Genomic DNA, 57054 nt, shown 5'->3' with positions numbered 1-57054 from the left:
GTGATCTTGAATTCGGTTCTGTGACCCTTCCGCGGGTTTAGCCCGTGGCTCATGCTTCCGCCGTGCGCCTCCAGCGTCTTGCGTAGTTTCGTCTCGTTGAGTTGAATAAGTTGCAGACCCATCTTGAAGGCACGCATAAGGCTATCTGAGGTTGCCAGGTTCGCCTCTCCCAGGTGGGCTGCAAAGCTTACTGTTGCCACGCCATCGCCCTTGGTCACGCCGACCATCAACTTGCTCTTTGTGGATTTACGCGCGGCGAAATACTCTAGCACCGTGTCAAAGAGAAAAATGAGTTCCCGCCGACCCATGCTGACCAGTAGTCGCGATTGCAGTGGCCGAATAGCTGAACGGGAGCCGAAGATGTCGCGTGCCTCGACTTTTCCAAGCGCATCTTGCAAAACCTCAACGATATCGGTGGCTTTCGCGTCACTTACGGTTGGCAGATTGTCTTCGGTGCTGAGCCTGCGGAAGACTTTCTCCGTCGTAACCGAAGAAAGCTCCAGCGCATCAGTCAACTTGTCGATAGTCTGACCAATTTGGTTGTTTGCGCCAGAATCCTCCATCGTGCGCCGAAGCTTACGGACTAGACGGTGTGCGTCGACCAGATGATGCTTCATATCGGATGTAAGGCCAGTGACTGCGGCCTTCACAGTCTCAATGTTATGTCGCCACCGCAGAGTGTTGAGGTCAGTTAATTGGATCAAGCGCAGCCCCTTGCTGTAACGGTTGTCGTCGCCCGTCCAAGGTAGATCGGCGGTATCCACAAGCACATTCACAGGCGCACCGGATGTGTGCCGCAGCGCCATCTGCTCTTTCTTGACGTTCAGCGCTAGCCGGGCGAGCCGCACATCATCATCCGACATAAAGATCTGTTCGACCGTGTCTGGGCGCCAGTCGACGTCCGGCGACACGCCAAGCATCTGAAGGGCCATTTCGTTGACGCCCCAAACCACGCCAAAACGGTCACAGAGGATGAGCCCGGATGGAATCTCCTGCTGCAGAGTCTGGATGATGCCGTCCCGTTGTAAGCCGTAAAGCGTACTGCAGATAATCTGCACGAATTCTTCGATTTCCTTCTGAATCGGAGGTGGAAATGCATAACGCGAGATGCTCTGCAAATGCAGCAGACCCGCCACGCGTCCCTTGGCACGTCTGTTGCCGCTCAGAAATCCGCCAACGACGATTGGCACCGTCAGGCACGCGGTAGTGGCCCGTGTATCGTCATTATAGACAAACTTCTGCGCGTCTTGGCTGCCGTCCTCGAGATCGTTGCAAACGACTGTGGCACGCCGTTTGAAGCTGAGCGCAAGATGACCGTCGGCCTCAAAACCCTGCTGGAAATTTTCGTCCAACACTATGCGCGTCGGTTTTGGGTCAGACTGGTGGTAGAGCTCGAATTCTTGAAGACCGTGATTACACCAGAAATATGATGCATGCTGAAGTTGGTAGTGGTTGACAAGAAAATTTGGGAGCGCTTGGATAGCGTCGTCAAGCGACGCCGCACCCCGAATATTCTTGCGCAGCTTACTCTTCAGTTTTTCAGCCCGACTGTTGTAGCCGTGCATGAAGCTGCGCAGGAAACTGAGCGCGCCGATCTCGTCGCGTAGATTGCGGATATCACGCAGTTTGAAAGGCATAGCTGCATCGCGACGAAAGAGCGTAAGCGACGCCTTCCATTCTCGCCCATTCTCGCTGTAGCCCACGTCTTCGCGAAGCGGCACTGACATCAGGCATTTGTAGCCTTCGTTTATGAGCCGCACCATGACCTTGTCCTGAGCGAGGTCATCCGCGTTCATGTGAGGTTCGAACATGGTCGCAATGTCGTCTACCAGCGCGCCGCCGATCGGTTGACCGTCCTCAGCCTCGATATCCGGCGCAATCTTCATCAACTCCACGATTTCCGGCGAGAGCTTGAACCAGTTGTTATCCCACATCGGTGCTGGGCGTGGTTCTAGATGTACGGTGCGGACCCATTCGCCGTAGTAGAAGCTGATTGTCGCGAAATCATGCGGCACGATCTTGGCGATCTCGCGCAAACCTTCACTTGCTAGCCGGTGCGGCTGCTCCCCGAACTCTTCGGTAATGTCATGTAACCGCCGACTTGCCTCTGCCTTCAGTTTAGACTGGAATATCGCCGTTGTGCCGGTGTAACGCTCTCCCTTCATGTCGAACTCGGGTAGGGCGAATATGTCAAGCGGGACGATCGCGCCTGTGTCCTCGCGGCGCACCGAAATGTTGAATTGTGTTGACTTGCCAGAAGCGCGGATCTCGCGCTGCGTGTTGAAACGTCTTACTTCGTCCTTTGACGGAAAGATGTCTTGCACCGGGACGGGTCTTCCCTGCAGATCGGCGCGTGTACGACCCAAAATCGAGGCGCCACGTTCGTTTATGTAACGAACCGTAGGCGGGTCTTTCTCGTCAAGCCGTACCATCCCGAAGTTCGCTCCTTCAAGTGCCGCGTAATCTTGCTGCACGAATTGCGAAACATCAGCCATTATGGCGATGCTGTATGTCTCGCCTGCGATCTCGATCCGTCCTAATTCGACCGTAGCAATGCGCTCCTCCGCATGGCCATCGGCCTGCATGATCATCCTCTCAAGCTGGCGCGGTGCCCGACTGGCGGCCGCCTTTCGGATAACATCCTCGTATCCTACGAAAAGCTCGAGCAATGACCGTCCCGCCGCTGGCGAGTCGAAGTACTCATCCATCTTCTCGTTGCAGCTCAGAATGTGAAGATTGTTGTCGAGAACCGCGAAGCCGCGGGCGCTGGACATCAGAGCCGCTGCAGCGGCAGAGTGAAGATCGGGAGAACTTACTTTCCTATTACCTCTAACCATTTGACAAACCTAAAAACAACAAGATGAAGCCATCTTGAAAGTGAATTAAATTCTTTTAATATCTGAATTCTTGTATAGGCTGCAGCTTTTAGCAAGAAAAAACAGCATTTGCGCCGGTGCGACGCAAACGGTGCAAGGCCCGGACAAATTGAGTTGGATTGATGCCGGCTAAAGTGCGTTGAACCTGTGCGGTACAATTGAAACTTGATTTTTTGCAGTACTTCTCACAATCTACAACCACCGGGCGTCAATTTGGCTTGGTTTGAATTTGAGAAATAAGCACATTCATACGACTTAATTTCGAGGTGAATTAATGGTGGCCCACAGTTTCAGATTTCGCGAGGCATGGCTTGCCGATCCCAACCAAGGCTTTACTTGGCGCTCGACACTGGCGCTGGTCTCCGCGTGCAAAATCGCCTACCACCCCGCGCGAGAGGCGGAGCGGCTGGCGCGCGAAGACTGGCAAGTCGAGGCGGCAGCCTTTGAATCGAGCGAATCTCAAGGTATCATTTTGGAAAACGACCGAATGATGGTCATTGCTTTTCGCGGCACCGACAGCACGGCAGACTGGCTGGGTAACCTCAGGATAGCGCCCCGTTTCGTTCCGTCCCTCGGGGGCGCGCTGCACCGCGGATTTCTCGACGCCTATGACGCGGTTGCTCCGGTTGTCGATGCGGCGGTTGCGCGCGCCGAGGATCGGGCGTTATGGATCGCGGGGCACAGTCTCGGGGGTGCGCTCGCGGTGATAGCGGCGTTGACCCATCGCGACCACAAGATCGCGGGCATCATGACATTCGGGCAGCCGCGGCTCTTGGGAAAGCGTCCCGCGCGAGCCATCTTCGACCGGTTCGGCGGTCGCTACCGGCGTTTCGTCAACCGCGATGACATCGTGACACAGGTGCCGCCCGGCTACTCGCACACTGGCTTTCGGACCCATTTCAGCGTGGGCGGCACAGACGATTTGCATTTCGGTATCGAAGCGTCCCCCCCGTCGGAGATGGGTGCGACAGCATCGATCGGTGACAAAGAGATGCCCATCCACGAGTTCGTCGAACTGCAGGAAATGATCGACGCGATCTCGGATGAGATTGAGAACCGACCAGATATCGGCAACGCCGCGGAGACCGGGGCGCCTGGAAGAGACATGGCCTCGGAAGAGATGCTCGACGCCAGCGTCGAAGGTTTGGTGGCAGGTGTCAGCGACCACCGGATCGACGCCTACGTGGCGGAAGTGAGCGCCCGTGCAGCTGCCGAAATCTCGTTCGAGGGCCTGCATGAAACCTTCAGCGACCGGCGTGATGCGTCCTTCCGTGAGGCGGCGACCGAAATCACTGACGACCCCGACGCCACGTTCGAGGCAACGCACCGCTCTTTCGACTTCGGAACAGAGGATGACGCCAGCACCCATGGCGGCATCGAGACCGTCGACATGCGCGAGCGCAACTTTCTCGTCCGCTTGGACGACGCTGATGAGTGGACTCCACCCAATGGCGTTCGTGTGCAATCGCGGGTTGGCAGGATCGCATCGGTCGTCGCGACCCCGCAGGGTGTGGAGAACCTCCGAACCGACCGTTTCACGCTCGACGTGGAACCCAGCCGCGAAGCGGGCGTTGAGGAGCTGACCGACTCGGTCCCTCATGTGAAGGGGACGGCCGTTCATACCCGCCCAGACGTGGCAGAGCGTGGCGAAAGGGCACTTGTTGGCGTCATCGACACCGGCATCGACATTTTGCATCAGGCCTTCGATGACAGCGACGGCAATTCGCGCATCCGGGCGGTGTGGGTCCAGTATGACGATAGCGGCAAGAGTCCCAAGCAGGTCGATCCAAAGGCCTTCTCGCAGGACTATGGCTCGCTCTATACCGCAAAGGACATCGCGACGTTTCGCGCCGCACATCAGGCCGACAATGACGCGACCATTCCGCCCGGGTTGCGCGACGCGTTTTCCGGCCACGGGACACATGTCGCCAGTATCGCCGCAGGGCGCGCCTTCGCTGATGTAGGCGACGGTATGGCGCCGGATGCCGGCATCATCATGGTCGCCGCGCATAACGCGAGCGATCCCGACAACCCCGACGAGCCGCGCAGCATCGGTTATTCGGCGGCGCATGTTGACGCGCTCGACCTGCTCAAGCGAATCTCACGCGGCAGAACGTCTCTTCTCGATCATTCACTACCGATGGTGATCAACGTGAGTCTTGGGATGAATGCGGGCGCACATGACGGCCAGACGACGCTCGAGACCGCTTTCGACGGGATCACCGACAACGGGCGCACCCCAGGACTGGTGATCGTGAAGTCAGCGGGCAACGAACGCGAACACGGCGGGCATTCTTCGATCCAGGTGGCTGAAGGTGGGATGGTACACATGTCCTGGGACACTCCCGCCAATAATCGAAAGCTCGATTACCTGGAAGCGTGGTTCGAACCCGGTGATCACGTGGCGTTTACGTTGCGTGCCCCGGACGGCACGGTGATAGGCCCTGTCAACTTCGGAAACATCGAAGCATCGCAAGACAAAGCAGATTATACTTGCCGGCTGACCCTGTCAGAGGGGCATTCAGACAACGGACACAATCGCCTGGCCATTTCTGTCAAACGCAAGTCCGGCGGCGCGATTCCGGTCGGTACATGGACGCTCGATCTGCATGCACTCCGGGTCGTCAGCATGACCGCGATGGTGCATGTTTGGGCCGAACGGGTGCGCGACCGGTCTGTCAGCTTTAAACAGCCCGACTCCGAGATGACGCTGTCCATTCCGGGCACGGCGCGCTCGGTAGTGACCGTGGGCGCCTGCAACTCAGCCTTTCCCATGAAACTGCTACCGATCTCGTCACTGGGCACAACGCGCGATGGTCGTTTCAAGCCCGAGCTATGCGCCCCCGGCAGCGCTATCGTCGCCGCGCTGGCCAATTCCGAACCTGACGCGAAGACTGCCAAGAATGGCACCAGCATGGCGGCGCCACATGTGGCTGGTGCCATCGCGCTGGCATACTCCGCCAATGAAAAGGCAGGCGTTGATCGGCACGCCAATGCGGTGCAGATCCAGCAACGCCTGCGGCTGAGCACACAGCACTTTTCGCATGTACCACACCCGGGGTTCGGCAGCGGATTACTCGACGCCGAAAAGTTTTTTGACGAGATGACTTAACCCGATCGACGAAAGGCCTGCCGATGTCAGATGAACTGCAACGCGAAGCGCTCAACTTTGTCGAAACCGCTGACTTACCGCCATTCTTCCAGCCTGAGGGCGCAGAGGATGTCACGGAGCTGCCGGCATCGCCGCCCGACTACCAGAAGCCAGAACTGGCAACAACGATCGGCTCGCAAATTGCTTCTTTCACGCAGGATGTGGATCCCGCCCTGCGCGAGCAGGTCGCAAACGCCTTTCTGTTTGCGCAGCAGGCAGCGGACAAGCGCATCGCCGCGACCTCGGACGCCACATCAACCGATTGGTACGGCCACTATGTAGACGTCTTGGGGCGCATAGGCTGGACGATAGAAGAACGTACCGCGACCGTGCGGGCGTTCAAAGGAAGCGCTGCACGGTTGCACAAGGCGATCGTACCGCTTGTGACGGCGGCGCTGGCTCCGGTGGCTGGTGCGGCACCGCTGATCGTGCAGGTGCTGGAAAGCCTGAAGGAAATGGACAAAGACCGACCTTGGATCACGCTGTTTTCCCGCGCGTCGCAGCGCGCGCAGGCAAACCAGTTTCAAATCGCACATGTCAGAGCAGGCAGCACAGGGCCACGCATCAAGCTTATCGCCTTCGATCTTGATGTGGAGCGGTCGGTGACCCAGGTACTTTTCGCGAAGTTCGCAACCAATAATGCAGAGTTATTGCATTTCGACTACAGCCTTTCCGTGAACGCCGCGGTCTTTGAAAAAGTGGCGCCAGCCATACAAAGGCGGCTTGAGGATCGGGTTAAAAGTATGGTGCTGGAAATCGAAATCTGACTAGCGCTTATCAGGATAGTTGCATTGACGAGTGCCAACCGCAGATTTCTACGGTTTCCGCAATCTGCACCTAAGATCATAGCTGCAGTAATGATCAACAACTGGTTTTCCAACTGGGCGACAGCGATCCGACCGTTAAGATTGTAGCAAGTTTGGCGCTGCGAGCACACGCAGCGTGGCAGTCGAACTCACCTTGGACTCGTTTTATGGATGTACTGCCATCCGCATGAGCGGCCAATTTCCAAGAAATAGGTCAAATCACGCGCCTGCTAAACTGTAGGAAGGAGGGTCGTACTCGTACAGTTCTTGTGGATAACAGTATGTGTTCTCTTTCAGAATACCATCGGGGAAGTCGAGGCCAACGAAGCGCCTAGGCTCAAATGTGGGCGTGCTTTCAAAACGGTAGCCATAGGTTTTGGCTATGTTCTTGATCGATTTTGGGTCTTTGAACCGCGTTAAATGTTGAATTTGCTGAACTGGCAGTTTTCTCCCCAGCATGCCTGCCACAGCTAGCTGCCGTATCTTATTCCAGTCGAAATGTGTTCCTGGGTTTGCCCTGATCTGCATTTCCCTTAGGATTTTGTGAGCATCCTTGACCGTCAGTGCTCGGTCATATTCGACCCGGCCGTTCTTTCGTATGACCGGGAAAACGAAGCTTGATCGATCTTCCAACTCTTCGAAGGAGCTGATGTAACCCCTCAACATTCTATAGATGGACCTTGGGATCGGCGTTAGTCGTTGATAGCTTTCGTCCCAATACAAGCCAATCGAGGTGTAAGGCAGAGGTTTGCTGCCAACCTTAGCCAAGCGTCGTGGGTATCTCCGTAAGTCACCACGCTCAAGTTCAAAAAAGTAAGTTAACTGCCAGAGTCGCAGCTGAACTATGCTGCCTATCGGCAACCCGGTTGTCGAAGCCAGCCTCAACATCAACCGATTGCGACGCCCTGAGAGCTTTCTCGTGCTGCAAACCTCGGATAGATTTAGCAGCTCTATTTCTTGATCTTGCAGTCGCATATTGGTGGATAATACCTGTCAGATTTGTCGCTGGGAGGTCAAATCTGACAGTTAGGCGATTTTTCTTAATGCGTTCAAAATCCGAAATCTATCCAAGATATATAACCTGAAGCAGCGCGGCGTGTTTCGGAAGCCTTTAAAAGCTAAGCTTATTAAAGCGCTAGCGGGTTTGTTGTGGATTCACCGCTGCCATCGCGTGTCTGAATATACCTATTGCTATCCGTATTCCCGTTTCAAAACAGTTAGTTGGGCGAATTTTTCGTTGATCATGATTCGAAGATCGCCATATCGTGAGGCGATTCGGAAACAGATGGTGCCATCTTGGACGAGACAAAAGTCAAGCATTTGGAGATCAAGATGAGGCTGCAGCTGGCAAACAGCAGCTTCAATGAAATTGCGCGCGAGCTGGGCCTGTCGCATTCGACAGTGCTGGATGTCAGCAACTCACGCGGCGTATCGATGAAGGTAGCACAAGCCATCGCCGAAAAGATCGGATCATCCCCGGATGAGCTTTGGCCAGGCAAATACCCTTCAACCAAGAAGGGGCAAGCTATGTCATAGATTCAGGGCTCTGAAACGAAAAGAGGCCCGCAGGCGTTGGAACCTGCGAAGCCTCGGAAAAATCGCTGTCTAGGACGATCTCTTCCCTTTTCATCCCATCCATACACTCAGAAATCAAGTGAAAACGCGTCCGATACGTCGGGTGTGACCAACGAACGTGTGTTTGACCGGCACGCTGGATGAGGATGCTTATGCGCAGTGCTCGAGAAATTTTACGACATTTGTAATGGCCATAAGCCACTCATGATTGTGCTCAGTCGATCCAGATGATCGACGGCATCCAACATAAGTGCGATTTCATGGCCGAGCACGCTGACCCGGCAGTTCACGCAGCGGCCGCGGAAATAATTGAGCTGAGCACTCGGCTGTCAGATGCCTTGGTGAGGTCAAACGCAACAAACTCAACGCTGTCCGCCAAGATCAAGGTGCTGGCTGCCGAGATCAAACGCTTAAAGACACAACTCAAGAACGCGCAGCGCTCGCGATACGGCAAGAAGAGCGAGAAATTTGACCCTGAAGATGCCGCCGCATTGTCGGACTTTGATGAGCCACTTTCTGAGACTGACGATGATGAAGAGATGCCCGTTCAAGATGCGGGGCAATCGGAACCAAATGCAAAATCCAAGACCGGCGCAGGAAAGCAGCCTAAAAACTATCCAGCACACCTTCGGCGTGAAACGCGAGAGTACGAACCGCGCCCCGACCAACTCTGCGGCTGTGGCTGCGGTCATCGCGATATCGGCGAAGAAATACGGGAGCGCCTCGCCTACAAAGAGGCAGAAATATTCGTCATAAAGGAAATCTACTACAAGAAGATCTGCCGGAATTGCGGCGATTTTGTACAACATCCTGTCCCTGAGCGTCCTTTCGATGGGAGCGGCTTCGATACCTCAATTTTTGTGTCGGTATTGATCAAGAAACATGCTGATTTTCTCCCACTAAACCGTATCAGAGAGATATTTGGACGCCAGGGCGTCTACATCCAACGATCAACGCTTTGTCGCCGTGTTTAAGAACATTCTTCATTGGTAATCGCCTCTGTCAGCTTGGTCATGATCTTGTGGAACTGATCCAACTCTTCGTCGGTCAGGATGCTTAGGTCGTAGTCAGGGGCTTCCACGGTTGCGTGAATTTTGGCCTCTGTCTTTTCCGCCAACCCGGTCAACCGGGCTGTGATGTTGCCGTCATATGCCCGTGTGAGCGCGCCAGAGATCAGCGCGTCCTTCATGGCCGCGTCGATCCTGTTCAGCATTGCCCCGACGTTGTCATCGCGTTTCAACGTCGCGTAATAGGTCGTTCGGCTGACATCGGCATGGGCGCAGAAACCAAGAACTGTCAGCGGTGGCAGAACGGTGCGGCCACGTTTGCCAACTGGGATCGGGTTTGCGCGGTTGTGGGCGAGATATGCGGCCCAGTCAGCCGCAAGTGTTTGCGTGTTTGACCAACGCGCCGTTCTGCCGCCTGCGCGGGGAACAGACGCTTTGGCGGCAAGTGAATAGCCGTCGGCTGGAACCGGTGAAACGAAGCCGATCATTCCGGGCATAGGAGATGGCGCGCTGGTCATGGGTATCATGGTACCCCAATCTTGACAGCCCGTTCAATAGGAATTTATCTAGTTGTATAACGCGCGCGTAAGGCGTGCGGATTGACTTCGAAGGGATGTAAATCGAGTGTCTCCTTCTCTGTCCACCAGTCACGACTTCAGAGAAATGAAGCATTAGACATAACCTATCGAACTAGACTTTTGTTATGAACTCGTCAGGTTGCTATTGAATAGCAAAGGGCTTCTCTGCAGGCTCCGAGGTCCGAAAATCAATATGATTGGAAGAGGAGTACTACGATGGCCAAGAAAACAATTGCGGGAGCACTTGCACTCGTTTTGTTGTCAGCAACAAGCGGAGTCGCTGATACCACGAAGCCTGCAGTTACTTACTGCCCCCCAACATCCGAGCATCAACGCACCATTGCAAATCTGCCATCCGCGTTAGCACTGAGCTAAAGCAGGGAGCGTCACTTCTACCCTTCCTGTTTTCTTTTTAGTCGCAGGCCCTTTTGTGAAAGACCTTCTGTACGGGTCAGACCCAGCAAGAATATAAAACCGACTGACAAATCAAATCGAATGAACATCTATCACCGGACAGCCTGTTCAGATTAGCCTTTTGGGCAGGGCTTTCACAGGTGATTTTCTGTCGGGCTGTCGGCTTTTTCCGATTCCAGCCATATATATGTATGGGCTGTCTGACAGCGTCCTATCGTGTGTAATTTCTCTTATCTCTGACATTGTGGACTTAAACCCGACAAACCCGACAGATCAGAAAGAGTTGGACAGTAATGCACTGTGAATGCAGTGAAAAACACTGGGCGGGTTTCGCAATGCTAAAGCCGACAAAACCCGACAGGCCTCATTTAAACCCGACAGGCCCGGAATAGCCCTGATCCGACCGATACTTTTGGACTGAGTCAGACCGAACGCGCTGGCCTGCCGTTTGATGCGCTGCATAACGACCTGCCGTGACTGCTTTTGAGTTGTCATTTCGTTCACCTATAATTGGTTTGCACGCCATACAGGTGAACTCTTGCAAGGAAATGCGCAAGCCTTTGTTTTTTAATGTAAAAAATTGGCCATGACCATTTTACCTAAGTCGGTCATGACCCATTTGGAATTCTTTTTCAGCGTTTTCGGGGTCTTATGAGAATTTTGGATTTCTCACCAAAAAATTGTGCCAATCAGCCTGCTACAAGGCCACCACATTGCCGCTTTTCACCGAAGCGCCTGTGATGTGACCCGCCCAGCGCTCTAGCAATGCCCTGCGCTGTTCGAGAAAATCGGTGCGCTTGTATGCAGTTTCGACCCCACTTCCTGTGCTATGCGCAAGGCAAGCCTCTGCTACGTCGTGTGGTGTGTTTGTTGTTTCGCTGATCCAGTCCCTTAGTGACGACCGGAACCCATGCGGGCGCGCTTCAAGCTTTCGGCGATCCATCAATCGCGCCATTGTCGCATCGCTGATCACGCCTTTCCGCACGCTGGGAAACAAGAAGCCTTCACGGGCCAGCGGTCGTGCGAGGTCGATCACAGTTTGGGCTTCTAGACTCAGAGGCACGCGATACTCGACCCCAGATTTCATCTTGTTTGCCGGGATCGTCCAAGTGTCACCAGCTATCTCATCAACATGGCAGAAGCGCACCGGGCCGGAACGCGCGCCGGTCAAGATCAGCAACCGCAACGCCAGATGCGTGATCGTATCTTCCTGTTTCAGAGTGCCGTAAAAGTTCGGCACGTCAGCCCAAGGCATCGCTGGAATGTGCTTCGCTGTGTGCCGGGGCTTGCCCAACAACGCCCGCGCCTTGGCGACTGCTTGTAGGTCAACGTCGAGGCCCATTGCAGCCCCATGCTGCAATACGAGGTTCAACCGATTAAGAGCCTTACGAGCTGTCTCCGCCTTCGTGTGATAGATCGGCGCAATGGTCTGCTTGATGTCGTTCTGGTCGATTTCCGCAACCGGCACACCGCCCAACTTCGGAAGGATGTGACCTTCCAACGGTGACATCCATCGACCCGCCTTTCCGTCACCCTTTAGATCGGCCTGCCGGGCTTCGAAGCACTCACGGGTCACGTCCGCTAGGGTGTGCAAGTTTCGTTCGGCTTGCCGCCGTTCGCGCTCACGTTCTTTGATCGGGTCGATACCGCGCGCTGCCAAGTTGCGCCATTTCTGCGCGGCTTCGCGTGCGTTCCCAAGCGTCACATCGGGGAAACGGCCAAGACCCATTTCACGCCGCCTACCGTGGACTGTCAGGCGCAAGTTCCACTGGGCACCCCCATCGGCTCGCTTAAAGAACCACAGTCCTGCGCCATCACAGTGTTTGCCTACGGGCGCGTTTTTCACGAAAGCAGCGGTGAGTCTGTGAATACCAGCCAATTCTTCTATCCCCTTCTCTATCCACCCCTATTTATTGGATATACCTGGGCATAACAAGACACGAATGAACAGAAGTTTCCTTTAAAATCAGACATCTTCTAAAGTGATCGGACATGGCTGGACGTCACAAGGCAGTAATTCGACTCCGCCTCCGGGCACCATTTAAATCAAACAAAAACAAAAGCTTGCTGAATTTCTGCGTTGCAGCGCAAATCGCTGAAAATCCCAAAATACCCTAGCAAAGTGTTAGCACAGTCGGAAAATGCTCAGTTAGCACAGTTAGTTGTGAACGCCGCGCCGTGCGCTTAGGAGTGGAAAATTTGAATTTAGTTATTAAGTCATCTATATATCGAAAAGCAGATTTTTGTGGCATGGAGCGCTTTGAGCCCCCCACATGGAGCTAGGGACTTAACCCTATCCCAAATGTGCTCGTAGTTACTTGAATGGAAGCTCCCTTGTTTTGCCAACGGGCAAGTGGCCATACCAATAAATGCGCTACTTTTCCTATCAGATGTCGTTACTCACGACACCGGCAGCTTTCGCGAAGAATGCAGTATATTGAATTGAGGTTCGCTGAAGTTCTCGTAAATCGCTCAAAAATTCGTCGCGACACTCCCAACTCTTTTCAGGCGTGAACTCCGTCACGCCTTCGGCCCTAAGTTGTTCAAACTCTTTTTGAGGCTCGTGCCATTTAGTTAAAAAGGGCGCAATATGATCCGTGATCAAAATCAGAGCAACAGATGAAAAAACGACTCCATTTCCACTTTTACTTGGCCCAGTTGCTTTCAACAGTTACCTACTAAACTGTACTATTACCTCACCACATGCGGCGGTGATGGTCTGTGCCCTAGACGTGAAAGCGATCACGGAAAGCTTGAATTTCCTAACCCAGATCAACGGCTGCCGTGAAATCGCTCACCCTACGGTGACCGACACGGCGGTCCAAAACAGTCAGCCGACAAAAAACAAGAAGTGTTCAACCAAGCGTGATCATCGAACGCACAATTTTCAAGTTCCGATGAGTTCGCCGCTGTCGTCGTTGTGTTGATGAGCAGAAGCCATAGTTCTAAGCCCATCGGAGGGCATAAATAGTACTCCAGATATCTGCAGCAAAAGACGCTGCAAAAGCAACCCAACGTGGTGCTGACGCCACGTCAAAAAGTACAAAGGAAAGAAAACCATGTCTATTAAATCAACAGCCATCGCCGCGACCACCGTTGCTATCCTAGCTTCTTTGCCATTCGCTGCATCCGCCCAGCAAAGCGACTTCCAAGGCCCAAAAACTGGTCTGAGTGGCCTTGAAATCAGCGCTGATCGCATTCTGGACGACTACGGGTTTGTCGATGTGGATCCGACCACACTTAGTCTTAGCACACTCGTCGAGATCATTGACGTCGAGAGAAATGACGAGGAGCGGGCGGGTTCGACGCGTGGTGGCATCCAGGCAGCCCTTAATCGGTGAAATCCGCGTCGCCGAAGATCGACATGCCCATCGCCTTGTTTATTGCTGGGCGGTGGGCACACGGTATTACCGTAGCCCACGTGACGCCAATCGTTTTTTGCCTAGTTATTATGGACCGTAAACAGTACGGCCTCCTGAGGCATTCCGATGGCATAAATGATTGCATCTAGCAATTGCTGCATAGGGCCTTACCCTATCACTTTGACTGACCATGTGATTGGGACGTACCTTCCCCGGTATTATTGCTTGCCGCTTCATGACCACCACTCAATGGACCGTTCTGCGCCACCTGAGGGTCCGGCGGTCTTTAAGCAGTACGTTTAGATGTAGAAAGCGGCAAAGTGCGCGGCAGCTCGAAAAACCGATGTCGCATTTCGGAACACTTAGCCAGTCTGAACGACAAAGCGGATCTTGGCGACCGCAAAGAGCCTTCGAAGGACGAAGGCCAAGTGAACAAAAAACGTAGGGAATACCGTGCCTAGAACCAGTTGCCTTTATGTGTTAGCAATGCCTCGAAAAAACTGCTTATGATCCAGCCGAAAGCGCATAACAATGAAACGTGTTTTTAGAAGTCGAGTGTACTTGAGTTTTTTGCTTTTGTCGGGGTGTGGGTATGCCTTTGATACCGAAACTTTCACTTTCGTCGAAGCGCCAGGTACTTCTGCGGGATTCAATTTCCAAGGTTGGGCATGGCCAGGAGTAACAGCGCCAACGCGTGTCGGCTCAAATGGCGAACAAGACCGAGGTACTGATCGTTCGTTTTCCACGTCGGATGAAGCGTCTGTAGACACAACATCAGGCGACAGCGGTAGCTCTTCGTCGCAACCTCCGAGCGACAACGTCGGCAATGACAACGCCGATAATGGCGACGCATCAAGCGGTGGGACAAACCCTTCGCCAGCGGACGATGATGACAGCTCGTCAAGCGGTAATACAGGCCCGTCACTCCCTAGCGATGATTTGCCGAATCGTCCTTCAATTCCAGGCGACGTTGGCGGTCCTGGCCTAGGCGGGGGGGTCGATCCGGTCGGCGACCTACCGCCTGGTGGTGGCCTCAGCGGGTTGTTCTAGCGAATGATACGGGCGGCGCTGTGCAGTTTTGCAATACTGGCTGCGGCGCCCGTCTTTGCCCAACCTGAAACACCGAACTTCCGCTATGCGATTGTTGTGGGCAATGCCGAATATGAGCATATGCCTGCACTGCCGAACCCGGATGCAGACGCAGACCTTGTTGCATCGTTTCTGGAAGATGCCGGATACATCGTCATTCAACAAAACAATCTGACCCGTCAGGGCTTTGAACAGTTTTTTCGAAACGTGATCCAAGGCCTGCCCGACGATTCCGAAGTCCTGTTCTATTACTCCGGCCACGGTTTCCAGATTGGGGCAAGCAACTACCTCATCCCGGTCGACGCGCGGATTTCGACCCAATACGACGTGCCCTTCCAGACGATGTCGCTCGATACTTGGATCGCTGCGATTGCTGCCAAGGCTGATTTGAAGCTTTTTATTCTCGATAGCTGCCGGGATAACCCGTTTATCGGGGCAAGTGTCGTTGATGGACCGTTTTCGACGCAAGAAGTCGTTGAAACCGGGTTTTCCAGTCAGGTTGCGCCGACTAATTCCATAATCTCGTTTTCGACATCGCCAGGTGCTGTTGCATATGACGGTATCGGCGATAATAGCCCCTACACCGGCGCGTTTATCACCGAGGCGCGTAGCAACCCCACCACGGCCATTGAGGCGATCTTTACAAGCGTGCGCGAAGAGGTTTCCTTTCGAACGGACGGAAGGCAGGTCCCCTGGTCAAACTCTACCCTGGATGGCGATATCTACTTTTTCGTGGAAGATGTTCCGCCGCCTATCTTGGACTCGGATCGGCCAGTGATCAGCGCAGGCGCAGGACTTGATCTGCCCGTGACAGTCAATGTCACCGAGGCTTGGGATCGCAACGTTCGCATTGGAACACAGCTCGCCGATCTTGAAATCGATGCTGCACTCGATACCGTTACGCTACGCAGGGCACCGGAAAACGGACTGCTCACTTACACTGATGTCACGCGCGGCCTCCAACTGATTGGCGCAGAGATTGAGGTTGCTCTGCGCGAAGGTGACACGGTGCCTGCAAGTGCGTTGGATCGCCTGAGCTATTCGCCCAGATTGTCAGATCTGACCGATATCAGCCAAGAGAACCCGGGACGCACGGACAACCTTGTTTTCGCCGCCGGCGACAATCAAATAAATGTCCAGGTCAACCTGACCGTCAACGCGTGCGACATAGAAGCCGGCGCACAGCTTGACCCACAAGGGGTGGGGATCGAAGTGACGGCTGAGGACATGCGGATCGATTTGGCATTGGAGGCATGCCGCCAAGCTGTCGAGGACTTTCCAGAGACCGAACGATTTCACTACCAGTTCGCCCGCGCTCTTTTGGCGCACAAGCGTTATGATGACGCCAAAGAGCATCTGGAGAGAGCACGGGATCTGGGTCACATCCGCGCCTATACCGGGCTTGCGGGTTTGGAGACGATCCAGTCAGCCGTTGCGGGTGGCTTCCAGGTGGGCGAGGCGCCTGCCTCAGCACTGGCAAATTACGAAACGGCTGCGGCGAATGGCGATGCCTTGGGTGCTTACGGGCTGGGGCGGCAACTTTTGCGGTTTGGGGAAAGTGACGTTGCAAAGGACCGTGGGTATGAGTTGCTCTTGCGAGCTTTCGATGCGGGATATGTTCAGGCCTTGAATGAACTGGGCGCCTATCATTTCAATGAAAACGGCGGTGGTTATGAGCCGGAACGTGGACTGCGCTATTTTCAAGAGGCGGCGGGCCGTGGAAGTGCATTTGGCTACAACAATCTTGGGCTGATCTACACCAATGGTCTCGGCACCATTCCCCGTGATCTTCCTCTTGCAATCGAGAATCTCAAAGCGGCATCAGACAAAAGCCATCCGACTGCACCGACAAGTCTTGGGCGCATCTACGACGGTGCAGAAGGTTTTTCTGCAGATTATCAAGTCGCTATGGAGTGGTATGACCTCGGGCTCGCGCGCGGCGACCCTTGGGGCGGCGCGAACGGCGCCTGGATAATACTCAATCAGACGCCAGATGGATACACAAACGTCGATGCAGCAGTCCGCGCAGCAAAAGCCGCAGCCTTGCAGAATCCTGACGCGGCAGAGCAAGCCCGCAATCTATTGCAACCTCTCTCCGATCGCGTTCTTAACGCGGCCGCCCAAACGCTTTTGGCGGAGATGGGCTATCTGCAATCAGCCATTGATGGACAATTTGGCACCCAGTCACTATCGGCCTATCAACAAGCGCTAGATGCATATGCCGACATCGAGGCAGAGCGCGAACCTCAACCACGCTTGATTTCGATCGCACGTGCCTACTACAAGGATCCAAAATTTAGGGTCGACACTTTCTGAAGTCTGTCGGTGACAATCGTACCTTAACTTTGACAAAACACGATCGGGTGTCCCCGGCAAGTTTACCCCAAAAGCTTTGTCGGGAGTGCACTTTAGGGGAACAGCAAGGTTCGATTTCACAACAGGAAGCATGTTCGGGCGTTCAGCGGTGTGGTCAACGGCTCAGAGTCTGTCCCAGCGGCATTACAAAACTGGCCGAGCAAGACGGGCAGTAAGCGGTGCAAATCGCCCCCTGCGAGCGTTCTTTCGCATACAGCAGGGAACATCTGCCCCAGATGCGTTTCATCCATATGCAACTTGCTGGACGACTTGATGTCTGCCAACAGCGCCTCGTAAATCCATTTCAGCGCGCCCTTTGCTTTCTTCATGAGGCGCCAAGCTGACAGTGCCAATGTGGATGATGGACTCCGGCGCGCCCGGCACACCATCCGTCGACATGCTCCAAGCACGATTGACCGATGCACAGGTGGCGTATCAGAACGATATGAACCCTGACACATTGAATCACATACAACTCGCCCAGCGCGCGCTGGACGACGCGCGCATGGCCGCGGCAGACGCCTCTATGCCGATTGCGGATGCGAAGAGCACCGATTACCTCGCGGGAGCGCGTGACCAGATGATCTACGGGCTTGATCGTGTCTATTGTGGCTAAATGGACGACTTTAGTAAGTTTCACCACGTAGTTCTTGCATCAAACTGGCATAGAGACGGCTCAATTCTCTGCTAGTCGCTGAATTTCTTCCGGCGAGTAAGTTCGATCCAAGAACAATTGTTTAACTTCCTCAAGGTCTTCGACGGAAAGGTCTGCAACTCTATCAGATGACACAAATGCTGAGCCTTCTTCCCAATATGCGCCGCCCTTCAATACAGCATAGTACATTAAGGACGCCTTCCACGCCGGAGTTCCGGAAGTGACCATAGCATCGTAGAAAATTCGATGCGTCACATCCGAACTCGAATACCGTGTTTCGACTAGGTAATCGTGTATCACGGCAGCGTTTCGATACCTACCTGACCAAGGCCCTCCAACCAGAGACCAAACCGAAGGCGGGATGGATGCACCATTTATTACTGTCGGGACTGTCTCTCCACCAATCTCTCGATAGGGAGGCACGGTGTGTCGGGTACCGTTGCAGTCGATGAATGTGTAAGGGCTCAATAGCTGAAACTCTGTATGTCCAATGTCATCAGGGTCGTCTCTTACAAATTGATCGGCAACGTCCTCAAGGATGAGCCGCCCTTCGTAAGTGCCACATGCAAGCACACCTTGGGCCGCGAACATCAACGCGGCTATAGTTGATGAAATTGTAGTGATTCTTTTGAGGTTTCTCATGGTCATCATCAATAAGCTTCCAATCATTGTCCTGCTTCTGCTCTGCGGGACAGTACAGGCCCAACAACGAATCAGCTTTGACTCAGGCTCAGCATATGCTGGCGAGCTCTTGATTGGTGCGGAAATCGCAGACGGTGTGATCATTTTTGACAAACTCCCAAACGTTGAAGAAAAGATAGAAAGAATTCTGTCGGCGGTTGGTACAAGCAATAACCTCTTCGAAAGCTACTCAGGAACTGTAGAAAGCGCCGCAGCGATTCTCGCAGGACCCCGAAAGTTCATTATCTATAACCAAGACTTCTTTGATAGGCTTGCTGAGAAGTGTGATCCGGAATTCGCAATACTAGGCGTTCTGGCTCATGAGATTGGGCATCACTTCCACGATCATCAACTGAGGGCAGAAGACGTATACATTGAGGAACTGGAGGCCGATCGGTTCTCGGGCGTCTACCTAGCGCGGTTAGGTGCCACCATCGACCAAGCAAAGTGCGCGTTGGAGAACTTTGGTTCAGTCGACAGCACTACCAGTCATCCAGCAAGACAAGAACGGCTTGCTGCCTTGTCGTCCGGCTACAACTTTGCGACGAACCAAACTCTAGGTCAGCCAATTTCAAGCGTTGACGTTGCAGTGGAAGGCTTTGAAGTTAATGCTGATGAACTAACTGATGTGCCAAATCTTGATGTGAAACAATTGCAGCGCGACCTGGCGCTCTTGGGCTATGGCGTGGGAGAAATAGATGGAGTCGTAGGGCCTCGAACGCGAGCACAAGTTGAGCAATTTCAAATCAACAATCTTTTGGACCCTGCACTCGGTCAGATTGACCACACGACCCTCGCAGTTCTAGGGGCCTTGAGGCTGGCAAAACAGAATGAAGTGTCCGCAACAAGTACTGACCGAGCATCGCTAGCCGACAGCCACACGCCTACTTTGCAAGAACTAGACTCGACAGAAGGTGTGATGCTCACGCCAGCGCCAAGGCCGAGCTCAGATCAAGGAGCTAAACCCAGTCGGAGAACAGACACTGTCTATTTCATGGTAGATTCCTCCTCACTGCAGGCTTCTGCATACCTGACAATTGAAGAGTTCGTTTCAGACTTGCGCGCAAGTCCAACTGAACAAATACTCATTGCCGGTCACGCGGATGAACAGGGAACACTCGCCTACAACAGTTCGCTTTCAGCGAGGCGATCGAATACTGTGGCTGAAGCGATGATCGCACTCGGTGTTCCGAGAAACAGAATAACTATCCAGTATTTTGGAAAGACTGCACCCGTTGAGGTCTGTTTCGATGAAGCGTGCTACTCGAAAAACCGCAGGGTGACAATGTCGGTCGAGAACGGCGATCAGCAATCTAGTGGGAGTTCAAGTACAATTCCGTTTGATGTTCGGCTGGTGTCTGAATAGACCGTCGGTATCCGCGAGCAGAACTGCATTCATGTTGGTCGATGATGTCTGCGTGTTGCGAACGTGATCAGGATCAAAGAGCTGAAGTGCCCTGTTGCGGCACCTAAAGTGGACCTAAAAGACCTAAAAGACTGGGGGAATGAATGACAGATAGTAGGTTATCCACCTACTTGTCCACCTTAAAGTGAGTTGCTTGACAGCGCGGTCAGTCAAGACACGGTTTTTCTCGATGACTCATCAACGCTCACAGATGATCCATTGATAAGACACAACTCCTGCGATACTAATGCATATGGTTGAGGTGCATGTATTAGCTATGCCGCCTTAAGTAGAAAGATCGAGTAACAGTTTTTGAGGAATGGAATGGCCGAACTCGCTCCTGCAGGCTACGTGATCTTGGGCTTGGACATCATAAAATACTCGCAAAAGAGTTTGAGAGACCAGAAGCTCGCGCAAGAAACAGTTGATAGGTGCTTCAACTGGGCTATCAAGGAAAAGCAGCCTGAGGATGATGCGCAAGCACCACATTGGGTTGATGCCGGTGACGGAGGGTATGCGCTGTTTAGATGGGCCGAGGTCGACGTCTTGGAAGTACTGAAAGACTTCTACAAGAGGCTAAACCGGGAAAATGCAAACATCACAGAGGAGAACTATAAAGTTCTCGTACGCGCGGCGATTCACAAAGACCAAGTCATAGTCTGGGATGCGGAAATTGCCGGTAGACAGGTCCGTAAGTTTACTGGTCATGCGATAAATAATTGTGCTCGTTTGATGTCTGGGATGATAAAAGAACATGATGCTCAAGTTGTCTGCTCGAGATCTGTTCTGGACGCAATTATGGTTATGGACAAACTCGCTTCAGCAACACGACTGAAGGATATCAAAGACAAGCACGGAATAGAGCACGAGGTTTGGAACTTGCATGTGGGAACACTGCTGGGCGTAAAACCAATTAAACGTGAACTCCATGGTGAGCCAACCATGCGTGTGTACCCGGGCCCAAGCCGTTAGTATCAAACGCTGACGTACTTTAGGAAGTCTTCAAGCTCTTGAAGTCCATCATCAGAGAACTCGATCCTATTGTCCGTTCCAAATCTACCACATTCGGATCTCGAGTCGATTGGCCTCAGGCCTATGCGCTTCGCCGTGAAATTCGTATAACGTAGTCCTTGCTTTTGACTGTCGTTGCTTGTTGAATTTGAAAAGTGGAAAAATTCCGCACCGACAATATCTTCACCTTCCAAAGAGAGGCTTTTAACCGCCTCACCAAATCCAGGTACGTCTGTAGTCAATAGCGTCACGTAGTATTCCGTCTTCGATTCGTGACGAAGCAGCCTTTCAGCGAGTTCAGCAACTCGGATATTACGTCTTTGCATCTTGGGCAAAACGTACGCATTTATGGTCATGACAGCCTGTACCGCAATTCTAAAAGTAGCGGCTGCGACAATAACTGTTCCAGCATCCATATTGGTTCGAATATGAATCCAGTAAGGGTAACCGTTCCTATCCAGCGTTCTTGGAGGCTTGACTGAGTCGTCCTTTGTGAGCGGTTCATTGGAAATGAACTCGAACAACCGCCAATTCTTTGGTAGAGGCTTAGGAATTACAACGCCGTGCCGATCAGAAATGTCGCTGAATTTTGGGACATCATTTAGACTGAAGAGAAAGGCGTCGCCAATAGCTTCTGGACTGACCCTATGAGGCGCAAACCCGTCCCACTGAAATAGGAATCCATAAAGTTTCAAACTTCACTCTCCAACTGTCCGCCGACATTTTGCAAGTTGAATGCCAGCATATGTAGTAACCATGCGGATTGTGCCGCGCTTGGAACTTCTTCTCTGGAATAATCCCTGAGAAATAGTAGAGGGTTCGAAAACTTAGGTTTTCCAATTGATGGTTTCTCGCTAACAAAAACGTTAGCGGGGAACCTGTAATGATAGTATCGCTTCTCCTTGTGACCGTTTCGGACGACAGATCGATTATGAGGATTGGAACTACGATCCTTGGAGGCGTTTATTCGCAACTTATTTGACTTGAAAAACATATGAAATACAACCAGTAGGGGCTCATATGTCTCTAGGTAATGCAGGATTTCCTCTCGTTTGTCTTGATCATTGAGGAACCCCTCAATTTCTTTTCGCATTGGAAGGCGTGAGAGTAAGGGCTCTTGCGCTAAGACCGAACAGAAATCCGCAATTGCAAGCTCTCTCCAATCGTCTTCTTCTGCGTGGCCATCGTCATCTCGCCCAATGAACTTTACGCCGAGAGCAACCAGAGTTCTAACTACGTATTCGAATAGACGTTCCTGAATAGCAGGCAGAACTGCCCACGACAGCCAAACAAACGAGCAATACGTTTCCGCATTGGTTCCATAGAAGTGGTAGTAGTCGAATATATGGACGAGAAGTTCCTCGAGATCACCGGTGTGCCTTTCATCTACTTCAATGAAGAAATCAAAAGGATGAGACATGGAGCGCCTCATGTCGGACTCATCGAAATCCAAACAACTCAATAGCATTAATGAGCGACCCAGCATCTTCGAAGCATAGTCTGAATATGTAGTTGGTGCATCTTGAAAGTATTCATTGATTTCGCGACATCCGACCGGGCCACTGTTTTGAAGTTCCAACATGGCGGCGAGAAAACCATCTACCAAATCAAATATATGCCCTCCTAGGATGCGATGACTAATCTCGTGTGTGATAGTGCCGAGGTTCCATTGGTAGCTGTTACCACCCAGAACACTTGGTAGTGGAGCACTCGTGGTGAGTGCGCCATTCATAAAGCCATCTCGGCCACTGAAGAAGGTTATTGGAGTTGCGGCTTCCCCGACCTCCTCATCAAATTCTTCTGCCAACTTCAGTGGTATTTCGTCCAAGTTATTAGACTTGGAAACCTGATTTCTTTCTAGGCTGAAGAAATCCGGAAAGTGGCTGCCGAACTTCGTAACTGGATAGTCATTAATCAAGAAAGCCTTTTCTCCTAGCGCATTTACTCGCTGATCGTACTTGACATCTTCGGTTAGCGAAGTGAGGAAGGATGCGACATTTCTCAGTGCTAAGTTGGCGACTCCCGTACCAAGGAAAGAATGCGGCCAAAAATGGCATTCTGTTCTAAGTATAGGGGAAGTACCTGATAGTGCCTGTGAGGCGAGGCGGGAAAGCCCAGCATTGAGGGTCAATAGCAAGTCTGGGCGGTCGATTCTTCCGTTGCCATGCTGAGCAGCATTCACTGCGTGCTCATCTTCTTTGTCGTGTCCATTGAAAAGGTCACTTGCCAAGCTCTCAATGCTCTTTGCATCGTCGACCAATACTGAGTAGGGGCCGCGTGATCTTCCCTCGATCACGGAAAGCAGCGCGCAAAGTTCAATCTGCATGAACTCAAGCGCATCATCGGCCTCAATACTTGCATTCGATAGTGTTTCTACGGCTAGTTTGGTTTTGCGATTTTCCTTTGGCGAGAAGTACTGTTCAGGGCTGTAATATTCTACTTCTGATCCGATGAAGGAGTTTGCCGCGTCTGATTGGTCTATCAGCCAACGTTCAAAAGGCACCAAGTTGTCGGCGCAGGTGTTCCTAATGTCCAAGTCAAGCTGTCCATCTCGGCAGACGAGGACGAGGCTGTGTGTACCAATACTAAGCCACATCGACTCATGATAGAGTTTGCCGAGGTTCTCCTGCGAGAACTCGTCACGCAAGAAGTCAGCAGATACTCCGTGTAGAAACCAAAGGGACATTGGGTCGCCTTCGCCGGGGCGCACTATTAAGTCACGGTCTGCTATTCGTGGCCGAAGTTGCCAGACAGGCGATATTCTTGAGGTTGGTCCCCAGTCTCGGAGCAGCGCCTTGAGGTTGGAAGTGATTCTTACAATATATGAATCGACACCCAAGTCTGGCCGAGAATCAACTGCTAGATAGTAACGCTTCTCTAATACTTTCACTGAATACCACGTTTCCCGTTATTCGGGAAAACAGTAGTCATCCATAACCTTACGGGCAAGCTTGAAGTTTTTCTGTTTAGGGGCGCGCTTCTTGGCGGCAGTGTTCGGCCCACCGTCGAACGACTTTGCATCCACCATGAAAGCACGAGGCTTCCGTGACTGTGCCTTTCGCGATTTCACCATGCTTTTTACACTTTTGCGTGTCGCTGCCACGAATTTCCCTCTAAATTATCCACACAAATCAGAGTCGAAAAGGCGACAAACATGCCGCCCTAGCGATAGCAAAGTAACAGGAAATGCGAATATGTCAACGAAGTGTCGCTATAAACTCCATTCGAACTTAGCATTAAGGTATTGTTAGTAAAGAGTTTTCCACTGAGGCAGTGGTCGAACAGGATCATATAGGTGCTCGATCTTGGCCACACACAATATATACCATTTATCCACAGTTTTTTCCACAGGACACCGCTTAAGTTTAATTTCGGCAACTGAGTGCAATTATGGGCTGATCACACTCCGGAAATGCGCAACGCTTCGCTCCAATCTACTTCAGTGTGTAGCTAGATCACCGCACAGAAGTCCCGTTTTCAGCCTGATCGGTTTTTTACCCGAATGTACGTCTGACGGCGACGCCTAACACATGTTGACCCCGGAATTTGAACCGGTGGATATGGGGGTGGACATACAAGATAGTGCATCGTCTAACTTCTTGTATTTAATAACTTAAATTAAATTTAATGGTGCCCGAGGGCGGAATCGAACCACCGACACGAGGATTTTCAATGCGCGTCACGGTGGGTTAACCCATTGATATTGTAAGATCGAATTCGAACTGTGCTAGCGATGTACTAAGCTGGGCATGAACACGCGGACCGAACAAGTGATCAGAGGAAAAGCCATGTAACACCGACACTTTTGCCAAACGCCACGCTGCAAGCTTGATTTTGAAATGGGGCGTAACTTGATCAGACCGCTCCAAGGTACCAATCTGTAGACTGACGGCTTACAGTATCGGTGTGTTGTTACGTCTTAACTTGAAACACAACTTCTTCGGTCGAACACATCTAGTTGAGGGTCCTGAGGAATAGGCAAGCGACATGGAGCAGGCACTTTCTCTCTTGAACCCAAAAATACGATGTCGCCATACACCCACTGACTTCCTTCAGCTCTTCCAACGCAATGCAGTTCACCCACCAAACTCACCCATTTTATCTGACATTTGATGGCATCTGTGCTTTTCTGCGGCAACATTTCGGAAAACTTCTTATCTTTGCACACGGCCCATCGAGGGACCATCTAGATGAAGTTTAGTTGGGGATAGAAAATTATGTCAGTTAAGGTTGATGCCGAATACCTCCGTGAGAATATTGAACACCACATTGAACGCCTTGGAAGAAATCAAAGATTAGACAAAAAATATACGACTTGGATTACTCTCTATAACGCATTCTCAGGGGCGGCAATCACCGCAGCGATCGGTGTAAGTCAGTACGTACCAAGCTTAGAAACTGCCTTACAAATTTTGGCGATCTTGCTGGGTGCAACACAGGCCATTATCAATGCATACGGCTCTCTATTTGGCCACAAAAGACTATGGATTATTGCGGCGCAATCGCGTCGGCGCTTCTTTGAGCTAAGGGAAGATCTAACCCATTCAGAGAAAACCGGAAACTTAGATGAAAGCACCCTCTCTGAGTTGTACGAACGCTACAAAGACGGTTTAAAACGTGAAAATAGCGCGTGGGACGAGTTGCGTGAGCGAGACTAATTTTTCGCGCTGTTTTGAGAATGTCTTCTTGCACTCATTTTGGCAGTGTCCATTCCCAAGTGCAGCCCCATACTATGAAGGACTTCTCTTATTTCGTTAAGCGACTTTCGTCCAAAATTCGGCGTCCTCAATAGCTCCGCCTCAGTCGCCTCCACCAAATCGCGAACTATCACAAAATCTCCGTTTCTGAGGGCATTTGCAGACCGTACTGACAGGTGGAGTTCATTAACCGGTTGCTCCAAAGCAGAGGCTAGATAGTCCAGCTCTGCGTCTTTATTGTCTAGCAAAAGCACATTCTGATCATCGGCTTGCAAGTGGCTCAACTGATGCTGCAGTATTTCAGATGCTCTCGACAAAGCCTCGCGCGGGTCGATTGAGCCGTCGGTAGTAATCCTCATGGTTAGTTTGTCATAGTCAAGCACACGACCCTCACGTATGGGTTGTACATCGTAGTCAACTTTCTTGATGGGAGAATAGATGGCATCGATTGGAATCAGACCAATGGGCGAATCTTCGACTTTATTATTTTCCGCAGAAACATATCCCCTACCAGTATTAACCGTAAGCTCCATATAGAGGTCTGCACCTTCATCAAGATGGCAAATCACGTGATCTTCATTAAGAATTGTGAGGCCGCTAGTCTTGGAAATATCACCAGCAGTAACAACTCCTGGGCCTCTCGCGTGGATCGAGGCACGCTTTGGTCCATCAACTTCCAGTCTTACCGCAACCCCTTTTAGATTTAGGACGACGTCGGTAACATCTTCCCTAACACCCTGAATTTCCGAAAACGCATGTAAGACGTTATCGATTTGAACGGACGTGATCGCTGCTCCTCGGATGGCGGACATCAACACACGTCGCAGCGCATTACCTAACGTCAAGCCAAAGCCACGCTCCAGAGGCGCAAGCGTCGCGGTTCCGCTTCGTTCCGTTAGATTAGTGAACTCCAAGTTAGGACTGATTAAATCGCTGTCGATTTTCGCAGTCGGGCTCGAGACATCACCTACTTGATAATTATCAGCTTCGCCTTGTTCGACAGCGAGATCAACAGGATTCTCGGCTACTGCTTCAGTAGTTTTGCTATCGCTGCGCCTCCATTGGTCAAGCCTAGACGCAGCATGAAAACTGTCAGAAACTCTTTCAATTGCCTCGAACGCCACTCTTTGAAGCTCGTCATCCTCAAGAAATTCGGACACATCCAGAAGTAAAAAAGGACGGTTGAAGAACAAATCAACCGTGTCCTTTATTGCGCTGGAAACCGCAGCTTTACTCCCAAAAAGGACTTCTTCACCATCTAGGAAGAAAGCGAAATTTTCATTGTCACCAACGCAAAACATCATGCGGGGAATAGACAAATGTCTTTCACCGTCTGAAATCTGAACTGCTTCAAAACCAACTATACGCCCATCTCTACACACTTGAACGTAGTAGGATGTTTGATCTGAAAAAACAGGTGTGCCAAAACCCGCCGCACCAGGCACTGGATTCATCGCGAAGACACTGTAGAAACGCACTAGATGTAACCCTCTGACTCGTAGAAGTCGCCGAGTTTTTCCGCTATTATTTCAGTCCGTTCACTTGGAAGTGCGCGCTTCATTCTGTACAGAACTGGCTTGATCTTCCATGCAGTTAGAGCGCGCCTAACCTCTTCATCGTCAAAAAGTCGATCAGGCATAATGATTGTGACCATACTAGTATCTGATAGTAATATGTCTGCTTGCAGCTGTATTTCACACGAACAAGCCCTTTCGTCGAATCTGTCTGAAGATACAGAATTTGCAATATCACGCATCGACGTAGAGACCACATCCAATGGACTTGGGTCGTTCTTATTCGACGGGTTTCCGAGATAGTAGTCGCGGTTGCTTCCAAAAAAACACGTTACAAATCTTGCAAAATCAGTGTATTCTCCACTCATTCCAAAGTCATCAATCTCGAGCCCTGCAGGCAACAGTTGATCATACCGAGAACCAAACGCAGCACCTGTATCAAGTGCAAAACTTTTGTGAATTTTTGGTAGGCTATGGACATTGAAGACAAAGGTAACCGCCGCATCACCCAAGATTTTTGTAGCCGCGTTCTGACGTCCTTGAATTTTGTAAGCTGGCTTTCCGTAGAACAAGTAGAGTAAAGGCTCTTTATAAAATTTGCATTCCGTAAGAGAGATTTTCCCAGCATCTAATATACTAGAGAAAGCGGTAACTGTCGTAGTATGGACAGCGGGCAGTATTGGTTCAGCTGGCAGTGACAGCTGAATAAAATCTTGAAATCGTTTGTTGTGAGACATCATCAGTTCTTTTTGATTTCCTTGGTTACCAAACACTAAATTCCAACGACACTAGGTTCGACGGTCTCACTCGTTGACGGCGGCGTCAACTGACATTGGGCGTTGGCAGCTCAGAAATACTGAACCCGTATCAACCACACGTTTATTTACTTATGAGAGCATAACTAGGTCTTTGTTGGCTCCTCAGCGTTTCTTCATATCGTTTGGAGCTGGGCTACTAGTGTCCGCTGTTGTTTCTGTGCTGGCGAAAGGTATCCTGTGTCGACCAAAAGAGGCCTATCAATCGCGTCAACTTAATGTAGCGTAAGTTGTACTGGCATGCACAAGCTTTAGAAACGTCACCACCTGATCATTCGAACAGAAACATAACAAAATACATATTTTTCGCGCCTGCACCCTACCAACTTCAGAACCTTGGCAGTCAGAAAACGGTCGCTCTGCCCGTCAGGTGACAACATAACGTAGCAAGCTCGACGAGCAAAAAACGTTATATTGCAGTGGATTGGCGGTGGACCGATGAAACAAGCGAAGGTGCTGACGGATACGGAGTTGAAGCGTGTGCTGGCCATTTGCGTGACAATGCAAAACGGCAAGCGCAACCGGCTCATGCTGCTTCTGTCACATTATGCTGGCATGCGTGTGGGCGAGATCGCCTCGCTCAAATGGGCGGATGTGCTGGATCGTGAGATGAAGCCCAAAGCGATGTTCTACCTCAAAGCTGAGAACACCAAGGCCAAGGAAGCACGGCAGGTGCATCTGAATGCCAAACTGCAACGGGAGTTGACGGCCTACTGGGTGCAACTGGATCGGTGGAAGAAACTGGAGCGTCCCGTGATCGAGTCCCAAAACCGAGGAGGATAGCAGGCATATATCACCGTAGCGTATGGCGTTTGTGAGATCACAGAGCACGGCGGGCACACCGTTAGCGATTGCATCCATGAGCAATAAAAGCTCGCCGACTAATGCCCTGATCAGAGCCAACAGCCGGAGGGATGCAACGGGAACGCGCAGCGGGTTCCCTTGCCAAGAGGTGTTGTACTACAACACACATCTTGCGTTCGTTCTTAATTCACAAAATAGCGCAAAAACTACGATTTCCCGTCGTTGTAGGTTTCCACGAGGGATGTTGATATGGCTCCGGCTGAATTCACGGCCAGACTTGCATGCCGGGATAGCGACCCTTTGTTGCCGAAGTAAGACACCCAAACAGGTGTCGGATACAACTCTTGCGGTAGCGTTAGTCCGCGGACTTTTCAACAATTTGAATCAAGGGTTGAGTAAACTGAATCCAAAGCCGCTCAAGCCGACCGACACCAAAAGCACGATCAAAGGAAACTCTTGGTTGGCTCCAACCTTCGGGATCGTTTTTGAACCCAATAAGCTGACAACCTCTTGGGAATGAAAAGCCGAAGAGTTCGCTTTCTGTGGGGGAGATACTCGCTCTTTGCACATTGGTTACGATAACGATGCAACGACCTTCAGCTCTACTAGCAACCAGTGTCTCACAGTTTTCAGGCCTTGCCACCGAGGCCTCCGAAGCATCTGTCTTGCCCAGTTGGGATACTACCTCAGGCCCCGAAATCGTGTTTGAGGTAAGGGTTCTCTCTGCTCCATTGAGAGTTGGCATCCAAGTAGCAACAGGGCCAAGTGTATCAGCCACAACGCTGCGCACTTCGATTTTCGTACGCGGCTGATCGTCCTTGGGTACCAAAGAAAAACCTGGGCAAATTTCTCTTAATTCACGCATTGGAACTGCTACATCGTCGTCAATAAAAAAGATGTCGCCGACACCAAGCGACAGCAGCCTATCTGTTGGTGGGTAGAGGCCGCTGTACAAGACGGCTTCGCGGTCAGATACATGTGACAGCGACAGTGCGAAGCCAAGCGCCAACACCGCTCCGAAAAAAGCGGACAAAAAGAACCTTGAATACCATCGCATCTGCTATCTAACGCGCTTTAATACTAGCCTAAACAACAACTGTTTTCTCCGCAGGATACATAGCCGGGTGGGCAGGCCAACGCAGGGTGAGCGAAGAACACCAGAACTACGAGCAAAAGTATGCTTGTTCTCTTACCACGACCTATGTGAAAACCGGGCGAGGTTCGAAAAATCCATTGGTTCATTGTTTTTCCTATCTGTTTTCTGAAGTGCTTAAAGCCGCGACAACACGTCTACGACATAAAAAACAAAGGCGGCAAAGCAAATTGCCATCGATATCTGAGCTGTGACCCTCCACCAGCCTAGCTTCGTCTCTATCTGGTCAATTTTCTTATCGCGGCTCTCGATGCTGAGTTCGAATCCGTCTTCAATGTCGCGAAGGCCTACTTCAACAGCTTTTTGGATTCGTCGCTGCGCTCGAAGATTAAGATATGCTTCAATAAACTCTGGCTCCGACAAGCCAACCAACCCAAATATCTGCTCTTCCCATTTATAGTCGTCTGCATTGGGAGGTTCGATGTCATTTTCTTCGAGAGTTTGTCGCGAGGCATCCTGCATGCGCTTTACAAAGCTCAGTATCTCTTTTGTTGCGTCTGATGTGTATTCCAGCTTTTCTACATAAGAAATTAGGCGCCTTCGTTCATCTTTCTTGGCCGAGCTGAGCGTGCGAACGCCGGTTAAATTTGCATGAAGATCATCATTATCTTGCGGCAAAAGCTTCGGTGTTTGATTGGTGTCAAGCTTGGAAAGGATGTGATGAACAGCGCTTTTCAGTGAAAGAAGCGATACGTCGCCGTCGTCATCGTACCGCATTTGTTTCAACACAGATCTTACCAGGTCAGTCTCTTGAGTGTTTAAACCTAAAGCCTTTAGTCTTCTGACGCCAAAGTCACCGATGAAAACAGCCAAACCAATAGCGTGTGCGAACGCCGTCATTCGATCAGCGTCACTCGGTGCATGTTCCCACTCTCCGTAGGCAGAAAGCAGTTTGGGGAAATTTTCGCTAGTGAATGGCGTAATCTCAAATGAGTTTTGTCGCTCAGAGGACGAAGTGAGGAAGAAGATCTCTTTGCTTCCCGAACCATCTACCAGAGTATCAAAATCGACTTCTATATCTCTTTGCTGTGCGAAGGCGCCGGATGCATCAAGAGCAAGATGATCGCCATCGCCTTCGCCTAGTGGGTTTCCGGAATAGCAGGTATCAAGAAATACAATTGCTCGCGAGAACTCGCCAACACTTTTCAGTTTTGATGTAATATTTCCACGAAACTTAACCCAGTTAGCATCGCCTCCTCCTTGTACATCCGTCTTTTTTGTTGGCATTCGAAGGTGCCTGTCGTCATCTACTATCCCATGACCAACAACATAAAGAAAAACAGTATCTCCGCTTGAAGTGTGGCAGAAAGTACTCCCAATATATTCCTCAACCTTCAAGGGATTTTCATTGTGAGATATGCGATCGACTTTAAATAGAGGCCGTTCTTTCATTCGGCCGCTTTCAACTATAGTTCGAATGAGATTGGCGCTGTTTTTTGCACCCTCAATGGGTGAAAAGGTATCGTCATCAAATTGGTCAAATACGATAATTCCCGCTTTCCCAGTCATTTTGCTATCCCTATTCAGGTGCTCTCGGAGCGCCCAAGCCGAACATTTCATATGTGTAGTCGGAAAAGTCCGTGGCTCGCCTTTCTGCGGCGCTTTCCTTAAGGCCGCGAATCACTTCCCCCGCAATCTGATCTCGCGGCAATTTCTGATCAGAAAAGCGTTGCCAATTTAGTGCAGCAAGTCCTGCAACATGAGGGCACGCCATACTCGTTCCAGACATGACCACTAGTCCATCGTTTTCGTTGTGCGAGGCAGAAACGATATCTACGCCAGGAGCGACAAACATGGGATTTCCGTTCGAGAACTTTGCGATCCGCTTGTTGTTGTCGATGGCGCCAACTGCGATGACCCCCTTGGCCGAGGAGGGGGGCGACTTTTCGACTGTAAATTCGCCCCATGCACTTTCGTTCCCGGCGGCAGCGATGAATATCGGAGCTTCTTCATCTTGTCTTAGGTTTCTGGCGAATTCACAAAAGGAGTTGAAAAGATCGAGATTTTTCGCGTAGGCGACCAAGGCGTCCGACGTTGCTGCGCGCGCTGGTTTTCCGCTCTTCTCAAGCAAGTCTCGATATAGTGGAAAGTCATATCCCAATGACAGGGAAATTATGTCGGCACCCTCACTGACTGCCCATTGTAGGGCTTCCATCAGGCGGTCACTGCCCGAATTTTCGCCTATTACTTTCGCAATCAATGCACGCTTGATGCCGGGCGCAACACCAATTCGGACGCCGTTAACCTTGCCTCCAAAAATAGTTCCAGCACAATGCGTTCCGTGTCCGTCACTATCCCAATCATCTTTGCTGTCCGTGAAGTTTCTAGTAGTAATATTGACACTCTCGAAGGCTTTGTGGTTTAGATTTATTCCTGTATCGAGAACAGCTATAGTCACTCCGCTCCCATCTAGGGCGTTGCCCTCTGCTTCAGTGAACCGGACTCCCCAAGTAACATTGTCTTTGGCGGATTGCTCAATCGTCTGTTGATTTGGCTGTCCGACTGTATCGGTAGGAAGCAACCTTACTGGAAAAGGTTCAGGTCCGGTTGGTTGACTGGATACTGATTTCTCTGAAACAACAACTGAAGGCGCTAGGCTTGCAGGAATGTCTGTGCCCGCGCTGGCTGTTGTTGGTCCTAGCGCCACTTTTGGCTTGCTTGGATTTCCCACTCTGATTTCTAAGTTATTTCTCAATTTGAATGTCATTTTGATACCAGGAAATGTCTACTGATTCATCTTAGCCTTTCACCCCAATAGACGCACAATTCATCCGTCGTAGGTTGTACGAGCCTTCTTACTAGAAGGGCAGCAATTATGGCGGACGCTTGTGGTCCTACAGACAGCCCAGTTGTTAGCGCAGTTGTGATAATCCCAATTAGTGCATCGCCACTCAGGCCAAGTCTTTCACGATCTTCCCTCTCTTCGTCCCCGTCGCCGCACAAAAGCACGTTTAGCTCCCTCTCAACGCGCTTCAATATTCGACTCCCAATCGCTACCTTATCCTCGCCGCTTCGTGTGCCAAAACTTGCTGAACTCTCGCCTTGAGCGATCTCAGTAGTTTGGGCAAACCCTAAAGCCGTGTCACCAAGTTGCTCTAGTAGCCATAGGTCACCATTCATGCCGTCTTCGTCTTTGGCATCTGCTTGCGCAACAAATTCAGCTGTTGAAATCATCGGTATTCCTTTCCATCCTATGAGGCGGTCGCAGTGAAAGACGCTGCCGCATCTGCGATGGCTTCAGCAATATCAGATTTTTTTTCTACTCCTACGCTGGCATCGAATGGATTGTCGCCAAAAAAAAGCTCAACAATTGCAATTGGAATACTCGCAGCTGACAAGCTACGATATCCGCGACCGCCTTTGCTAACTCTTTTCAGTCCTCTGTCTCGCAATTTGACTGCTTTAAGTATTCGATCCTGTAAGTGGGATGCCCACGTTATCGCGTCTCTGTGGTTTTCGTTGTCATATAGTGTCTCGGTACCGTTGGCGCTTCTGTTAAATGCATTGAAATGCAGCTCAACAGCAAAAGTGGCTCCCCAGACAACCGCTTCTTTATACGCCCCAGCAATACCTTTTCCGTCGCGAGTGAAAACTTCGCTGCGAACGCCTCTTTTCTGACAATAGTCGTAAATTGACTCAGCGAGATCGGAATTGAAGGAGTATTCATGTGCGTCTATGGGAGCTACGCCTTTGGCCCCAGGTCGCTTCTTTGTGTGACCAACTACCACGGCTAGTCCCGGCGTCTTCGCGAGAGTGCCGGGCAATGGTACTGAGAATTCAGTATTCCCGCCTTCAAGCATGTCCTCAAGATCATCCGCCCTTTCCTTTAGGGCCAAAAGGTACTGATACTCCTCGTAGGCAATCTTCTGTTGCGCAAGCAACTGGGTGAAAAATTCCTGTTCAGGATCTGACATCAAACACCTACATAAAATACTTATGAGAATACTCACTACCAACAATGTGCGCTTTGGCGCGCGAGTCAAGAAAATTGCTGTTAAGGCTGGGCCTCACTCGAGCTGGCGTCCCGTGTTTTGAAGATGAACTCGGAACTTGCTACGAGTGGCTGCTATGCTGCCCGCAACCGCAGCATCGGCAAACCTGGGCGGTCATCCAGCTTGGGCCGCTAGCATAAGCGCCCAAAAAAGATTAGCGAAGTGATGCTTCGTTGTCTCAGAGGTCAACTCGGAGCGCTCTTTGACTGTACCTACCCAACGCTTAGAAAGCTTCGAAATCACTCGAAGACAAAGGCTGCAATTAGCAGTATGCGCCTAAGTCGATCCTGACGAGCTTCGACATCGGGCTGCCTCCAATTTAAGCTTGCACAGACTCACTAGACCAGATTTGGAGCTGTTCCATTGCATCTCTCATCAGAAATACTGCGCTGCCATTACATCGGATGCTGTCGGTGTAGTCGGATAGTTAAACTTGCCCCCAACTAAGAACTACGAAGCCGTTCAAACTCCCTTATGATTGATGTCATTCCGGGACCAATTCCATCTTTGGACATACTGGGGCCGCGCAACCAAGCGTAGATTTTCTCACCAGGGCAGCTTGAGATGGCTATCTCTCGGTGGGCCCTTACGTCGGTAGGCGTTAGTTCATGGTCGAATAGGACCTTCGCTATCAGACATGCTCCTTGTTCCATTACGTCGTCGGATAAAATCTCAATGCCACCAAGACCGCACTTAAAGGAAACTGTTATATGACCGCTGGTGTTTCCCGGCAGTGAACCTGCCTTGGCACCAGCTACAGCTATTTCACCGTTCGGGGCGTAGGTGGCATTCTTTAATTCACTCTCTGAGAAGTAATATGTCCCAGACGCTGGTGCCACGCCTACAGGGCGCCCTTCGTATATTTCGCCTTGAGAGGTAACGATATAGTGGTAGGCGACATCACCGTACCCCTTATCATTTATATGGCCGGTTTGTAGATTCTCAACAAGCTCACCAGCCGAAAACCTAGCGTGTTCGGCATAAGAAGACGTCCAATGAACAGAAACGTATTTTGGGTCACCTGAGATAGCGTATTGAGCGGATGAGCCAGGTTCAGCAGCCGGCGCGGCCAGATCCGACTCATGTCGCGGTATCAGGTTTAGGGAACCATCTGTCTCACTCAAGCTGATATTGGGCAAAAATCCTATTGCGGTTGCTGAAACCGAACTCTTCAAAAATGATCTGCGATCAACTGAAAAACAGCTTTTGCACATATGACGGTCCTCAAAAAAAAATGACAGGCACCCGCGCTCAGACGCCCCGTCCCAATTGAATATATCAGAGTGAAGACCACCAATCCAGCGCTTGACGTTAAACAAATCACTCTAATTAGTACAAATCGTGCTTAACCAGTTCCATGGATCAAACACTGCGAAACTGGAACGTTACGTGGCTAGCCACTGAATCTACAGCTATATTGCTCAGGCTGATACTCCCGGAATACTAATTGAGCTCAAGTCTGGCGGGAACATCGACAATCTTGTTCCCTTGTTGAGGATCTTTGAGTTTTATCATGCCGACTAAAGTTCCGTCATTTGCAAGGCTAGCAGCACCGCTTGCGTCTCGCGTAGATACAGTAACAGTACTGTTTCCATATGAAACAGTGGTGTTGGCCCGGCAATCCTCATACTGAAAATACGTGGAAAAGCAGAGGTCCAGGTTCGGATTGCCGTACAGCTGCATTGTGATGCTCAGCCCCGCCTGTACCGCTTGTTGCGCTTCAGATGTTAGACTACCAAGCCCCACTACATCATATTCTCCGGATTCAATCTCGATTACCGTCAATGCTCTTATGTTTAGCGATTGGGCGCGGACAAACTGACCCTGGGCGCCCATATTTTGTATGTCCGGATCGTCAGAGTTCATCGCCCATCTTATTGCTGCAGTGGCTATAGCGGGGTTGCTAGTGCAAATGAGCTCACTGAGTGCCACCTGAGCAGCTATGGGCGATTCACTCCCCCGCATTTCCTGATCCAACAGCTTTATCTGTTCACCGGAGTGATCAATCAGCGTGTCGCATTGCGCCCACACACTCGTGCTGCAAATTGCCAAACAGGCAGAGAGAAACAAGATGCGATTCATTATTCTAGTACCTCCACAATGACGACATCAAAGTCGCGAACTGAGTTTCGTTGCCGAACGATTTCTGTAACTACAACTGTGCAGTTTCCAATGGTTGTGGGTGAACCAACTTGCAGCATTCGGTGTTGCACCGGATTTGTGCCCAGAACAAAGAACATTGCACTGTTAGGGCGCTCGGGAATGCGGTTTTGTGGTGTGTTATCTGGCATATGCAGGGTCAGCCTGAGATCGCCATCACAAAAAATGGCATTCTGGCCATCAACGAGCGACCTGCTATTTGGCGTTTGATTACCAACTACCCCGTCAACTAACACTTCGGAGTCGGTGTCGGCAACGCCGGAACTGACCTCGTTGATCTTCCGTTCAACGGTACTGGTCTGTTGCGGAACGTCTTCGATTGAATCTGTGGAGATATCTTCCAGCTGAACATCTTGATCATTGATTTGCTGGGGAAGAATAGCTTCCTGGCTTGGTTCATTCTCGGATGCATAGACCGAGAAGTATAGTAGTGCTGCGGCAGGAAGACCAAAGATTAAGCCCAATAGCCAGACAAAGTGCCTTAGCGTGGTCATTAGTTTGTTGATCTTCTCCGAACGAGAGACCCATATGTCAATTTTCTGCCCGAAAAAACGCATGCGAGCCTCAATAAATTTCAGTCATGATCGACAAATTCCAGACTGCTAAACTATTCCACACTCTAGGTAGGCGTTGCTCTTCGGAGAGCGCCATGTTCGTGAAGTTTCCCGCCGACCTGTTTCCTCCATAAATTCGATCATGTTTCTCGTCGCATTATCTGCAAAGCAATCGCATCTTTCTTGAAACCAGTCAGAGTCTTGCGCGGGGTTAAGTTGCCCGATTTGCCTTAAACACTCCACTTTCAAGATTTCAGGTGTGATTTCCAAAGCCGACTGGGTTGTGCCTTCGGTGGCGAGAAGTGTAATAACTGTAGCAACATAGATTTTGACCATCTGTACCCCACAAAATGATCTCAATAAACACTTGAATAACATCAGACTATCCCATCAACACGAACAGGCAAGACAGAAAATCCAGTTTGGGATCAGTATGCTGCAACGAGGGGTGGATTGCCTCATTCGGCGTCGATTGTGCTGAGCCAACGGGTCAGTGTTGAGCGATCCGCGCCGATGCGGCGGGCGGCTTCGGAGATGGAGATGCCTTTTTGGCGAATGCTTTGATGCGCCAATGTCGCTGTTTCGATATCCAGCGCGGGTGGCCTTCCGAGCTTGGTGCCGCGCCGTTTCGTGGCCTGCAACCCGGCCAGTGTGTTTTCCACGATGAGGTCCCGCTGGAATTCGGCAAAGGCGCTGAAAACATGATAGATCAACTTGCCACCGGGCGTAGTGGTGTTAATCCCTTCGCTCAGGCTGCAGAAGTGGATGCTGTCGTTTCTAAACCTGACCAGTAAGTCAGAGAGATGAAGGACGGAACGGCCCAGACGGTCGAGCTTGAAGACGATAACCGTATCACCTTCTTGCAGTTCGGCCAGCATTGCATCCAGCCCGCTGCGGCTGGCTGCGCTGCCGGAGATGCCGTGATCTTCAAATATCCTATCGCATGCCACATCACTCAGTGCATCGCGCTGCATGCGCAGTTTCTGATCTTTGGTGGATACACGGGCATAGCCAATCCGCCGCCCGGTTGCGTGAATAATCGGCCAAATACTCATGGGCTGGGCCTCCGGCGCTGCTCAAAAACGAACCTTTCTGAGCAGTGCGCGGATCGCGCCAAATATCTTCGAAACTCAAATCTATACCGCGCTTTTCTGCGGCTTTCACCGTATACAATTATTTCTGCGCCTCCTAAAGTACTGTTGATCAAAAACCTTCGTTTATGATCAATGCATTGAAGAGCTCAGGCAAAGCGTTTTTGGTGGCTGGCTTGATCTGTCCACAGCTAACTTGGCGCAGGAATTCACCAGCGCGGATGTGCTGGCTTGGGAAGAAGGCGCGCAGGATAGCTACTTCCAGACATCGGTGATGATGATCGCCATTGTGGCCACTCAAACGGGCGAGCATGGGCATATCGCCGAATGCATTGATGACTGGTTCGGGGGCGGTGATGGCAGCCAGCCGGAGCGATCCGCTCGCATTCGCGAGGTCATGGAAGGTCTGCCGGATTACCATCCGCAAGCCTTGATCCTTGCTGTCATTGAAAAAGAATGTGGAGAGTTCTAAAGCCTAGAGCTTTGGCACATCGATTGTGCTGGAAGACTGGACAGGCGCGCTGGCCTCGGTTGGGGCTGGCGCATCGCGGCTTAATTCGGCTTCTGCGCGCTTTTCGATATCTACGATAATCTCCTCAGCCCGGTTCTGGAATTCTTCAAGCTCTTCGGCGCTTGGTGGGTTGTCTTCATCATCCATCTGCACCTGCATTTCGCCGATCTCAGCCTGAGCGTCTGGGCCGCTGTAAAACTCATCACCTAAGCCCAGAAACCAACCACCGAGCAGAAAAGGAGAAACAAATTGTTCGGCAAGAAGCGAAATGACGACGAGTATCTTCTCGTCAAGAACGAAAAGAAGAGCAGTTTTGGAGATCGTCTAGTTTATGCGGTGATGGCCGCCGTGGCGTACACATTTGCCTTTACGGTCGGTGATCCATTGCTCGGATTTATCCTTTGCGTATTTGGGATATCGAGCACGTATCTCGTGTTTTTTCCTGAATGAACCAAGGCGGTGCGCTTAGAAGCGCGCCGTTCAAGCCTCTCCCAATTTCTCAGGACATCACAGGAAATGAGCTATCCATTTGAGCCATATCCACACGGCGCAGCGCGCTTTGCGAGCTATGAAGAAATCCGCAGTGCCGGATTGCTGGAGCGTGCTGGCATCGAGTTTGGTGTGCTCGGCAGGCAGCCCTTACGCCATCATAAAGGCGGCGGGGTGAAGATCACGGGCGGTTCGGGCTGTGGCAAGACCAGCCAGGTTGCCTTGCCAATGATCTTTGGCAGCCCGCGCGAAGTCTTCGTCATTCTGGATTTCAAGAATGGTGAAATCAGCCGCGTTATCGGTGCGCATACTGTGCTTGAACGCATCCCGTTCTACACCGTCGATCCGTATGGCGTGACCGATTAGAGACATGTATTGAACTATCGCTCATGCTTCTCTCAAGTCCTTATAAAATATACGAAAAAGGCAGTTACGCGCTGAAAAGAAGCGTGCTGAGACTGGCGTTTTCAGCGCCCATCAGCTACAGCCGAAATGAAGGGTATGGAACTATGCAAGTTTCCTTACCTTTCAAATACTTAGGTGCCCTTTCGGGGGAGGAAAACGATCAGTTTGGTAAAATGGTGCTGCTGGGGAGGATTGAACTCCCGACCTCACCCTTACCAAGGGTGCGCTCTACCACTGAGCTACAGCAGCTTACCGTGGCCGGTGCATTAGACCCAATCGCCTATTGGCGCAAGCCCTGACTGGACCCTTTTTGACCAAGTTGGTAACAGCATGGTCATGAGCAATAAGTCAACGCCCACCGCCAAAAGCAGCGCGCCCGCGACCCGTGAAGACAGGCTCAAGGCCGCGCTGAAAGCAAACATGGCAAAAAGAAAGGCGCAAGCCCGTGCAAGGGCCGACAAAACAACAAAAGAGAAAGAATAGGCAGGTATGGATTCCATTGTCGTTAAGGGCGGTCAGCCGCTCAGCGGACAGATAAAGATTGCGGGCGCAAAGAATGCAGCGCTGACATTGATGCCAGCGACGCTGCTCTCGGAAGAGCCGCTGACGCTGACCAATGCGCCGCGATTGTCGGATATCAAGACGATGACGGCGCTCTTGCAGTCCTTGGGCGTCGAGGTCACGGCCATGAAAGACGGCAATGTCCAGGTGCTGTCATCGCATGCCTTGACCTCAACGACGGCTGACTACGACATCGTGCGCAAGATGCGCGCCTCGAACCTTGTTCTGGGGCCGCTGCTTGCCCGGCATCATCAGGCCGTTGTTTCGTTGCCCGGTGGTTGTGCGATTGGTGCGCGGCCCATGGATATCCATGTCACAGCACTTGAGGCTTTGGGAGCAGAGATAGAGCTGAAAGACGGCTACCTGCATGCGGTGGCCAAAGGGGGGCTGAAGGGTGCGAAAGTGCCGCTGCGTTTTGCATCGGTCGGCGCCACGGAAAACGTGCTGATGGCCGCAACGCTCGCCAAAGGAATCACGGTGATCGAGAATGCGGCGCGCGAGCCCGAGATTGTCGATCTTGCGAAATGTTTGCGGACGATGGGCGCGCAGATCGAAGGTGAAGGCACCAGCACTATTACCGTCGAGGGTGTGGACCGTCTGGGCGCGGCCAGTCACGCCGTGGTCACCGACCGGATTGAGTTGGGGACCTACATGCTCGCCCCTGTCTTTGCCGGTGGTGAGGTTGAATGTCTTGGTGGTCGTCTGGATCTGGTAGAATCTTTTGTCGAGAAGCTGGATGCGGCAGGCGTTTCGGTGACCCAGACGCAGGCGGGTCTGAAGGTCAGCCGCGCGAATGGACGCGCGAAGGCCGTTGATGTAACAACAGAAGTTTTCCCCGGCTTCCCGACCGACTTGCAAGCCCAGATGATGGCGATGCTGTGCACGGCAGAGGGCACGTCCGTTTTGGAAGAGAAGATTTTCGAAAACCGGTTCATGCATGCGCCGGAACTCGTACGCATGGGAGCGCAGATTGAGGTGCATGGTGGCACGGCGACTGTGCATGGCGTCGAGAGGCTGAAAGGCGCGCCAGTAATGGCGACGGATTTGCGCGCGTCGGTGTCGCTGATCCTTGCCGGTCTGGCGGCCGAGGGTGAAACGATTGTGAGCCGCGTCTATCATCTGGATCGCGGTTATGAACATGTTGAGGAAAAACTGAGCGCCGTTGGCGCGCAGATTGAACGCGTGACGGGATGAGTGAAGACGCAACGTTTGAAGATGGGCGCGAAGCGCCCTTGCGGTTGAAGGCGCTGGATGGCGAGGACCTGTCGGTCATCGCGAGTCTTGTGCAGGACGCTGTTTTTCCCGCCGCTGAAATGCGGTGGGACAGCAAAGCGCGTCGCTTCGCCATCCTTCTCAACCGGTTTCGATGGGAGGATGCCGCAAACGCCGAAGCGCGCAAGCGCCCGTTTGAACGTGTGCAGTCTGTCTTGGCCTTTGAGGATGTGATGCGCGTGCAGTCGCAGGGCGTCGATAGGTCTGACCCCGATTTGGTCTTTTCGCTGCTTTCAATCGCTTACGCACGGGGCGAAGACGGCACTGGCAGTGTGGAACTGACGCTCGCCGGTGATGGCGTGATCGCGCTGGAGGTTGAGGCGCTTGAGGTGGTGTTGCGCGACGTCACGCGGCCCTATGCTGCGCCGTCGGGCAAGGCACCATCCCATCCCGCATGATGCATTGAAGCCTTCGGGGTCGCGGGCTATGTCCCGCACTTGAAGGAGATCCCGATGCCGCAATTCCTGTCCACGACCGATCCGGATTTCGAGGCCCGATTCACGGCGCTGCTCGGTGCAAAGCGCGAGGATAGCCCTGATGTCGATCATATCGTGGCCGAGATTATCGCAGATGTGCGCACCCGCGGCGATGCGGCGGTGCTGGAGTTGACAGCCAGGTTCGACCGGCTTGATCTGACGCCCGAGACCATGAGGTTTTCCCGGTCCGAGATTGATGCAGAATGCGCCGAGGTCTCCGATGAGGATCGCACCGCGCTGGAACTCGCCGCCACACGCATCCGGGAATACCACGCGCGCCAGATGCCCGACGATGCGATGTGGACGGATGAGACGGGTGCCGAACTGGGCTGGCGCTGGACGCCCGTTTCAGCCGCAGGCCTTTACGTGCCCGGCGGGCTCGCCTCTTACCCTTCTTCAGTGCTGATGAATGCGATCCCTGCCAAGGTGGCGGGTGTGGGGCGTTTAGCCATTGTCGTGCCGACGCCTGATGGCGAAACGAACCCGCTGGTCCTGCTTGCCGCACGGATTGCAGGTGTTGACGAAATCTATCGCATCGGTGGGGCGCAGGCAGTGGCGGCTCTGGCTTATGGCACTCAAACCATCGCGCCAGTGGACAAGATTACAGGCCCTGGCAACGCGTTTGTCGCTGCGGCCAAACGCCGGGTCTTTGGCAAGGTTGGGATCGACATGATCGCCGGGCCGTCTGAGATTCTGGTCGTTGCCGATCAGGACAATGATCCTGATTGGATCGCATTGGACCTCTTGAGCCAGGCGGAACATGACGAAAGCGCGCAATCCATCCTGATCACCGATGACGCCACATTCGGGCAAGCCGTCGCAGGGGCTGTTGAAAGGCGCCTCGAAACGCTCGAAAGACGCGAGATTGCTGGTGCCAGCTGGCGCGATTTTGGCGCTGTGATCACGGTGCAATCAATGGATGAGGCGGTTGCTCTCTCAGACCGGATCGCGCCCGAACATCTTGAGTTGTGCACGCGCGATGCGGAAGCGCTTGCCGGCCAGATCACCCATGCTGGCGCAATCTTCATTGGGGGTTGGACACCTGAGGCCATCGGCGACTACATTGGAGGTCCGAACCATGTCTTGCCAACGGCCAGATCGGCCCGTTTTTCGAGTGGGCTATCCGTGATGGACTTTCTGAAAAGAACAACGCTGTCACGCATGACGCCAGAGGCACTGGCCGCAATTGGCCCCGCAGCAGAACGGCTCGCGCAATCTGAAAGCCTAGAGGCGCATGGATTGTCCGTGCGCGCGCGCATTGATCGATTGAACCGGGGCGGCGCATGACAAAAATCGTCCATATCGAAATCGATGACCGCAATCTGCCACCCCCAACACCTGAGATCGATCAGGAGCGCAGGGTGGCGGTGTTTGATCTGTTGGAAGACAACAGCTTTACAATGCCCGCGCGTGACGGGCGCGATATCCCGCCAGGCCCCTACCGGCTCGGCCTTTCGATCAAAGAGCGGCGTCTGGTCTTTGACATCCGGCTGGAAGATGATGCGCCCGCGACCGAGTTTCACCTGTCCCTGGGACCGTTTCGACAGGTTGTGAAAGATTACTTTCAGATCTGCGAAAGCTATTTCGACGCGGTCAAGACGCTGCCTCCCAGTCAGATAGAGACGATCGATATGGCAAGACGCGGTATCCACAATGAAGGTGCGCGCGTGCTGCAAGAGCGGTTGGAAGGGAAGGCCGAGGTCGATATCGACACCGCCCGCCGACTTTTTACGCTGATCTGCGTGTTGCATTTCGGGGGCTGATATGGCGGATGGCGGAAAATATCAGACGCTTCCGCAATCAGTCCTTTTTTGTTGTGATCACAACGCCGTCCGGTCCCCCATGGCCGAAGGGATCATGAAAAAGCTTTATGGAACAGAGTGTTACATCCAGTCCGTCGGCGTCAAAAACGATCTGGAGATAGACGGTTTCGCCATCGCCGTCTGTGCCGAGATTGGGGTGGAACTGTCGCGTCACCGCTCCCGCTCATTCGACGAGATGGAGGAATGGGGCGACGATCTTTCGTCGTTCGATCTCGTTCTTGCCCTGTCCCCCGCCAGCCAGCGCCGTGCGCTGGACCTCACGCAATTCTACCATATCGATGTCGAGTACTGGCCGATCCTTGACCCAACCGGGCTTGGTGACGCGCGTGAGGCACGCTTGACCGCTTACCGCGAGGCGCGCGATCAGATCATAAAGCGCCTGACCGATCGGTTCGGCCCCGCAAAGACCTAAGCAGCGTGGCATTTTCGCACTAGGCGCGGAGAACCTATCAAAGACGCCAGATCGTCACGTCGAATTGCACCGGAAATCCGCCTTTGCCCTTGATATTCTTGGCGTACAGGCTCATTTAAGCGGCGCGTAAAGGATTGCGCGGATAAATGTAGGAGACCACATGGCCAAGGAAGAACTGCTCGAATTCCCAGGTGTCGTGAAAGAACTTCTGCCAAACGCGACGTTTCGGGTCGAGCTGGAAAACGGCCATGAGATCATCGCGCATACGGCAGGCAAAATGCGCAAGAACCGCATCCGCGTTCTGGCAGGCGACAAGGTGCAAGTCGAAATGACGCCTTACGATCTGACAAAAGGGCGTATCAATTATCGCTTCAAATAGGCCGTACGCCGTTGCACAACGGCGTGTGGCGCGGTTGGCTGAGCGCGCGCATTGATTGATATGACGACGCTACGACCTGACCACACTCTCAGGCTTATCCTCGGTTCCAGTTCTCCTAGACGACGAGAGCTGTTGGCCCAATTGGGCATCACACCCGCCGAGATACGCCCACCCGATATTGATGAGGACGTGCGCAAAGGCGAATTACCGCGCGATTACGTTAACCGCATCGCCGCGGAAAAGGCCGCCGCTGTCCCCATTTCAGTGGGTGAGGTTGCCCTTTGCGCCGATACAACCGTCGCGCTTGGTCGCAGGATCGTGGGAAAACCTGCCGATACTGATGAGGCACGCGCATTCCTGCATGCCTTGTCCGGACGTCGTCACAAGGTCATTACCGCCGTCGCCGTCAAGCGCGATGGGCAGATCTGGCAAAAGGATGTGCAAAGCACCGTGGCGCTGAAAAGGCTCAGCAAGGAAGAGATTAATGCTTATCTCGCTTCCGGCGACTGGCAGGGCAAAGCAGGCGGCTACGCCATCCAGGGACCCGCCGGCGCGTTCGTGCCATGGATCAACGGATCCTACACCGGAATCGTCGGCTTGCCGCTAACCGAAACGGCGGGCCTGCTGACCGCTGCAGGTTATCCGGCATATGGGAGAGAGAGATGAAAGGACGCACGATCATCCTCGATCATATTCACGGTCTTGAGGCGGCAGCGCTCTTGGTCGATGGCAAACTTGATGACCTGTTGATCGATCATCAAGACAACCCGCGTCCCGGCACGATCTACCGGGGCATCTGTGACCGTCCGATCAAGGGTCAGGGCGGCATGATGATGCGTCTACCTGACGGCGCCACGGGCTTTCTGCGGCAAGGTAAAGGGTTGCGACCGGGCCAGACCCTACTTCTTCAGGTGACGGGCTATGCGGAAGACGGCAAGGCCGTTCCGGTAACCGACCGCATCTTGTTCAAAAGCCGTTTTGCGATCATCACCCCGGGCAAACCGGGAATCAACGTCTCACGCCAGATCACCGACGATGACAAACGTGACACACTGCGTGCCGTGGCGCATGAGACATATGAGGGCGATCACGGTCTGATCCTGCGCTCATCCTGCGAAACGGGCGATGAGGCCGAGATCGCCGATGACATTACCGCGATGGCCAGCCTCGCCGAGGCTGTTCTGGCAGAAGCTGAGGGCAGTGCGCCAGAAACACTCTCCGAAGGCGACGGGCCGCATTTACTGGCCTGGCGGGAATGGCACGGCACGTCTGACATTGTCACGCAACCCGGCGGTTTCGAAAACCGGGGCGTGCTGGACCAATTGGCGGAACTGAAACACACCAAGGTCAGCCTTGGCGACGGCTTTATGTTTGTCGAACCCACCCGCGCACTCGTCGCCATTGATGTGAACACCGGGGGCGACGTGTCCCCTGCTGCCGCACTCAAGGCCAATCTGGCCGCCGCACGCGCCTTGCCCCGCGCGTTACGATTGCGGGGTTTGGCAGGACAGGTCGTCGTCGATTTCGTGTCGATCTCCAAGGCACATCGCAGGCAGGTGGAACAATCCCTGCGCGCTGCCTTCAAGGCGGACCCGATTGAAACTTCGCTAGTCGGATGGAGCCCGATGGGCCTCTTTGAGCTGCAGCGCAAACGCGAGCGCCTATCCTTGCCAGCCAGCCTGTTTAAGGACCTCTGATGCCCTGCCCTATTTGCAAGAGATCATCTGAAAAGGCCTTTCGACCCTTCTGCTCAAAGCGGTGCGCAGATGTCGATCTGGCCAAGTGGTTTAACGGCAGCTACGCCATCCCGCCGCAGGACCAAAGCGATGTTGACCTGCCTGAAGACCAGTTGCCAGAGGACGCCAGAGACAAACCGCACTAGGCTGGCAGTTTCACCCAACTTCCCTCTAGACACCCCCGCAGACCAAGTCTAAAAGCCTGCTACCCGACCGGGGGTATGAATACCAACGGTCCCCGTGCCCGGGTAGCTCAGGGGTAGAGCAGTGGATTGAAAATCCTCGTGTCGGTGGTTCGATTCCGCCCCCGGGCACCATTTTAGTCAAGCATAAACAATAACTTGCTTGATTTCTGCGATGCAGCGGCAATTACTGAAACCCGCAAATTACCCTATCACAGTGTTAGCACAGTTTGAAAAATGCCTGTTAGCACAGTGCGTTATGAGCGCCGCGCCGTGCACCTAGCACAGTTCTAGCACAGCAGCCTAGCAACGCTCCTTGCCGTGCTTATGGTGTTTTGGACGCAGTGCTCCCCATACTAAGCTTCTGATTTAGAATATAAATATTTGTATTTTGATGTTTGTTTCATTGTTCTCGCGCCAATGCTTGATAGTATGCTGTTGGCAACGGGATTGACGTATAAGGTGTGCCATACTTTCGCTTTGCAGCGGTGGATTCAATGACTGTGATAGTACTTGACGGGGACAAACGCGGATTTACCGAGTAAAGACCCTTAAGTGACTTTGAAACTTCGGTTGGGTCGAAAAAATTCGTTAGAGCAGAGCAGTCAAGAACAGAGCTTTCTTGTATGGTGTCTAGCTTACCACCGTAAATGTTCGCCAGGTCGGCTTTCATCCTTTTGCGCGCAGGCATTGTGCCGCGACAAAAGTCTAGGCTTTGCAGAAGAAGGACGCTGAGAAACGCCAGCTCTTTGTTCTCGAAGTCTGGTTTCTCTGCTGCTACACGGCTTAGGAAGGCGCGGTAATACTCGGCAGGAAGCTTTGCAGTCCAAAAACAGTCAGTTACTAGGCATGAGAGGTAAGCAGCAGATTCTGAAGACAAGGCAGTTGCAACAGCAATTTCTGCCGCTAAACCTTGGAGCACCGTCGGGTCCTCGGGTGGCCGCGTTTGTTTAATCATGTGCTCAGCTGCCAAGTACTCTTGCAGTGACTTATGAGCAAATTCGTACTGATCTGCGCCGATCTTGTTAAAGAGGCCAGTGTGGCTCTCTAACTCTAGTGAAACTGTCTCCACTTCCTCGGGCGGAAGACCAAATTTGCGATGGATCGCACGATAGGCACGCTGTAAGTCGTCGTTGGACATTACATAACGTCTCACGACGACTGAAAAATAATACGCGAGATTGGCCAAAAAATCATACTTTTGGTCCGTGTCAAACTCAGCGTAGGCCGTCTCTCTTCTGATATCCCTTTGAGCATCCCACTCCTCTATATGGAGCCTTACGGTCCGCTTATAGACTGACTTTGGTTTGTCAGGGATTCTGCCCGTCCTTTCATATAGGGCACATAAATGCGCCAAAGAGAGGGGCTTCATAGCGGTGTCGTAAAAGGGGCTGTTTTCTATGTCGGCAATGAAACTGAGGGACTTGCTCTCGTCATCGATCCATTTTCGCGAAAAGTCTGTGACCTGCTGCCAAGTCAGAGGCGCAATTTCAAATTCAAGGAAGTCGGGGAATGGATATTCCAGCTCACCTGTCCTACAAGTGACTATGACCTTAGCTTCAGGTACATTCTTTGAGAGCCATCGTATTTCGTCGACAATCGCATCGCGCGCTCTTAAGTTCCCAACCTCATCTAAACCATCAAGGAAAATGATTGGTCTTAGCGGACGTAAGAATTCAGCGAATGCCTCTCGCTTTGCACGTAGGATTGCACCTCCGAAGGTGCGCGCAATATCTTCTGCCTTGTTATCTGGGAACTTAACGGCCAATTCAAAGTTCAGATCTTCGGAAATGCGCCTCATAAGCAAGTCAGGCGCGTTGTCACGAGCCCTAATATCCCTCAAACGAACAACGAGTGGGAATAGGCTTTGCCTTATTAAATTCTTCTCACCGATGTGAAAAAGATGGACCAGTCTGCGTAAGCTTGTGGTTTTTCCCGCTCCCGGGACACCAAATATGATCACGTTTCCGGTCTCGCATAGAAGTCGTTCTTCGAGTTTAAACCGATTCGATCGCTCAGAGTTATCAACGTGGCGTGACATTGGAACTAGAAGTGTGTCTAGCCCGATATAAATATCGCCTAGCGCACGAGATCGTGCCATGTCCTTGAACTTAACACGTTCGGACCACGACTTCGAAAACTCAGTATGACGGATTATTGCTGCTAGGACATTGTCTTCGTCTATCCGCGTTTCAACGGTAAAAGGTCTCTCAAAGAGCATCTTTGTAAGCTCTCTTTTCGCTTCCTTGGCCAAAGCAGCTTGAGATATCTTTTGGTCTCTTTCCTCATTCAGGCGATCGATCTCGCTTGTTAATAGGTTTGAGGCAGCGTCCTTTGCTACGGAAAGAGCTGCCTCCAACAATTTGTTCAACATATCTAAGCACTCATTTTCTCAAAGCATCGCAACCTAAAGGTTGCCGGTCAATGCTCTTGCAGTAAGACGACAAGCTTCACTGTTCAGTAGATTGCCCCCACGCATCGCCATAATTGACTTGGGACCCCACAGTTCGAAGGTCCCCGATGGTTATACCGACGATCCGACGGATAGCCCATCTGAACGATGCTTTTCGCAGCGGCGATCCCAGCGTGCCAGGACAACGGTTTGTCACTGCTGGGGTGGTTCATCTGTTGAACCAGTTGGATATCCCCGTGGAAACGCTGATCCAAAGGGTTGCCCAGTTTGATGATTTCACTGACGACACCGACCCACACGCTGAGCATGACTTTGGCGCGTTTGAGTTCCACAGCGAGAAAATCTTTTGGAAAATTGACGCGTATGACCAAGACTACAGCATGGGTTCCGACGATCCCACGGACCTAAGCAGGACCAAACGCGTGTTGACCATCATGCTGGCTGAGGAATGGTGATCTGACCCCGTAAGAACTCATAGAAACTTTCGTCAAGAAAGTTGTGGTCGGGCTTTTTCCTAAGAAATCATCTGTGTGGGTGGTGGAAAAAACCTGATTTAATCAAGTACATTGGTGTTTCTAGGGCACTGGTAGGTGTTCCATTGGAGACTGGTTGCCGAGGTTTCCTCGGTCCTCTGGATGGCTAAGCTGCATGTCTTGAACGATAAACTCGAAACTGCAAAGGCAAACACTCAGCTTCCTGATTTTAAGTAGGCTCCTTTGTGGTTCTAGCCTTTCGGAGGACTGTTCGGGTCCAGACGGGTTCGGCTCTTATTGAAAATTTGCGAGAAATTCATACCTCCAATACGATTGGATGTGATGGAGGCTGTCGTGGTTATAGATATTATTGGTCTTGGTGACGCGCTCGCATTGCTAACAATTTTGGGAGCTGCGATTGGTTTCTTTGTGTCGATGCACAAAGATCGCCAGCGTAGACTTCGCGAGTACGCGACAACTGTTCGAGAAGCGGCTGCGCTTGTGACAGCAAAAACAGAACGGCTGGCGCGATCATACGTGCATATGTTTGACAGCGTACAAGAACTGTTTGTGGATGCTGACGCAGCACTGGTTTCAGGCAAAGAAGCTGAAGCCGTCAGGGATCAACTGTGGCGCTCTCTTGTGGGTCAATACGCGGAACTGAAGGATAATATCCACAAGGAAGAGGTTGAAGTATCCTACGTGGGCCTATCGGGATACAACGCAGACGTCCGCGAACTTTTCGTAAAAACTAACAATTATATCACACGCTTGGGAGAAGCTAAGTTCCAAGAGCTGCTTTATGCCACTCAGAAAGTAGTTCTCCGAGAGGCGGGGCAGTCGAAGAGAAAGATCAACTCGGCAGAGGTGGGCAACGAGCTTAGAAGCGTTAGCTCTAGCATTGAGTTGGACCTGATAGAACGGCTGAACAGCTGCTTGGGTGAGTTTCGGGTGCAGATGCTACGGATTCAACAGGCGGACGACAAATCGATTTTTCAACGCTCTATTCAGCTTACAGTGCCTAGCTTTGCACGCCAGGAGAGCGATGGACTTGTACCAAAATCTCTTGGCACGTTCGCAGAAGGCCATGCCGACATTTGTGACGTTTCGTGTTCGTATTGCTTTGTTCCAGAAGCGAAATTTCGAACGGATGACCCTGAAAAAATAAAACCAATGCCTTGTGCAAACATTTTTGATGCTGGAACTTCCTCGGAATCGAAGAACGATACTCGAGATGTAACTCGCAACATTGGCTGATGGGTTTTGGGTTGCCACCACTTACCACATTCGGTAGCAACCCTTGCGCGATGGCGCACCGCAATAGCACCGATGATGCTCCGTCTTGTTGGTTTATCCTAGCTGTCTTCCTGCAGCACCTGACCCACCCTGAGCAGTAGGTTCAGCTGCCGATCATCCATCTGGGCAATCATGGTGTTCAGCTGGACGAGCAGTCGTTGACGGGCATCGGAAAGTTCGGCTTCATCAACATCAAAAAACTCCCGCATGGGCAGCCCCAGCACGTTGGCGATATCATAAAGCGTGGAAAAGTTGGGCGCAGTTTTCCCGCGCTCGATGTTGGAAATCGTCTCGAACGCCTTGTCTATGGCTTCTGCCAGCTGAGCCTGGGTGAGGCCTTTTTGTTGCCGTGTTGCTTTCACGCGCAACCCGATGTTTTGCTTCAACTGCTTGCTCATAACGCGATGTATAAAGCCGTGTAAAGCTCTTGCCCATGTAATGGAGTTTCGCTTATTGCTGCGAAAGTCGGCTCTTAGAGCCGGTTATCGAATTCAAATCCGTCTTTGAACACCAAGGAGCAGCAGATGAAAACCTATGAAGCCCGTATCCGAACAGCTGATGGCAACTTTACCACGACAACCATTGATGCGCGGGACATGCTCCACGCCAAACAGCTGCTGGAGGCCCAGTTTGGCGCAGGCAAAGTCGCCATCGTTGGTGAAATCCGCTGAATGGCCATCGTCGTTGGCCTTGTTGTTGCGCTGATCCTGCTGCTGGCTTTCAATCTGCTGGGAGCGGGTCTGCGCAATCCACGTTGGTTGTTCGTTGGGGCCGTTCTGATCTTTGCATTGTACAAATTTGGCGCTGATCAACTTGCTGAGGACAGCGCGGATGTGCTGGTTGTCGCTCAATATTCGGATCACTGCGAAAACCGCCATGTGCGGGTGACAATCCATAATGGTGGTGACACTGCCATCACCAACTTGCGGTTCGCAATCACTGGCTTCCAACCCAATCATTCCGAACCTGTGGCCACACGGTACGAGACGACGGATCGCATCATTGGGGCGAACCAAGTGTGGAGCCATTGTTGGCGGGTTCTTCAACTCGACAACGTGGATGCGTCCTTGCACCCATCCCTACGCTGGGAAGCCGAAATCAGAGGCATCACGTTGGCGGAGTGACCGGCCAACCAAGTAGGAAAATCAAAAATGAAATGCCTTTTGCTGATCACAGCGATGATCCTGGGTTCCGTTGGCACACTTGCCGCACAAGAACGCCATGGTACGTTCACCTACAACAGTATGGAAAGCGGCCCGAACCGCGCATTTTTCGAAAAACAGCGTAACCTACCAAACAGTTACAGCAGGATTTCAACTGATCCCTTTTCGGGTGAAGCCAGTGGCCCAGTCCATCAATTTCAAATCCGCACCGGCGAATGTGGCAACCAACGGGATCGCGGGGATTGCTCCTACAACGCCATGCGCTCAGAGCTTTCCGAGAATAACCACAGAGGTACTCGCTTTGGACGCATCCAACCACGGCAAGCTTGGTATGAGTTCGACATTGGCTTTCCCGATGGATTTCCTTTCGGGCCAAGACAGACCCGCAGCTACTACCTTCTCGGCCAATGGCACAACGGTGAGTGCCCGCATCTGAACTTTGGGATTTGGGGCGGCAGGCAGTCCCATGTGCTGCACTTGCGGACCAACCAGATCATTCCTGGCCACAGGCATGGTGATTGCCAACCAGCGGACCTGATCCCAGTGATTGACCTGAGAGAAATCGAGGGCCGTTGGGCGCATTTTGTGGTGTTCATCAAATGGAGCACTGGCGACGACGGCGAAGTCCGCGTTTTTGTGGATGGTGACCAGCGGGTCCAATACAACGGGCGCACATTGGTGCCCGAATACACTGGGCGGAACCACTTTGATTTTGGTATCTACTTGGCCCATGCGGACAGCTTGAACCGAGTGAGACCGGCGACGCTGTATTATCGCGATATCCGCCGGTCGCGTCGTCAGCCACCAATTTAATGTGCACAGCTGGTAAGAACGCCAAGAAATTTTCGTGACGAAAGTTTTGGTTGGTTTTTTCTGAAGAAAATCATCCGTGTTGGCTTAGCACAGCCGGTCGCTGGTGCCCGATTTTGGAATAACAACACATTGATTTCGTTGAGCTATAGATGTGAAATTCAAGTTCGTTGGTGCAACATGCCGTCATGGCCGCTGGAACTGGGCTCAATGATTTTGCCGGTCCCACTGGGCTTTATAGCTTTCAGTTTGTTGGGTTTGACCTGCTGGAGCGAAGCTCATCCCAAAAGACTGATAGGTGAAACCACAAATCCATGGAACCGTGCCGACGGCGCAAGCCGGAGGTGTTGGTGACTTGGATTTGGTAAACAGCCGCGTAAGCGGGTGTTGCCCGGTGGGGCTTATTCATTAGTTTGCAGCCAGCGGAGACATCTGCGCTGACGCCACAGATGTGATCCAAACCTGCGCTGTTTGCTGCAGTCATCGCTGACGCTCTTCTGCCAAACAGCTGGGTTTGGCTTTTGAGCTCTTGCTTCGCGTGTTTGGCTTTAAATTCCACTCAAAAGGCGTAAAAAAACTACTTTATATATAAGCATTAAAGTTGCACCTGCGGTGCGAACATTCGACCAGCTTGACGGCCAGTTGCACCTCAGATTCTGCGGAACCACCGCTTAAAAGTCAAAATTCACCGCGTCACCAGCATAAATAGTTGTGAGCCGAAAGCTCGTTCCGATTGTTGGTCCAAGAACAATCTCGATGTGTCAAAGGGGCAATCCTGCGGGGTTGCCCCGAACCATTCCACGCAAATTAAATGTGTCGATCCAATCCCTTGGCTTTCCATAAATAGCTTTGACATTCGAGATTGGAAAACAACGATGAACCACCCAAAATCAATTTATACCGTCAATGCCTTCGCGGGCAGCGGTAAGACGTACCGAGCCCTGCGTTGGTCGCTCACAGAAGCGATGATCCATCAACGCAAAACCGTGATGGTGTTCAAATCAACCAAGTTGATCGATCAGGCCCATGCAGATGCTGTGGCTTTCGCAGCCGAGAATAACTGGCCGCTGCCCATAACTGCGATCCATTCGGACCTGCTGCATGTGAGGCGCTCCAAAATATCCGTTGACACGCTGATCCAGCAGCATCTTGAAGATGCACAAGCGGATCGCGGTGAGCTGCTGATGATCACGGAAGTGGCCTTCTTGCAGCTATTGCATTGGCCCAAACGGTATCAGTGGACCTGCATTTGCGATGAAATCCCGCAGGTCGATCCAACAATCAAAAATAACCTGCCAGTGAACCATCATCTGCTGACCCAACATATGAGTTTTGTTCCAGACGGTGACAAATACTGCAGGGTGGAAATCGCCACGGGTAGCAAAACCGCGTTGACGGCGATTGCCGAGAACCCAAGCCGAGACGATGTCAACACAGTGTTGGCTCCCTACGCACAGCGTTTGATCCACCCCAATTACGACAGCTGGGTATTGAATGATCAGCTGCAGAGGTTGCTGAACCAACAAGGTGATCCAAAGTCGCGGCAGCTGGAACTGTTTTCCCTGCTGTCACCATCTGTGTTCGGCACAGGCGCTCAGCGTGAGGCTAATGGTGCAGTGATCGTCGATGCCTTCGATGATGTGATCATCATGGGCGCTGGCTTTGACATCTCCCTGTTGTCACATATTTGGCGTGGCCTTGGTGTCGAGTTCCAACCCCATGTGGAGCTCACCAAGGGTCTTCGATATTCCCAGCATACCTGCGGGCATCGCCTTGCCATCAAGTACGTGTTTGAGACCGACTGGTCCAAAAACTTTGCAGGTGCCACAAGCAAGTTCAACGGTGTCGATACGCCAAACCTTGATGTGCTCCAGCAGGCTTGCATCCAAGTGTTTGGCGACGACGAATTTGCTTTTCTTGCGAACAAAGACAGTGCGGAAGACGCCAAACGCTGTTTTGGGCCCCAAGCTGAGCAGCTGGATAATGCGCCATGGGGGCTCAATGACTACCAACACCTCCATAATGTGGCGATCCTATCCGCTTTGAATCCAACACCGGCGCATCTTGGGTTTCTCGATCACCTTTGCAAAGAGCCTCAACAAGTCAGAGACGCCTTGTTCCACGCCAATGTGTACCAAGCTGTCATGCGCAGCAGCTTGCGAAATCTGGAGGCAACGGAACCCGTTTGTGCTGTGGTGCCTGATAGCACTGTGGCCAAAGCCTTGGCCGGTTACTTCCCTGGTAGCCGCATTGACAAGATGCAACTGGACCTTGTTGAAACACCAGCCAAACGCGTTGGTGCACCCACCAAAGCCGAGAAAAAGCCCAACAATCAGAGTTCCAGTGAAAGCAAGAAGCACAAGCGGTGGATGGACAAGCAGATCAAACAGGTGAAGCTGGGAAAGCCTGTGGATCAGGTCAAACTCCGCGAAGTTGAGCGTGCTTGTAGACCGACCAATCCTACGCTGATCAAACTCAAGCAAGCGATTGCTGCTCAAGCAAATGCAGCGCCATTGTCTGCTGCTCCCATAAATAGCAGCAGCAAAAGGACAAGCCCATGAGATACAACGAATATGCTGGTGATCACATTCTGCGGGATGCGTTTCACCTTTACCGCCGCAACAACATCACCAAATCCCAAACCGCGTTTTCCAGACGCATCCTCGGGATGAAACCCTCATACTATTCCTGCATGTTGACGCGAAACCGACAACCATCCCGTCGTGTGTTGGAAACGCTGCTGAGCGTCACCAAAACCATCATGGGAACTTTCCTTGGGAACCCGCATTTTCGCCAGCCTTACGCAGCCAATCTGAACCGCGCATATGATCAGCTTGAGCAGTTGGTTGAGCGCATCAACGTGGAGCTGAACTTTGTGGACGTGATGACAGAGTTGGAAACTGAATCCGAAGTTGTTGCTTGATCTGCCTATCTTCGGCGCGATGCGCAATCTCCCTCACAGGTCAATTTCGATCTCAACAGAAGCATGGTCAGACAGTGTCTCAGTCCAAACTTTACGATCATTGTCTGTAGCAAGATCGTTCCAGCCGCGTACACGAACCTTTTTACCGCCACCAAGATCGGCCAATGGCGTGACATCACTGGCGATCACATGGTCCAAGTCAGTGTTGAACTCCACTGTGCCATTGGAGAAGTATTGAAGGAAAGTCGTTGGATGCGATTTTTCATAGAGCGTCATGTCACCACGGGCCATAAACCTTGCCAGGCCTGTAATTTCTTCATCGCTTGTTATTGCATCTTCTCCGGGAAGCGCGTCGCGACCCATGGTATTAAGATCGCCCATAACGACGAATTTTGCGGTTCCGCCTTCGATGTCATTCAAAGCACGACGGAGCTTAGAAATTTTGCCGAACATCTCACGCCGGTTTTCGTAGTCGCGGTTGCCTCGACCACTGTCCGTGTGCAGGAAGAGAAAATTCAGAAAGCTGCCAGCATGTTTCACGCTAAGCAAAGCGCCAGGCCGCTGTCCATCGCTACCAGCTTTGAACTCCCGGCGTTGTGTGTACAAAGCTTGCTCAAAGAAGCCACGTTTCCAGCCTGCCATTAGTTCAATTGCTTGAATTCCGTCAGTTATACCGAAATCAAAGTCACTTAGTTCTTCCATCATGAGATTCCTGATGGCGCGCTTGCTGCCGATCTCTGAAAAACCCACGATATGGGGATCAAAAGCACGAATGTGCTCGGCAGCCGCGCGTGTCCTGTCGGCATTGTCGCCGCGAAAGTTCTCGATATTCCAGAATAGAGCTCGAATTCCCATAAAACCGTCTCCCACCAATGATGTTGTCGAAAAATGCTGGTCCAGGTTATCCACTTTGTCAGATTTCTCAACCTTAGCCTGCATCGGGCCGCGATTTGGGTGCAGCGAACTTTAAGGTGGTCAAAATTTTCTATCCTTCCTTTGTGCTAAACCATTCATCCCCTGATCTGTAAAAAACCAACAAACCATTCGCTCTCTGATCCAGGTGGCATTAACTGGTCCCGGCATGTTCCACATAAGAAGGCCCATGCCATGCGACATCTGTCCAAACTCTCCCTCACAGTCACCTCTCAAAAACAGCCGGTTTCACCTGTGGCCAAGAAACGGCTCAACCTCCTGCGCAAGGCCTTGAGAGGAATCTCATGGCGAGTTCAATACATTCTTCAAACCTCGCCGCGGAGGCGGGAGTTGCGCCATCAGTAGCTTCTCACGGTTCATGTTGATCTCAAGACGCATCTTTTGCCGTTGCAAGGCGCGGAGGAATAAGATGAGTCGAGGGTGCCAAAGCGCACCTCCCATGTATCGCGCAGCATAGCCATCACTAACTCAAAGTACTCACAGGTCACCGGGGTTACGTGTCTCGAATGGGTTGAGCTGAGCCATCCCCTTGCTCTTTGGAAAGTCCTCTCACGCCATTCGAGCCAGTTCGGCGGTTATGCAATTTGCTCACGCTGAGACGTTCTCATCAACGACTTCGGCAAAAGACTTGAAGAACTTGGCGGCCAGCTTTTTTGCCGTGCTCTGGATCAATCGGCTCCCAAGCTGCGCGAGCTTGCCGCCAATCTCGGCCTTCGCCTCATAGCGCAGTATGGTCTGATCCCCGTCCGCCGTCAGGGTAACGTCGGCGGCGCCCTTGGCGTGTCCCGCAGCGCCGCCATTGCCCTGACCAGAAAGTGAGAATGCATCCGGCGCACCAGTCTGATCGAGCACAACGTTGCCGCTGAACCGCGCCTTTACGGGCCCCACTTTCAGGACAACCTTGGCCTCAAGTTCGGTATCCGAGTGCTTAATCAGCTCTTCACAGCCCGGAATGCACTGCTGAAGCACTTCCGGGTCGTTCAGCGCCTCATAAACCCGATCTTGCGGGGCGTTGATGACGATTTCGTCGTTCAGTTCCATGTGTCTGGTAT

General features: G+C 52.1%; 55 protein-coding genes and 2 tRNA genes (1 of these 57 cut by a window edge). 31 read left to right on the top strand and 26 right to left on the bottom strand.

Going from position 1 to position 57054, the window contains the following annotated elements; genetic code table 11:
• Window positions 1–2774, bottom strand: partial view of a PAS domain-containing protein gene (locus SLH49_RS05330; RefSeq protein ID WP_320268113.1) — the 5' portion only. 28 nt of this gene lie to the left of the window's left edge; only the first 2774 of its 2802 coding nucleotides appear in the window; it begins with the start codon at window positions 2772–2774; its stop codon lies off the left edge, out of view.
• A gap of 376 nt (window positions 2775–3150) precedes the next feature.
• Here SLH49_RS05330 and SLH49_RS05325 point away from each other — a divergent pair, with 376 nt between their 5' ends.
• Window positions 3151–5988, top strand: a complete 2838-nt coding sequence (locus SLH49_RS05325; protein WP_320268112.1) for a S8 family serine peptidase — start codon at window positions 3151–3153, stop codon at window positions 5986–5988.
• A 23-nt stretch (window positions 5989–6011) separates the two neighbouring features.
• On the top strand, window positions 6012–6794 hold the full coding sequence (locus tag SLH49_RS05320; protein ID WP_320268111.1) for a hypothetical protein: 783 nt from the start codon (window positions 6012–6014) through the stop codon (window positions 6792–6794).
• 258 nt (window positions 6795–7052) lie between these two features.
• On the opposite strand, the gene SLH49_RS05315 is transcribed toward SLH49_RS05320, so the two are convergent.
• Complete coding sequence (locus tag SLH49_RS05315; RefSeq protein WP_320268110.1) at window positions 7053–7601, bottom strand: hypothetical protein; 549 nt, start codon at window positions 7599–7601, stop codon at window positions 7053–7055.
• 564 nt (window positions 7602–8165) lie between these two features.
• Between SLH49_RS05315 and SLH49_RS05310 the strand changes: the two genes are divergently transcribed.
• Both SLH49_RS05310 and SLH49_RS05305 read left to right on the top strand, forming a co-directional pair.
• Entirely contained in the window at window positions 8166–8369 is a 204-nt protein-coding gene (locus tag SLH49_RS05310; protein WP_320268109.1) for a helix-turn-helix domain-containing protein, read from the top strand.
• Between the two features lie 266 nt (window positions 8370–8635).
• Window positions 8636–9382, top strand: coding sequence for an IS66 family transposase zinc-finger binding domain-containing protein (locus tag SLH49_RS05305; protein ID WP_320268108.1), 747 nt, complete (start codon window positions 8636–8638; stop codon window positions 9380–9382).
• Here the strand turns inward: SLH49_RS05305 and SLH49_RS05300 are convergent.
• The 3 genes from SLH49_RS05300 to SLH49_RS05290 form a co-directional block, all read right to left on the bottom strand.
• Complete coding sequence (locus SLH49_RS05300) at window positions 9379–9942, bottom strand: terminase small subunit (protein WP_320268107.1); 564 nt, start codon at window positions 9940–9942, stop codon at window positions 9379–9381. The two genes, SLH49_RS05305 and SLH49_RS05300, sit on opposite strands and share 4 nt — an antisense overlap.
• Before the next feature lie 1162 nt (window positions 9943–11104).
• On the bottom strand, window positions 11105–12286 hold the full coding sequence (locus SLH49_RS05295) for a tyrosine-type recombinase/integrase (protein ID WP_320268106.1): 1182 nt from the start codon (window positions 12284–12286) through the stop codon (window positions 11105–11107).
• A 507-nt stretch (window positions 12287–12793) separates the two neighbouring features.
• The gene (locus SLH49_RS05290; protein WP_320268105.1) at window positions 12794–13075 is read right to left on the bottom strand and encodes a hypothetical protein; all 282 of its coding nucleotides are present in this window, start codon (window positions 13073–13075) and stop codon (window positions 12794–12796) included.
• Window positions 13076–13466: 391 nt separating this feature from the next.
• Here SLH49_RS05290 and SLH49_RS05285 point away from each other — a divergent pair, with 391 nt between their 5' ends.
• Both SLH49_RS05285 and SLH49_RS05280 read left to right on the top strand, forming a co-directional pair.
• On the top strand, window positions 13467–13748 hold the full coding sequence (locus tag SLH49_RS05285) for a hypothetical protein (protein WP_320268104.1): 282 nt from the start codon (window positions 13467–13469) through the stop codon (window positions 13746–13748).
• 1074 nt (window positions 13749–14822) lie between these two features.
• Window positions 14823–17174 (top strand): caspase family protein, encoded by a 2352-nt coding sequence (locus SLH49_RS05280; RefSeq protein WP_320268103.1) that lies wholly within the window; start codon window positions 14823–14825, stop codon window positions 17172–17174.
• 116 nt (window positions 17175–17290) lie between these two features.
• On the opposite strand, the gene SLH49_RS05275 is transcribed toward SLH49_RS05280, so the two are convergent.
• Complete coding sequence (locus tag SLH49_RS05275; protein ID WP_320268102.1) at window positions 17291–17542, bottom strand: hypothetical protein; 252 nt, start codon at window positions 17540–17542, stop codon at window positions 17291–17293.
• A 23-nt stretch (window positions 17543–17565) separates the two neighbouring features.
• On the opposite strand from SLH49_RS05275, the gene SLH49_RS05270 reads away from it, so the two are divergent.
• Window positions 17566–17829, top strand: coding sequence for a hypothetical protein (locus SLH49_RS05270; protein ID WP_320268101.1), 264 nt, complete (start codon window positions 17566–17568; stop codon window positions 17827–17829).
• Between the two features lie 60 nt (window positions 17830–17889).
• On the opposite strand, the gene SLH49_RS05265 is transcribed toward SLH49_RS05270, so the two are convergent.
• A complete protein-coding gene (locus SLH49_RS05265) occupies window positions 17890–18510 on the bottom strand; it encodes a DUF1353 domain-containing protein (protein WP_320268100.1) in 621 nt (206 codons plus the stop codon).
• Here SLH49_RS05265 and SLH49_RS05260 point away from each other — a divergent pair.
• Window positions 18509–19915, top strand: a complete 1407-nt coding sequence (locus tag SLH49_RS05260) for an OmpA family protein (RefSeq protein ID WP_320268099.1) — start codon at window positions 18509–18511, stop codon at window positions 19913–19915. The two genes, SLH49_RS05265 and SLH49_RS05260, sit on opposite strands and share 2 nt — an antisense overlap.
• A gap of 363 nt (window positions 19916–20278) precedes the next feature.
• Complete coding sequence (locus SLH49_RS05255) at window positions 20279–20926, top strand: hypothetical protein (RefSeq protein ID WP_320268098.1); 648 nt, start codon at window positions 20279–20281, stop codon at window positions 20924–20926.
• Window positions 20927–20928: 2 nt separating this feature from the next.
• Here the strand turns inward: SLH49_RS05255 and SLH49_RS05250 are convergent, their stop codons facing one another.
• Both SLH49_RS05250 and SLH49_RS05245 read right to left on the bottom strand, forming a co-directional pair.
• Window positions 20929–21660, bottom strand: a complete 732-nt coding sequence (locus SLH49_RS05250) for a hypothetical protein (protein WP_320268097.1) — start codon at window positions 21658–21660, stop codon at window positions 20929–20931.
• Window positions 21657–23651: a hypothetical protein gene (locus SLH49_RS05245; protein ID WP_320268096.1), complete on the bottom strand. Its 1995-nt coding sequence runs from the start codon at window positions 23649–23651 to the stop codon at window positions 21657–21659. Before SLH49_RS05245 ends, SLH49_RS05250 begins: the two co-directional genes overlap by 4 nt.
• Window positions 23652–25182: 1531 nt before the next feature.
• Here SLH49_RS05245 and SLH49_RS05240 point away from each other — a divergent pair.
• A complete protein-coding gene (locus SLH49_RS05240; RefSeq protein ID WP_320268095.1) occupies window positions 25183–25623 on the top strand; it encodes an SLATT domain-containing protein in 441 nt (146 codons plus the stop codon).
• On the opposite strand, the gene SLH49_RS05235 is transcribed toward SLH49_RS05240, so the two are convergent.
• Together SLH49_RS05235 and SLH49_RS05230 are read right to left on the bottom strand one after the other, a co-directional pair.
• Complete coding sequence (locus SLH49_RS05235; RefSeq protein WP_320268519.1) at window positions 25620–26588, bottom strand: DNA-directed RNA polymerase subunit alpha; 969 nt, start codon at window positions 26586–26588, stop codon at window positions 25620–25622. The two genes, SLH49_RS05240 and SLH49_RS05235, sit on opposite strands and share 4 nt — an antisense overlap.
• Window positions 26589–27139: 551 nt before the next feature.
• Window positions 27140–27949 carry a hypothetical protein gene (locus tag SLH49_RS05230; protein WP_320268094.1) on the bottom strand — a complete coding sequence of 270 codons (810 nt, stop codon included), beginning with the start codon at window positions 27947–27949 and terminating at the stop codon, window positions 27140–27142.
• Between the two features lie 480 nt (window positions 27950–28429).
• Here SLH49_RS05230 and SLH49_RS05225 point away from each other — a divergent pair, with 480 nt between their 5' ends.
• Entirely contained in the window at window positions 28430–28774 is a 345-nt protein-coding gene (locus SLH49_RS05225) for a tyrosine-type recombinase/integrase (protein WP_320268093.1), read from the top strand.
• A gap of 376 nt (window positions 28775–29150) precedes the next feature.
• On the opposite strand, the gene SLH49_RS05220 is transcribed toward SLH49_RS05225, so the two are convergent.
• The 9 genes from SLH49_RS05220 to SLH49_RS05180 all read right to left on the bottom strand — a co-directional run bounded on the left by SLH49_RS05220 (window position 29151) and on the right by SLH49_RS05180 (window position 37709).
• Window positions 29151–29828 carry a hypothetical protein gene (locus SLH49_RS05220; RefSeq protein WP_320268092.1) on the bottom strand — a complete coding sequence of 226 codons (678 nt, stop codon included), beginning with the start codon at window positions 29826–29828 and terminating at the stop codon, window positions 29151–29153.
• Between the two features lie 237 nt (window positions 29829–30065).
• Window positions 30066–31457 (bottom strand): hypothetical protein, encoded by a 1392-nt coding sequence (locus SLH49_RS05215; RefSeq protein WP_320268091.1) that lies wholly within the window; start codon window positions 31455–31457, stop codon window positions 30066–30068.
• Between the two features lie 10 nt (window positions 31458–31467).
• Window positions 31468–32655: a S8 family serine peptidase gene (locus SLH49_RS05210; protein WP_320268090.1), complete on the bottom strand. Its 1188-nt coding sequence runs from the start codon at window positions 32653–32655 to the stop codon at window positions 31468–31470.
• A gap of 26 nt (window positions 32656–32681) precedes the next feature.
• The gene (locus SLH49_RS05205) at window positions 32682–33122 is read right to left on the bottom strand and encodes a hypothetical protein (protein WP_320268089.1); all 441 of its coding nucleotides are present in this window, start codon (window positions 33120–33122) and stop codon (window positions 32682–32684) included.
• Between the two features lie 17 nt (window positions 33123–33139).
• Window positions 33140–33862 carry an N-acetylmuramoyl-L-alanine amidase gene (locus SLH49_RS05200; protein ID WP_320268088.1) on the bottom strand — a complete coding sequence of 241 codons (723 nt, stop codon included), beginning with the start codon at window positions 33860–33862 and terminating at the stop codon, window positions 33140–33142.
• A 521-nt stretch (window positions 33863–34383) separates the two neighbouring features.
• Window positions 34384–35259: a peptidoglycan recognition family protein gene (locus SLH49_RS05195; protein WP_320268087.1), complete on the bottom strand. Its 876-nt coding sequence runs from the start codon at window positions 35257–35259 to the stop codon at window positions 34384–34386.
• Between the two features lie 124 nt (window positions 35260–35383).
• The gene (locus SLH49_RS05190; RefSeq protein WP_320268086.1) at window positions 35384–36022 is read right to left on the bottom strand and encodes a hypothetical protein; all 639 of its coding nucleotides are present in this window, start codon (window positions 36020–36022) and stop codon (window positions 35384–35386) included.
• The gene (locus tag SLH49_RS05185) at window positions 36022–36657 is read right to left on the bottom strand and encodes a hypothetical protein (RefSeq protein ID WP_320268085.1); all 636 of its coding nucleotides are present in this window, start codon (window positions 36655–36657) and stop codon (window positions 36022–36024) included. The genes SLH49_RS05190 and SLH49_RS05185 overlap by 1 nt, the downstream gene beginning before the upstream one ends.
• A gap of 455 nt (window positions 36658–37112) precedes the next feature.
• A complete protein-coding gene (locus tag SLH49_RS05180) occupies window positions 37113–37709 on the bottom strand; it encodes a recombinase family protein (RefSeq protein WP_320268084.1) in 597 nt (198 codons plus the stop codon).
• 232 nt (window positions 37710–37941) lie between these two features.
• Here SLH49_RS05180 and SLH49_RS05175 point away from each other — a divergent pair, with 232 nt between their 5' ends.
• Window positions 37942–38217, top strand: coding sequence for a hypothetical protein (locus SLH49_RS05175; protein ID WP_320268083.1), 276 nt, complete (start codon window positions 37942–37944; stop codon window positions 38215–38217).
• Window positions 38218–38220: 3 nt separating this feature from the next.
• Here the strand turns inward: SLH49_RS05175 and SLH49_RS05170 are convergent, their stop codons facing one another.
• Window positions 38221–38403 (bottom strand): hypothetical protein, encoded by a 183-nt coding sequence (locus tag SLH49_RS05170; RefSeq protein ID WP_320268082.1) that lies wholly within the window; start codon window positions 38401–38403, stop codon window positions 38221–38223.
• A 102-nt stretch (window positions 38404–38505) separates the two neighbouring features.
• Here SLH49_RS05170 and SLH49_RS05165 point away from each other — a divergent pair, with 102 nt between their 5' ends.
• Complete coding sequence (locus SLH49_RS05165) at window positions 38506–38706, top strand: hypothetical protein (protein ID WP_320268081.1); 201 nt, start codon at window positions 38506–38508, stop codon at window positions 38704–38706.
• 66 nt (window positions 38707–38772) lie between these two features.
• Complete coding sequence (locus tag SLH49_RS05160) at window positions 38773–39111, top strand: hypothetical protein (RefSeq protein WP_320268080.1); 339 nt, start codon at window positions 38773–38775, stop codon at window positions 39109–39111.
• Window positions 39112–39324: 213 nt separating this feature from the next.
• On the opposite strand, the gene SLH49_RS05155 is transcribed toward SLH49_RS05160, so the two are convergent.
• Window positions 39325–39399 (bottom strand) — tRNA-Thr (locus SLH49_RS05155).
• Between the two features lie 240 nt (window positions 39400–39639).
• Between SLH49_RS05155 and murA the strand changes: the two genes are divergently transcribed.
• The 10 genes from murA to SLH49_RS05105 all read left to right on the top strand — a co-directional run bounded on the left by murA (window position 39640) and on the right by SLH49_RS05105 (window position 46126).
• A complete protein-coding gene (murA, locus tag SLH49_RS05150; protein WP_320268079.1) occupies window positions 39640–40905 on the top strand; it encodes a UDP-N-acetylglucosamine 1-carboxyvinyltransferase in 1266 nt (421 codons plus the stop codon).
• The gene (locus SLH49_RS05145; RefSeq protein ID WP_320268078.1) at window positions 40902–41381 is read left to right on the top strand and encodes a DUF2948 family protein; all 480 of its coding nucleotides are present in this window, start codon (window positions 40902–40904) and stop codon (window positions 41379–41381) included. Before murA ends, SLH49_RS05145 begins: the two co-directional genes overlap by 4 nt.
• Before the next feature lie 54 nt (window positions 41382–41435).
• Entirely contained in the window at window positions 41436–42746 is a 1311-nt protein-coding gene (hisD, locus tag SLH49_RS05140) for a histidinol dehydrogenase (RefSeq protein ID WP_320268077.1), read from the top strand.
• Window positions 42743–43222, top strand: a complete 480-nt coding sequence (locus SLH49_RS05135; protein WP_320268076.1) for a UPF0262 family protein — start codon at window positions 42743–42745, stop codon at window positions 43220–43222. The genes hisD and SLH49_RS05135 overlap by 4 nt, the downstream gene beginning before the upstream one ends.
• Before the next feature lies 1 nt (window position 43223).
• Complete coding sequence (locus SLH49_RS05130) at window positions 43224–43694, top strand: low molecular weight phosphatase family protein (RefSeq protein WP_320268075.1); 471 nt, start codon at window positions 43224–43226, stop codon at window positions 43692–43694.
• A 160-nt stretch (window positions 43695–43854) separates the two neighbouring features.
• Window positions 43855–44073 (top strand): translation initiation factor IF-1, encoded by a 219-nt coding sequence (gene infA / locus SLH49_RS05125; protein WP_007205486.1) that lies wholly within the window; start codon window positions 43855–43857, stop codon window positions 44071–44073.
• Between the two features lie 60 nt (window positions 44074–44133).
• On the top strand, window positions 44134–44739 hold the full coding sequence (locus SLH49_RS05120) for a nucleoside triphosphate pyrophosphatase (RefSeq protein ID WP_320268074.1): 606 nt from the start codon (window positions 44134–44136) through the stop codon (window positions 44737–44739).
• On the top strand, window positions 44736–45770 hold the full coding sequence (locus SLH49_RS05115; RefSeq protein ID WP_320268073.1) for a ribonuclease E/G: 1035 nt from the start codon (window positions 44736–44738) through the stop codon (window positions 45768–45770). The genes SLH49_RS05120 and SLH49_RS05115 overlap by 4 nt, the downstream gene beginning before the upstream one ends.
• On the top strand, window positions 45770–45955 hold the full coding sequence (locus SLH49_RS05110) for a DNA gyrase inhibitor YacG (RefSeq protein ID WP_320268072.1): 186 nt from the start codon (window positions 45770–45772) through the stop codon (window positions 45953–45955). The genes SLH49_RS05115 and SLH49_RS05110 overlap by 1 nt, the downstream gene beginning before the upstream one ends.
• Before the next feature lie 96 nt (window positions 45956–46051).
• Window positions 46052–46126 (top strand) — tRNA-Phe (locus SLH49_RS05105).
• A 268-nt stretch (window positions 46127–46394) separates the two neighbouring features.
• Here SLH49_RS05105 and SLH49_RS05100 read toward each other — a convergent pair.
• On the bottom strand, window positions 46395–48365 hold the full coding sequence (locus tag SLH49_RS05100) for an NACHT domain-containing protein (RefSeq protein WP_320268071.1): 1971 nt from the start codon (window positions 48363–48365) through the stop codon (window positions 46395–46397).
• A gap of 146 nt (window positions 48366–48511) precedes the next feature.
• Between SLH49_RS05100 and SLH49_RS05095 the strand changes: the two genes are divergently transcribed.
• Together SLH49_RS05095 and SLH49_RS05090 are read left to right on the top strand one after the other, a co-directional pair.
• Window positions 48512–48859, top strand: a complete 348-nt coding sequence (locus SLH49_RS05095; protein WP_320268070.1) for a DUF3768 domain-containing protein — start codon at window positions 48512–48514, stop codon at window positions 48857–48859.
• A 372-nt stretch (window positions 48860–49231) separates the two neighbouring features.
• On the top strand, window positions 49232–50134 hold the full coding sequence (locus SLH49_RS05090) for a hypothetical protein (RefSeq protein WP_320268069.1): 903 nt from the start codon (window positions 49232–49234) through the stop codon (window positions 50132–50134).
• Between the two features lie 98 nt (window positions 50135–50232).
• On the opposite strand, the gene SLH49_RS05085 is transcribed toward SLH49_RS05090, so the two are convergent.
• On the bottom strand, window positions 50233–50571 hold the full coding sequence (locus SLH49_RS05085) for a helix-turn-helix transcriptional regulator (protein WP_320268068.1): 339 nt from the start codon (window positions 50569–50571) through the stop codon (window positions 50233–50235).
• Between the two features lie 126 nt (window positions 50572–50697).
• Here SLH49_RS05085 and SLH49_RS05080 point away from each other — a divergent pair, with 126 nt between their 5' ends.
• The 5 genes from SLH49_RS05080 to SLH49_RS05060 all read left to right on the top strand — a co-directional run bounded on the left by SLH49_RS05080 (window position 50698) and on the right by SLH49_RS05060 (window position 55069).
• Window positions 50698–50844: a hypothetical protein gene (locus tag SLH49_RS05080; protein WP_320268067.1), complete on the top strand. Its 147-nt coding sequence runs from the start codon at window positions 50698–50700 to the stop codon at window positions 50842–50844.
• On the top strand, window positions 50845–51297 hold the full coding sequence (locus SLH49_RS05075; RefSeq protein ID WP_320268066.1) for a hypothetical protein: 453 nt from the start codon (window positions 50845–50847) through the stop codon (window positions 51295–51297).
• Window positions 51298–51324: 27 nt separating this feature from the next.
• Window positions 51325–52149, top strand: coding sequence for a heparin lyase I family protein (locus SLH49_RS05070; protein WP_320268065.1), 825 nt, complete (start codon window positions 51325–51327; stop codon window positions 52147–52149).
• An 872-nt stretch (window positions 52150–53021) separates the two neighbouring features.
• On the top strand, window positions 53022–54707 hold the full coding sequence (locus tag SLH49_RS05065; RefSeq protein ID WP_320268064.1) for a hypothetical protein: 1686 nt from the start codon (window positions 53022–53024) through the stop codon (window positions 54705–54707).
• Entirely contained in the window at window positions 54704–55069 is a 366-nt protein-coding gene (locus tag SLH49_RS05060; protein WP_320268063.1) for a hypothetical protein, read from the top strand. The genes SLH49_RS05065 and SLH49_RS05060 overlap by 4 nt, the downstream gene beginning before the upstream one ends.
• Before the next feature lie 33 nt (window positions 55070–55102).
• Here SLH49_RS05060 and SLH49_RS05055 read toward each other — a convergent pair whose 3' ends face one another.
• Both SLH49_RS05055 and SLH49_RS05050 read right to left on the bottom strand, forming a co-directional pair.
• Complete coding sequence (locus tag SLH49_RS05055; protein ID WP_320268062.1) at window positions 55103–56008, bottom strand: endonuclease/exonuclease/phosphatase family protein; 906 nt, start codon at window positions 56006–56008, stop codon at window positions 55103–55105.
• A 582-nt stretch (window positions 56009–56590) separates the two neighbouring features.
• Window positions 56591–57043 (bottom strand): carbon monoxide dehydrogenase subunit G, encoded by a 453-nt coding sequence (locus SLH49_RS05050; protein WP_320268061.1) that lies wholly within the window; start codon window positions 57041–57043, stop codon window positions 56591–56593.
• Between the last annotated feature and the right edge of the window lie 11 nt (window positions 57044–57054).

The organism is Cognatiyoonia sp. IB215446 (genome assembly GCF_033963825.1).
GTDB lineage: Bacteria > Pseudomonadota > Alphaproteobacteria > Rhodobacterales > Rhodobacteraceae > Yoonia.
The sequence above is the reverse complement of the archived record's forward strand: the minus strand, read 5'-3'. Positions and strand labels throughout refer to the sequence as shown.

What these genes read in the sequence shown, in the direction of transcription:
- SLH49_RS05055 (WP_320268062.1), bottom strand. Translation starts at nt 56,008, where the DNA reads ATGCAGGCTAAGGTTGAGAAATCTGACAAAGTGGATAACCTGGACCAG.
- SLH49_RS05100 (WP_320268071.1), bottom strand. Translation starts at nt 48,365, where the DNA reads ATGTTGAACAAATTGTTGGAGGCAGCTCTTTCCGTAGCAAAGGACGCT.
- SLH49_RS05190 (WP_320268086.1), bottom strand. Translation starts at nt 36,022, where the DNA reads ATGAATCGCATCTTGTTTCTCTCTGCCTGTTTGGCAATTTGCAGCACG.
- SLH49_RS05255 (WP_320268098.1), top strand. Translation starts at nt 20,279, where the DNA reads ATGGCCGAACTCGCTCCTGCAGGCTACGTGATCTTGGGCTTGGACATC.
- SLH49_RS05215 (WP_320268091.1), bottom strand. Translation starts at nt 31,457, where the DNA reads ATGACTGGGAAAGCGGGAATTATCGTATTTGACCAATTTGATGACGAT.
- SLH49_RS05240 (WP_320268095.1), top strand. Translation starts at nt 25,183, where the DNA reads ATGTCAGTTAAGGTTGATGCCGAATACCTCCGTGAGAATATTGAACAC.
- infA (WP_007205486.1), top strand. Translation starts at nt 43,855, where the DNA reads ATGGCCAAGGAAGAACTGCTCGAATTCCCAGGTGTCGTGAAAGAACTT.
- SLH49_RS05320 (WP_320268111.1), top strand. Translation starts at nt 6,012, where the DNA reads ATGTCAGATGAACTGCAACGCGAAGCGCTCAACTTTGTCGAAACCGCT.
- SLH49_RS05070 (WP_320268065.1), top strand. Translation starts at nt 51,325, where the DNA reads ATGAAATGCCTTTTGCTGATCACAGCGATGATCCTGGGTTCCGTTGGC.
- SLH49_RS05180 (WP_320268084.1), bottom strand. Translation starts at nt 37,709, where the DNA reads ATGAGTATTTGGCCGATTATTCACGCAACCGGGCGGCGGATTGGCTAT.
- SLH49_RS05205 (WP_320268089.1), bottom strand. Translation starts at nt 33,122, where the DNA reads ATGATTTCAACAGCTGAATTTGTTGCGCAAGCAGATGCCAAAGACGAA.
- SLH49_RS05260 (WP_320268099.1), top strand. Translation starts at nt 18,509, where the DNA reads ATGGTCATCATCAATAAGCTTCCAATCATTGTCCTGCTTCTGCTCTGC.
- SLH49_RS05300 (WP_320268107.1), bottom strand. Translation starts at nt 9,942, where the DNA reads ATGATACCCATGACCAGCGCGCCATCTCCTATGCCCGGAATGATCGGC.
- SLH49_RS05200 (WP_320268088.1), bottom strand. Translation starts at nt 33,862, where the DNA reads ATGTCAGATCCTGAACAGGAATTTTTCACCCAGTTGCTTGCGCAACAG.
- SLH49_RS05275 (WP_320268102.1), bottom strand. Translation starts at nt 17,542, where the DNA reads ATGAAGAAAGCAAAGGGCGCGCTGAAATGGATTTACGAGGCGCTGTTG.
- SLH49_RS05185 (WP_320268085.1), bottom strand. Translation starts at nt 36,657, where the DNA reads ATGCGTTTTTTCGGGCAGAAAATTGACATATGGGTCTCTCGTTCGGAG.
- SLH49_RS05280 (WP_320268103.1), top strand. Translation starts at nt 14,823, where the DNA reads ATGATACGGGCGGCGCTGTGCAGTTTTGCAATACTGGCTGCGGCGCCC.
- SLH49_RS05245 (WP_320268096.1), bottom strand. Translation starts at nt 23,651, where the DNA reads ATGTCCCTTTGGTTTCTACACGGAGTATCTGCTGACTTCTTGCGTGAC.
- SLH49_RS05085 (WP_320268068.1), bottom strand. Translation starts at nt 50,571, where the DNA reads ATGAGCAAGCAGTTGAAGCAAAACATCGGGTTGCGCGTGAAAGCAACA.
- SLH49_RS05130 (WP_320268075.1), top strand. Translation starts at nt 43,224, where the DNA reads ATGGCGGATGGCGGAAAATATCAGACGCTTCCGCAATCAGTCCTTTTT.
- SLH49_RS05225 (WP_320268093.1), top strand. Translation starts at nt 28,430, where the DNA reads ATGAAACAAGCGAAGGTGCTGACGGATACGGAGTTGAAGCGTGTGCTG.
- SLH49_RS05060 (WP_320268063.1), top strand. Translation starts at nt 54,704, where the DNA reads ATGAGATACAACGAATATGCTGGTGATCACATTCTGCGGGATGCGTTT.
- SLH49_RS05115 (WP_320268073.1), top strand. Translation starts at nt 44,736, where the DNA reads ATGAAAGGACGCACGATCATCCTCGATCATATTCACGGTCTTGAGGCG.
- SLH49_RS05310 (WP_320268109.1), top strand. Translation starts at nt 8,166, where the DNA reads ATGAGGCTGCAGCTGGCAAACAGCAGCTTCAATGAAATTGCGCGCGAG.
- SLH49_RS05145 (WP_320268078.1), top strand. Translation starts at nt 40,902, where the DNA reads ATGAGTGAAGACGCAACGTTTGAAGATGGGCGCGAAGCGCCCTTGCGG.
- SLH49_RS05120 (WP_320268074.1), top strand. Translation starts at nt 44,134, where the DNA reads ATGACGACGCTACGACCTGACCACACTCTCAGGCTTATCCTCGGTTCC.
- murA (WP_320268079.1), top strand. Translation starts at nt 39,640, where the DNA reads ATGGATTCCATTGTCGTTAAGGGCGGTCAGCCGCTCAGCGGACAGATA.
- SLH49_RS05325 (WP_320268112.1), top strand. Translation starts at nt 3,151, where the DNA reads ATGGTGGCCCACAGTTTCAGATTTCGCGAGGCATGGCTTGCCGATCCC.
- hisD (WP_320268077.1), top strand. Translation starts at nt 41,436, where the DNA reads ATGCCGCAATTCCTGTCCACGACCGATCCGGATTTCGAGGCCCGATTC.
- SLH49_RS05270 (WP_320268101.1), top strand. Translation starts at nt 17,566, where the DNA reads ATGTGGATGATGGACTCCGGCGCGCCCGGCACACCATCCGTCGACATG.
- SLH49_RS05170 (WP_320268082.1), bottom strand. Translation starts at nt 38,403, where the DNA reads ATGGATGATGAAGACAACCCACCAAGCGCCGAAGAGCTTGAAGAATTC.
- SLH49_RS05080 (WP_320268067.1), top strand. Translation starts at nt 50,698, where the DNA reads ATGAAAACCTATGAAGCCCGTATCCGAACAGCTGATGGCAACTTTACC.
- SLH49_RS05065 (WP_320268064.1), top strand. Translation starts at nt 53,022, where the DNA reads ATGAACCACCCAAAATCAATTTATACCGTCAATGCCTTCGCGGGCAGC.
- SLH49_RS05110 (WP_320268072.1), top strand. Translation starts at nt 45,770, where the DNA reads ATGCCCTGCCCTATTTGCAAGAGATCATCTGAAAAGGCCTTTCGACCC.
- SLH49_RS05050 (WP_320268061.1), bottom strand. Translation starts at nt 57,043, where the DNA reads ATGGAACTGAACGACGAAATCGTCATCAACGCCCCGCAAGATCGGGTT.
- SLH49_RS05305 (WP_320268108.1), top strand. Translation starts at nt 8,636, where the DNA reads ATGATCGACGGCATCCAACATAAGTGCGATTTCATGGCCGAGCACGCT.
- SLH49_RS05135 (WP_320268076.1), top strand. Translation starts at nt 42,743, where the DNA reads ATGACAAAAATCGTCCATATCGAAATCGATGACCGCAATCTGCCACCC.
- SLH49_RS05285 (WP_320268104.1), top strand. Translation starts at nt 13,467, where the DNA reads ATGTCTATTAAATCAACAGCCATCGCCGCGACCACCGTTGCTATCCTA.
- SLH49_RS05075 (WP_320268066.1), top strand. Translation starts at nt 50,845, where the DNA reads ATGGCCATCGTCGTTGGCCTTGTTGTTGCGCTGATCCTGCTGCTGGCT.
- SLH49_RS05265 (WP_320268100.1), bottom strand. Translation starts at nt 18,510, where the DNA reads ATGAGAAACCTCAAAAGAATCACTACAATTTCATCAACTATAGCCGCG.
- SLH49_RS05160 (WP_320268080.1), top strand. Translation starts at nt 38,773, where the DNA reads ATGAGCTATCCATTTGAGCCATATCCACACGGCGCAGCGCGCTTTGCG.
- SLH49_RS05095 (WP_320268070.1), top strand. Translation starts at nt 48,512, where the DNA reads ATGGTTATACCGACGATCCGACGGATAGCCCATCTGAACGATGCTTTT.
- SLH49_RS05210 (WP_320268090.1), bottom strand. Translation starts at nt 32,655, where the DNA reads ATGACATTCAAATTGAGAAATAACTTAGAAATCAGAGTGGGAAATCCA.